Raw genomic sequence first — 57,671 nt, 5'->3', positions numbered from 1 at the left:
TCCTGATCGATTTTATATTTTGGTACAGCTTTCCCAACAGATAAAATTAAAGGCATAATTTCCCACTCCTTATAGGCATTACCTTTTGTATTAAACTGGAAAATTATTCTTATTAAATAAAAAATCCTAGTGTGGAAATAACATGACTTTTTAGCCTCAAAATTTAAAAGATTAAATTCGCACCAAAATTTAAACAAAAAAAGACAATTCACTATTCATTCATGAACCATGAACAAATAATAAGAATTGTCAAGCGTTTCAAAGGAGTTTTCTTTCTGTTGTGCAGTTTTAGTATATCTCATTTTAATCGAATCTACATTCGCAATTATTTCCATTAAAACGCTACTAATATAAACCACAATTATGATTTATTTACTTCTTCCAACTCATACAATTTTGTATATTTTGATTCCAAATAATCAACAAAATATTTCACATTCAATTCTTCACCAGTAACATCCTTCAAAATTTGTTGTGGTTCTTTCATTGCACCATATTGATGTATATTCACTTTTAACCAATCAAGAATTGTTTGAAAATCATTCGTTTCAACTAATTCACTAAAATTTGGTAACTCTTTTTCCATTGTTGCTTTAATTTGAGCAGCATACATAGCACCTAGTGCATATGTTGGAAAATATCCAAAAAGCCCCATTGACCAATGTACGTCCTGTAAAACACCTTCTCTGTCAGTTTTAGGAATGATGCCTAAATACTCCTCTATTTTTTGATTCCAAATTGAAGGAAGCTCAGAAACTTGAATTTTTCCATCTAATAAATCCTTTTCAATTTCATAACGAATCATTACGTGTAAAGGATAAGTTAATTCATCAGCTTCAATTCGAATAAATGAAGGCTTACTATTATTTATCACTTTATAAAATTCATCTAAAGAAATATTATCCAACACTCCATTAAGTTGCTGTTTTAACCTAGAATAATTTGATTTCCAGAATTCATAACTTTGTCCAATTATCTTTTCATATAAAAGTGACTGAGATTCATGAATCCCTAACGACGCTCCTTGAGCGATCGGTAAACCTTCCAAATCTTTGGAAATGTTTTGCTCATATAGTGCATGACCACATTCATGAATTGTACTAAAAATGGCTTTTTCAAAATTATTTTCATGATATTTCGTTGTTACTCGAACATCACCTAAATTAAGAGAAGTAGCAAAGGGATGTGGAGTTGGGTCTAATCTTCCGGCATCAAAATTATAACCAAGTGAAGTTAATAGTTGTTCACATATTTCTTTTTGTTTTTGCGTCGAAACGAATGCTTTCATCTCTTCTTTTTCATAGTTTTTCCCACTGGCTGATACAGCTTTTACAATCGGTACTAATTTATTTCTTAATTCTGAAAATACTTCGTCCAGTTTTTTCACAGTCATTCCAGGTTCAAATTGATCTAAATATGTATCATATTTACAGTCTTTATATCCTAAATATTCAACGAATTTACGTTTATACTCAATTATTTCAGTTAAATAAGGTTCAAATTTAGCAAAATTATTTTCTTCCTTCGCCTCTGCCCATACACTCTCTGAAATTGCTTGGCATTTAACAAAGGCTTCAAACTCATCAACTGGTATTTTCGTATTTCGATCGTATTGTTTTCTTAAATAGTTTACAGTTTTTTCAACTTCTAATGAACATTTACCTGCACTAACGGCTTCTTCCATAGTAATTAAATAATGAGCCATATCTTTTGAAGTACTCATTTTAAAAACATCGGCTGATAATTGACTAATAACATTTGAACGCTGACTCACAGCATTTTTAGGTGCACCTGTTCGAAGATCCCAATATAAAACACTAATTGCCTCTTCAATGTTTAACATTTTTTTTACATAATCTAAAAACGAAGCCTCATAATCTTTTAAGCTCATCAAAACACCCACCTTTTAATATCAAAATATTGAGTCAGCTAAATAGTAACATAAAAAATAGATGGATTAAGAAGAATTATCTTATTTTTCAAATAATATTTCTCGACAAAATGAATAGTGTCTAATGACTTCGTAAATACTACTCATGTCATTTTTAGATAAACACAAATTTATACTCTGAATATTCCTTGACAGGAATATTCCTCATGAGGTATATTCAATTTATGAATTCGACTTTAATTGCTCTTGCTGAGCCGAACCGGTTACAGATTGTCGAACTCTTACGTGACGGTCCTTTATCAGTCGGTGAAATAGCTGATAGCTTAGGACTTAAACAACCACAGGTTTCAAAGCATCTTCGCGTTCTAAGTGAAGCTGGGCTTGTCGAAGTTCAACCAATCGCCAATAAAAGAATTTATAAACTAAGACCCCAGCCGCTAAAAGAAATGGATTCGTGGATTAAGTCATTCCGACACGTCTGGGAACAGAGATTCGATCAATTGGACGATTATTTAAAAAAATTACAAGGCAAATAATCTTAGCTTATTCAATGCACAGAATTTAATTAGGAATAACTATTTTGAAAGGAGAAGTACACAGTTTTATTTTTTTAAGGAGGAAAAAATGTCTACCTTAGTATGTCATTGAAACGAACTCCTTGTTTATTGTCATGGCTCAAGTGAAGCAAACTGCTATGTGTGAAGAACAGATTACTTACTGTGTCAGCATATTTTCCTTCTGCAGAACTTCCAAAAAAGGTAAATTCCATATAAGATTGTTTGAGAAATCGACTGTCTAGAAGGTGAAAATCAGAAATATGCCACCTTGCAGATTATTTAGTTCATATAAAATGGAGGAATTAATAATGAGTAAAAATATGTTTAATGTAGATGAACAAGGATTAGTTTTAACAAGGGTTGTTGATGCGCCTCGTGAATTAGTATTCAAGGTTTGGTCAGAAGCAGAACATCTTAAAAATTGGTGGGGCCCAAAAGGCTTCACTATGGATGTAGCAACGTTAGAATTTAAACCAGGAGGTAAATTCCACTATAAAATGGAATCACCAGAAGGATTCGTAATGTGGGGATTATTTGTTTTTGGTGAAATTATTGAACCTGAAAAAATTGTATTTGTTAATTCATTCTCTGATCAAGAAGGGAATATGGTTCGCGCTCCATTCTTTGATGTTTGGCCATTGGAAATTAAAAATACTTTAACTTTAGAAGAAAATGATGGTAAAACAACGATTACATTAAAAGGTTTTCCAATAAATGCTACTGATGAAGAAGTTGCAGCATTTATTGCAAATAAAGATTCTATGCAACAAGGCTTTACTGGTACATTTGACCAACTAGATGAATATTTAGCTAAAACAGCATTATAAGACAAAATCAATACCCTTTAAACTTGAAAAAGCTTTAAAGGGTATTTTTTTGTGTTATTAATAATAAACAACCTTCGTTTGAGCGATTAAATCATGCAATGTTTTCCGATCTTTTCGGAAGATAAAAAATAGATCAATTACATACAAAATTCCGATTGCTTCTATAAATATTGGTAAGTTTACCTGACAACCAAAAGCAAATATTGAGCGTAATGTCATCGTTTTTAAATCAACTAAGTCTTCTGTATCCCTTACAACCATTATACTTAATAATCTTTTTCCTATTGTTTGTCCGTTCCAAATATAAATAGGTACAATGACATAGAATAAGAAAATGAATAATAGCGACCAAATTGAATATAGAAACAGTTGCTTACTACTAAACATAAATAAATCTAAAATGTCTTTACTTTCTACCCCAAGTATTAATAAGCCCAGTTTAGAAAATAAAAGATTTAATGAGCCATCAATCCAAGCTGCAAACAATCTTCTTATACGACTTGCCAGTTCGAAATCCATCTAGATCCTCATTCCATATTTTTATATAAAAATGGATATTAATCGATATACTCTATTATACTTATGCCATTTTGAATTTGATTAGTGAATTTCAACTAATTGTTTTAAATTTTTTATACAAGCTGCCCGTTTATTTTAACTAGAGTACCTATGAATATTAAATTTTGTTAAATACAAATAGACTTTGAAAATAAAAAGACCACAAAAGAATAATTTTTGTGGTCTTCATACTGTTGAAAAACTATCTTTTCAATTAATTATCAAATTTTCGTAAAGGAGTAGAGTGTTGTTGATTTACATTACAGGATGTTCGCTTTCCATAGGGCGAAATTCTTTAGCCTTCCCGCATATCCCATAGGAGTCGAGCACTATCCGCTCCAATCAACTTATTCATCAAAAAATGTCTGTGATAAATCCTAATTAAATAGCCTTTACTTAGCGAAATCTAACTGTTTTATATTCATCAGATTGTAAGTCAATTAAGATCGAACTTTTCTTAAACTAAACGATCGAATTTGTTTTCTAAAAAAGCTCAAAATATTAACTTCTAAAAAATCATTACTAGTGTTATTGAATTAATGAAATTGCTGTAATAGATTAACTTTTAAAACCATAAAAAGGACATTGAAAAAATATTATTTATCATAATTAAATGTTCCCTTAAAGTTTGTTTTCTTATTGACCATTTTATATTTCAACACTTTTAAGACCACAAAAAGAATATTTTGTGGTCTTAAAAGTGTATAATTATTATTATTTTCAGATTGGTTTAATATTAATTTTTGATTGTTTAACTGTAACCGTTTTCAATAACTTCTGTAGTTCTCTTAAATCAGTGTCCAATTGATGACGAATCTTTACTACTTCTTGATGATTGTCATTATTTTGATTTTGAGCTTCTTGCAACTTGATTCGTTTTTCTTCAATATTTCGTTCTAAAGATCTGGCTGTCCTAAAAAACATTGTCAAATTACCTCCTTTTCAAAAAAGTATGAACACGCTTTCATTTTTATCTATAATACTATAAAAAAAACATTTTAAGACTTTCTAAATGTGAATATTTTTTGAACTTAATTTTGGTTTCTTTCGTTCTTCAATCTATCGACTAATTTAATTCAACTCTTCTAAATAAATAATTGTGAACACGCTTTCATTTTTATCTATAATACTATAAAAAAGTAATTAATTAAATATCTAAATATGTCTATTCTTTGAATTTATTAAAAAAACATAAAAAAATAACAATCTGCAATTAATCATTTTTTATTGTTTTCTTTCTTAATAAGTATAGGGAGGTTCCCCCCCCTCCTCACGTTTAGATTATACTAAATTATACAATTTAGAGTATTTATTTTCTAAGTAATCAATAAAGTATTTTACATTTAACTCTTCACCTGTAACATCTACTAATAATTCTTTCGGTTCTTTTAGTTTTCCATATTGGTGAATATTAATGGTAAGCCAATTAACAATTTGATGAATCTCGCCGCTTTTTAAGATTGTTTCATAGTCGCTTAAATCTTGTTTCATTTTATGCTTAAACTGTGCTGCGTACATCGCACCTAATGCATACGAAGGAAAATAACCAAAATCTCCACCTGCCCAATGAACATCTTGAAGAACGCCTTCTCGATCATTTGATGGTACGATACCTAAGTATTCTTCCATTTTATCATTCCAAACTTTTGGCAAATCCTTTACTTGTAAATCACCATCAAACAGTTCTTTTTCAATTTCATATCGAACCATTATATGCAATGGGTATGTACATTCGTCCGCTTCAATTCTGATTAACGAAGGCTCACTATGGTTTATTGCTTTATAAAATTCTTCTACCGATAAATTTTTAAAATATTCACCAGTTTTCGCAATTAAATTTTCATACTGTGCTTCCCAAAACTCTTTACTTCTTCCAATCATATTTTCAAAGAATAATGATTGAGACTCGTGAATTCCCATCGATGCACCTTCACACAATGGTGTCCCAATTAAATTCGATGATAAATTTTGCTCATATAGTGCATGGCCACATTCGTGAATGGTGCCAAAAAGCGCACTCATAAAGTTATCTTCTATATATTTTGTTGTTACACGAACATCACCCGGATTTAAAGTAATCTGAAATGGATGAACTGTTTCATCTAAACGACCCGAATCGAAATTATAACCTAATTTTACAAGTATCTCTTCACTAACTTCTTTTTGAAGATCAATTGAGATCGGTTGTGACAATTCTTCGCGAATTAGTTTAGTTTGCGAATTTGAAATTTTCGCTACTAATGGGACAAGACTTTCTCTTACCTTACCAAAAACTTCATCAAGTTTCTCAGTTGTCATTCCAGGCTCATAAAAGCTTAATAAAGTATCATATTTCTTTTCTTTGTATCCCCAATATTCAATGAATTGTTTTTTCATCGCTACAATTTTTTCTAAAAATGGTTGGAACTTACTAAAGTCACTTTCATTTTTAGCGTCTTCCCAAGCATTTTCACTTAATGAACAAAGCTTCACGTATTCTGCATATTCATTTTTAGGGATTTTACAGTTTAAATCGTAATTTTTTCTACATTCCTTAACAGATTTTTCAATGATTTCATTTAAGTTACCTGTTCCTATTTCTTTTTCTAATAAATTTAAATAGTTTTCCATTGTACTTGACGTTGTCATTTCAAATACTTCTGCAGAAAGCTGACTGATGACATTTGACCTTTGTTCAGCTCCATTTTTAGGAGCTCCCGTTCGTAGGTCCCAATACATAACATTAATTGCTTCATTATAATTTTCGATCTTCTTTAAATAATCAGTAAATTCTTCCAGTATATTATTAATTGCCATTTATACCCCTCATTTCTAAATTTTAGGATGTTAATTTCATTCTATCATAACTTTTTTATTGAATTAATATTAAGCATAAAAAGCACCTTCATTATCACAAATCATGTAATTTTAAGTTTATATAAAAGACATAATTAATAAAAATATAGTACAATACAGCAAGGTGATGTTATGAAAATATTATTATTAGGAGCAACTGGAAGAGTTGGTTCTTTTTTAGTCGATTTATTATTAGAGGCTAAACATGAAGTAATTGCATTAGTAAGAGATGAACAAAAAGTAACGATTAACCATGCAGCTCTTACAGTTTTAAAAGGAAATACACTAAATGAAGAAGATTTAAATTTAGCTCTAGATAAAGTAGATGGTGTAATTTCTGCCTTAAATACTGGAGGTGAGAATATTTTATCTAAAACAATGGGACTATTAATTCCTCTTCTTGAAAAGAAAAACATAAGTAGGATTGTTACCATTGGAACTGCTGGTATTTTACAATCAAGAGTTGACCCAACAATTCTACGTTATAAAAGCTCTGAATCCAAACGAAAATCAACAACTGCAGCAACCGATCATGAAAAGGCTTATGACTTATTAAATGAAAGTCAATTGAATTGGACAATTGTTTGCCCTACTTACTTACCAGATGGTCCAATAACGAAAAATATTCGTACTGAAAAGAATTATTTACCAATTGATGGCCATCGTATTACGACTGGGGATACCGCTTTTTTCACATATAAGGAATTTTTCGAAAGCAATTTTAGTAAATCTAGAGTAGGAATTTGTAATTGAAAAAAGATGTTGTCAATAAAATATAATTAGAAAAGTACAGAAGAAATTAGGTTAAAATTCAAAAAATGTTAGATTATAACACGTAAAAAAAGCTAGCTCCCGCTAGCTTTTTTAGTATTTCTTCAAAATTGATTTTTAGAATGATTACGATGGATTAACTGGCAAACTGTTTAAGATTTTTTGTTTCGTTTCACTGTTTACATCATTCTCAATAAATAAAACGATTTTCCCTTTATCTTCATGACTACGGATTAGGCGTCCAATGCCTTGGCGTAATCTTAATAACATATACGGCTCATCGATCTCGAAGTATGGGTTTTGTGCATTTTGACGTTTTGATTGGAATACAGGATCATTTGGTGGGAATGGTAGTGCATGAATAATCACTTGACTTAGTGACATTCCTTGAATATCTAAACCTTCCCATAAATGAACAGCACATAAAGATGCGTTAATATCTTCTTGGAATTTTTGTACAATCGAACTAATTTCTTCTTCACCTTCAAAGTATAAATTGAAGTCCAATTTCTCTTTTTCAACTTGAAGTTTAAATTTTTTCATTTCCCTAGTTGAATTGAAGAGAATTAATGTACTACCATTATTATCCTTTAACTTCTCGATAATCTTTTCATTTTTTTCCTCAATTTTGATTGGGTCAACTTGATTTAATTCTATTTTCATTTGTTCATCATAATCAAACGGAGAATTAACCGAAAATGAAAGGTAATCTTTTATCCCTAAACTACCTGCGATATAATCAAATGAACTATTTTGAGAAAGAGTTGCAGATGAAAATACAATTGGCATTTTTTGATTAAATACTTTTTCTTGTAAGAGCTCATTTACAGCCTTTGGCATGATGACTAATGTTAATTCATTTTGATTATACTCAATCCATTGAATCGCTGTTATTTCATTAATAAATAAATTTAAACAACGCTCAACATCATCTAAATGCTCATCAACAATATTTAATTGATATTCATCAATTGTATACATTTCACTTTCAAAGACTAATTCATCACCAATGCTACTAATTTGAGACTTTAATCTCTTTGCTAACTTAATTAATCTTTCATTCATATTTAATTTAAAACGTCTAGATCCTTCAACTTCTTCAGTATTATTATCTAATTCAAAAAAGAATTGATCATAAGTTTCTAATGTATCTTCTAGTAACTGTTGGAAGCTTTCACGAGTACCTGATTGCATTAAAAATGATAAAAATGTATTTAATGTCTCTTGTTGTAGACGATAAGTTAACGATTTTTGACTTGCAAATTCAAGTAAATGTCCTTCATCAAATACTACACAGCTTGGATTAGGAAGTAATGGCAATTGTCCTTCACGTTTTCTAGATTCAACTGTCCAAATATGTTCCATATAAAATTCTTGCGAGCATACAATTAGGTCAGTTGCTTTACGATAATGTTCCCTTGATAGAGTTTGTCCACATCTATGTCTTTGTTCACAAGTGGAGCAATCCTGGAAATAATCATATGCAATTGTATCCCACTCTTCATCTGTTAAGTCCTTATATTCAGTACGGTCTCCATACGGAGTAAACTTTTGGAGTGTTCCATAATCATTTACAAAGCTTGGTAAATTTTCATAAACCCCTAAAATAGCGTCCGATACATCAATTTCTGAACGTTGTAAATCTAATTTTTTTAAACATAAATAATTTGTAGTTGATTTAGCTAATCTAACATCTATTGACAAATTTAAAGCATTTGATAATTTTTCAATATCTCCATTTTTCTTTACTAACTGTTCGATTAAGGATTCATCAGCACATGCGATAATAGCTGGCTTACCAGTATATCTTGCATAGCATAAACAATAAAGCAAATAGACAAACGTTTTACCTGTACCAACACCTGCTTCAGCAAAAATCACTTTCTTTTCTTTAAACGCTCTTTCAAGCTGATAAGCCATAAAAATTTGTTCATCTCTTAATTCATAGCCTGCATCTGGTAATAAATCGTAAAAAACGTCCCCAATCCATTCCCCAAGCTTTTCAATGAATTGGTCTTGTTTTCCTACCTCAAAAGGTAATTTAGTTGAATGACTCATTGCTACCCCCAAAATGTATATTAAAAAGAAAAAGTCCTCTTGTGAGAACTTTAATTTTGCAAATTTATTCAATCCATTATATTATTTAAAAATTGTCTCTACCCGCTATCATACAAAAAATGTGAGGGAAAGGCAAGGGAAATAAGGCATGATTACCTAAAGACAGTTAATTTTACCAGCCTTTTGCTTGCTTTATCATTTCTTCAACAATCATTTGAGATTTTAATGCTTCCTCTCCATTGATTGATGGTTTTTCATCAGAGTATATGCAATTGATAAAATGGTTGACGCAATCTTCAAAGCCTCTTTGTTTCAATGTTGTGTCCCATGATGATGAAAACGAATTATTTATTGAGTTATTTTTTTCTATTTCGAAGTTGTTCATATTTTTAACCCTTATAATCGAACCTTCAGTAATTAATTCTAAACGTTCAAGATTTGTTCCTGCCATTCGGTGCATTACTGAATTAATAGTAGTTCCTTTTAACGATTCATATTGGTGAGTAGCATACTCTAATTGATTAGTATCAGTAAGTTGAACTCTACCATTAATCAAATTAACTTCTCCATCTGCAAACCATCTAATGGTATCTACTAAATGTAAATAATCATCCAACATCGTAAACTCGAATGAATTAGACCCAATTTTATTCTCTCGATGTTTTTCAAATCTGATAATCGCTATATTCTTTGCCTGTTCTTTTGCCTGCACATACATTGGACAGAATCGGCGGTTAAATCCAACCATAAGTTTTCGATTTAGTTTAATACTTAATTCAGTTAATTTTTCTGACTCTTGCAAGGTAGCTGCTAGTGGTTTATCAACATATACATCTTTACCTTTATTTAATAAATACGATACAACCTCAAAATGTGAACTAGTTGCACTATGTACAAATACTGCGTCACTTTGTTCTGCAAGTAATTCCAAACTTTCAAAATCTTGAATTCTGTATTGGGAACATATTTTCTTACGTTTTTCTTTATTTGGTGAAAATGCACCGATAAAATACCAGTGTTCTTCTTTTGTAAGAATGGGTAGATATGCTTTTTGTGCAATATTACCTAATCCTACCATTCCAATACGTGGTTTTTTCATTTTTGATCAGTCCTTTAAATTGGCTTATTTTTCTAGATTTATTGTAACAAAATATCTTTCTTCATTTAAAAGAAAAATTTTCAATAGGAGATCTATAGGCAATAACATTTAAATTATCGGGAAATCTATAAAAATAATCATAAAAATGGTAGTTTGGAGGTGTTTATTTGTACTTATATTCTTTAATTCAGACAAATTTTGATACAAATGATGATATAAGTGTTGTAAGAGACCTTTATTTACTTCAGCATGAAAAGAGTTTCTCTAATGATGAATTCCATGATTTAGTCACTCAATATAAAGGAACGGCAGAAACGAATTGGCATGTTGCACATTTACTTGAAAAAAATCACGGATTTAGAATTGTACCTGCAATAAATTTATAGTGCTTTTAAAACAAATTCAATTTTTGTTCAAGTTTTGTTCGTAAAGAATTAAACTAAATACGCTATTATAAATAAAAAGGTGCCCCAATCATCTGATTAGACATTGGGAACACCTTTTAACCTTTTTACTCTTCGATTCTTCTTGGAGGTCTTTTTCCAAAGTATTGATAATAGTCAGTTTTAATGAAACCATTAAATAATTTACGTTTTTTTGTTGCTGGTTTTCCGTAAAATTGTTCGAATCCCTCATGACTAGTAAGTACATACACTGACCATGTATCTAATTTTGTAAAAACATTCCCCATATCTGAATATAACTTTTCAACGTAAGGTCGATCGTTTAATCGCTCACCATATGGTGGGTTGGTAACAACATACCCATACTCTGATTTAGTAGTAAAGTCTTTTACTTGCATTTGTTTAAAAGCAATTGAATCTGATAATCCAACTTCATCAGCATTGGCTTTTGAAACATTAATCATTCGATGATCAATATCTGATCCGATTATTTCGAGTTTTTGATCATAATTTGCTAAGTCTTCTGCTTCTTGTCTTGCTTCATTCCATCTTTTTTTACCGATCCAGTGCCAATCTTCAGACGCAAAGCTTCTAAACGAACCTGGAGCGATATTATGTCCAATTAATGCAGCCTCAATTGGAATAGTACCAGATCCGCAAAATGGATCAACAAAAGGTAAATCAGCATTCCAATTCGTTAATAGTACTAATGAAGCTGCCAGTGTTTCTTTTAATGGTGCTTCACCTTGATCTACACGGTATCCTCTTTTATGTAAACCTTCACGACCAGTAGTATCAATTGTTAATGTTACGATATCTTTTAAAATAGAAACTTCTACTCGAAATAATGGACCGTCTTCAATTAACATACCTTGAATATTTTGGATTGTTTTTAATTTATCAACAATTGCTTTTTTGACGATTGCTTGGCAATCTGATACTGAAAATAATTTAGATTTATGCGATTTTCCTGACACAGGAAATTGACCGTTTCTTGGAATAAACATATGCCAAGGTAAGGCTTTTGTTTTTTCAAATAATTCATCAAATGATGTTGCCTTAAATTCACCAACACGAAGTTTCACTCGGTCAGCTGTTCTAAGCCATAAATTCGCTTTGACAATTCCAGCTTCATCCGTTTTAAATAATACTCGACCATTTTCAACTACTACATCATCAAACCCTAGGCTTTTTATTTCTCTAGCGACTAGAGCTTCGATCCCCATTGCAGCAGTAGCAATTAATGTATATTTCGCCAATGTAATCACCTATCTCATTCAGATTAAGAATGAACTTTTCTTTTCATATTTTCATTTTAAATTCCTATTTTCATTATGGACAATTTCCGTCGAAATTACAAAAAACTCTCCATAGAATGAAGAGTTTTTAAACAGTTTCATCATTTCATATGTTCTGTAAGCCATGTTCTGTACCATTCGTACTTCAAGCGGCTCTCGCCTCGTACTACAAGGTGGTAATCATCTATCTACAGAATAATCTGTCCCTTTCTCAGTTCAATTCCTTTGAAAGGATTCCCCTACCATAATTTGGGTTTCTCGCTCGTGGGGTTTACCGCGTTCCACTCCTCTCATTTCTTCGAGGACTACGTCACTGTGGCACTTTAAAGGTAGTAGAACCATATCCATAAAGGACTTAGGTCCGTTCCCTGCCGTTAGCTGAATACACAGCTACCCTATCTTATGACTTCGATAGGCACGAACACTACAGCCATCGCAGGACTGTGCGAGCATGGACTTTCCTCAACAACGTCAAGCGTTGCAGCGATTACCCGAACATATTGAAACGAACATTTATTAGTATAGTAAATTATACTTAAGTTTGCAATGCTTTCTTAAAATATAAATTAAGTTAAAATTATTCGAATAGTTTACTACCAAAAACATGCTTCTCTAAATTTGATAATCTTTTAAGAACATCCGTATTCGTATTATTAAATGGTGATGGTGGAGGTGTAGCTGTGTTCTTTTGGTCCTCCAACAATTTTTTATACTTCGCATTTTCTTGTTGTAGGGCTACGATTTGATTTTGAAACGATTCATAATCTTTAATGATAGTGTCTAAGTATTGATCCACTTCCTCTTGATTATATCCTCGCATTGAAACTTTAAACTCTTTATTTAGGATATCTTTTATACTTAGTTTTATTTTTGTTGATTCCATGTGTGTCACCCCAAAACATTTAGAAATATTTACCTTCTATTTTTTCAAACTCTTTATAAATTGTCAATTATCTATTCTATATTTCCCTATATTTATTGTCATCATTCTCAAATGACTCTTCTGCAATTACTTGTAAATCGTCAAATGTGATCATTTCAACAGGATAATTAAATTGTTCATTTTTCTTGTATGCTAAATCATATAGATATCTAGGGCTGCCTTCTTTTTCATTATCGTAAAATAAAATACACCCTTGGCTTTTACTAATTAAAAATTCATTTTTAGCCTTCAGCTGAATTGGAGATTCGTATGGCTTTCTTGAAATTGAGTCGACATGATCTGCCCCAATTAAGATTTCATTATAATATTCTTTATTTGCTTCATTCCAATTTTTCTCTTGATCTTCGTATGGTGTAAAAATACCCAACTTTAATTGGGGATAATCAAGCTGTAATTCGAAAACTACTTCAGCCGCCCATAATTCAGTACCCATTTGCCCTGAAATAATAATCCATTCTAATTCATCTATAAATAAAAGTATTTTATTTTTTATAGCTTTTTTTATGTACTTTACTGCATCGTGTTTAGTTGAAAAAATTCCTAATTCAAATGATTTATAACCAGATATAAGTAGTATCTTCATATTACCTCACAATAATAAATTAGGAAGAACTATAAGTTTAAGTTCTTCCACAAATTAAATTTTATTGTATGAAATACTCTGCTTAATTTCAAATGTTAAGTAACAAATAAATATTGTAAGTTAAAATAATTTATCTCGTAAAATCATTAAATTAAATAATATTCAAATGTAGAAATTTATATTGAGGGAATCTAATATTTAACTTTGCATAGTAGTCATAAGCTAAGTGGAAATCAACTATTAAGACCTATTTGTCTATATTTGATTGCTGCTCATAGAGGATATTTTATTCCCTTTTAGATTAGTTATTGTGATAGGAATATTATTGTCAAATTTTTTCGTCGAAATTTTATGATAAAATTACATATAAAGCTTGTTTAAAACTAGTAAAAATAATCAATGTTAATGTAATTGTGAAAAAAAATAAAAAAAGTATTTTGTTCAAAATTATCCTCTCCAATATCCTAAATATACTTTAATGTCAACTTTTTTATTTTATTAGGTTTGAACATATTTCACAACAATAAAATTAACAATGATTAAAAGTTTAAATATTCAGATTTTTGCGAGTATACACAATGATTGCCGAAAGCATTTTATTCCTTTAAAATGAGTTATGAAATCGTTTTAAATATAGATAATTAATTGCAATTCAAGGAGTAAAAAATGATTAACAAAAATTCCCCAATACCAATTTATCACCAATTATTAGAATACATAAAATGTAAAATCGCTTCAGGTGAATACCCTGCTGATGAATTGATTCCATCAGAAAGAGAGTTTTCTGAGAAATTCCAAATATCTCGTATGACCGTTCGACAAGCATTAAATAATTTAGTTCAAGAAGGAATTGTTTACAGACAAAAAGGTAAAGGTACATTTGTTAGTCGTCAAAAAGTTGAAAAAAAAATTAGTAGATTAAATAGTTACACTGAAGAAATGATTGAGAGAGGTTTAAAACCTAGTAGTAGATTAGTTCAATTTGATATTATAAAATCTGATAAAGCATTATCCAATAAACTAAAGATAAAAGAAAACGACCCAATTTATTTTATAAAACGGGTCCGTTTAGCAGACTCAATTCCTATGTCGATTGAAAGTATCCACGTGTCATGCGAAATAGCTCCAAACTTAAATCAAAGTGTATTAGAAAAATCATTTTTTGATTATGTAAATGCCAATATTCCAGACCCTATTCAATACGCTGATCAGTCAATTCAAGCTAGAATGCCTTCTGAAGACGAAGCTCAATTATTAGAAATTCCGCCGAATTGTCCCGTATTAGCAATTTATCGTACAACATATTTAAGAAGTGGCAAGGTTCTAGAATATGAATTAACTGTTTACAGAGCAGACCGCTACAAGCTCGTACATTCTCTATCTAGAAATGATTAATTGTATTTTAAAATTTGAAAAAGCCAGGTAATCCTGGCTTTTTTTATTTGAATAAAACCCCAATTTGTTTAAATAATCCACCAACTTGATTCATCGTATTCATCATTTGACCTGCAGTAGACATCATTTTAGGAACATCGTATGAACCTGAACCGTTTTTAAATTGATTTAATATTGATGAAAACTGAAAAGATTGACCATTGTTATTTTGCTGGTTTAATTTTTTGGGTTGAGTTGGATATGGTGTACTAGGCGCAAACATTGGTGGAGTTGTAAATGGACCTTGTTGTACCATTTGAGCATGTTGAGGTTGCATTGAATATTGGTGATTTTGAGGGCTACCTAAAAAGTTCGTTTGATTACCAAATTGTGAAGGATGCATTTGCATATACGGAAATTGGTTTTGCATCATTCCGTAATAATTAGGATCGTATTGATAACCTTGGTTATACGAAACAGTTGGATGTTGCATTGGAAAGTGTTGTGGTGTTGCATACTGGATTTGATTTTGATCATAACTACCTGTTTGTATTGATGGCCCCCCATAAGGAGTAGGTTCAATCATCTGTGATTGTTGCAATGATTGTGTTGGTTGAGTTGAATGTGCCTGTTGTGTCTGTTGCGATTGAACAGGCGGTTGTAATGTATTCATAGCAGGGTTTTGGGAAAAAGGTTGAATTGTATTTCCATAGTAACGCTGATTTTCATTCAATATTTGATTCATTTCTGGAAAATTAAAATTCTCATCAATCATTTGATTTTGCTTTCTAAACCACTCAAAGCTGTTATCTGAATGGTTTGGAGGAAACATTTGAGATCCCATATTCTCACATCCATTATAAGTTTTCTCATTTATAAATATGTTACAAATGCCTATTCTGTTACTTCTATTATATTATGCGCTATTTGTCATAATATGTCGGAAGTTTAAATTTTTAAAAAAATTTAAATCTTAAATATTTATGGTACATTTTAAATAGTTATACAAGTTGTTAATTAAATTTTAATGTTGGAGGGGTAATAATGACTGTACAAGAATTAAAGAGCAAGTTTATTTCATCAAAAAGTTTCGAACCATCTGACTTTAATCAATTAATGGATTTTTTACAACAAAATTACCTAAATGGCGAGGTTACTATTCAACATTACAGAGAATTAGTTAAAGAACTTGAACTTTTTGGAGCTTGTAAGCCAATTTAGTAATCGGGAATATTATATTATAAGAAATAAAGCGATACACATTTACAAGATTGTAAAAGTGTATCGCTTTATTTAATTCATTCCATTATTCTCTAATCCGTTCATTCAAACAAATATTACGTTATCTATAATTATTAAATATTAAATGCTAATTGTCTTCCTAAAAATGGTGTTGAGATCCAACTACCACCCTCTTTTGCTTGACTTACTTTCTTTTCAAAATGATGAAGATGCACTGTCGTTGACTGGATCTTATTTAAAAGTAAATTCTTTTCATCATCACATTTTTGATCAATTCTTAAAGCTAAGGAGTGCTCAATAAATTCAACCTCATTTAAAAATTCATCAATCGCTCGAAAAAAATCATCTCTTTGAATTAACTCCATACAGTTCAACTCCTCTTCCTAATTTTCTAAATTTTCTTTATAAAATAAATTCAACAACAGTTCATCTACCTCCTTCTCTAGTGACAAAACTAGAACTAATTCGCTAAACAAAGTGAATAAAGGTATTTTCATCTATAATTTCGACAAAAAAACTTGTATCGTAAAACAGAATTGGGAAAAGTATATTACATGGAGGTGTTTCAAATGGCAAAAAACAAAAATGAAAAAAAGAAGAAACAAGAAAAAAGTAAAAGTCAACAAACTGGTAATCCAAAATTAGATGGTCCTAATTTCCCTGCTACATAAGCATTGGGAACCACTCGATTTTGATTCACATTCTTTCTATTGAAAAGTCGATTTAAAAGAAAAAGCTAGCATTTTTGTGCTAGCTTTTTTAGAGTGTTAAATATAAAAAGGTCCAAAAGAAAACAAAATTTAGGCGAACAAGACGAACTAGTTAATTTATTGAAAGATTGATTTCAATTTTAACAACGAACCAAGCAACTCTTGTTTTATTAAAAAAGATTGCTTAAAACTATCTCCATTCGTAACTTCTTCATTTTCATACCATTCATTTAAAATTTTACTATTAGGATACCAATCATCCTCAACAGTTCGCGTGTGAGGAATTATTGGATAAACATCTCTTAACTTCGGATTATTTGAACTTGGAATTCCAACCAACCCTTCATAATCGCTTCTACTGCCAGTGTGGATGGTTTGCATAGCAAAATCGATAAATTCATTGTGTAAATCCTCATGAAATAAAATTGAATATAATTGCTTTCCAATTTGAATCCTTTTCGTTAAATCTTCAAAATGGTATACACCAAGGCCATAAAGTTCACCATTACTTGTTGGAAATATTACATAACTAAGTTTCAATTGTTCCTGAAGTTTAAATGCTAAAGAATTAAAAACTTCACTTTTAAAAAATTTATTTTGAATGACTGGTCTTTCAATCATATTTTGCTCGTTAATGATCAATGAATAAACTAGTCTTTTTTTATTACGATCCGTCCAATATTTCTCCCATTCAATTTCCATAAAACTAGATACTGATAAATATTTCAATAAATAAAATAATGGCTTATTTTGGACTTTTGAATATTCAAATAGAAGTAATTGTGGAAATGCATCTAAAAAAATAATCCAATTTGCCCGTTCATACGTCATAAAAAGCTGTTTTCTTTGTTTTACACTTAGTCCATTAACGAATAGTTGATTTTCCAAATCAGTCATGTTATAACCTGCATTACGTGACACCATACTTGCAAGAAAAGACCACTCTATTTCACTTTGTCTTAAAAAATATTTTTGGTATGCAATTGTTCTAGAAATATTATCTGCATTATATTTAACTGTTTCTTTCTTTATTAAATCAATAAGTTTTAATTCTTCTTGTGTTAAATTGTAATCTTCTCTTCTTTTTTTTATGAAACCTTTCCAGCTTTCATGGTTTGCATTCATTGACTCACCCCAAGGAATCTGGTATTTTTTTACACGAACATCTGTTTTAGTGCTATAATACAAATTGTATGTAAATTAAGGTGGAGTTGGTTTTATGACAATAAGTTACCCAAATCGAAGAAATAATGTAGTTCAAAAAAGTCAAAAAAATAACGAAATACAAGTAAAATCTAATCAAACTTATAGTAATCGCGGAATGTCTCTTGAAGATGATTTAAATGCTACTAATACGTATTATTTATCAAATAATATCGCAAACATACATAAAAAACCAACACCTGTACAAATCGTAAAAGTAGACTATCCAAAAAGAAGTGCTGCAGTTATTAGAGAAGCCTATTTCAAGCAACCATCAACTACCGACTATAATGGCATCTACAAAGGGAAGTATATTGATTTTGAAGCTAAGGAAACCAATAATAAGACTAGTTTTCCTTTACAAAATTTCCATTTACACCAAATAGAGCATATGGAAAATGTACTGAAACACGGTGGAATTTCGTTTGTCATATTAAAATTTTCATTATATAATGAAATTTATTTTATGAAAGCAACTGATATTCTTACCTTTTGGAAAAGACAGACAGATGGTGGAAGAAAATCAATTTCTAGAGAAGAATGCAAAGAGTATGGAACATTACTTAAACCAAGTTATCCAATCATTGTTCCTTACTTAAAATGTATCGATGAACTTTTTGTAATTTAATATTTTAATAATTTCATTAAGTTCATTTGAAAGGCAGGAGAAACAAAAAAATGGCAAAAGAGTATAGTTCACGACAAGAACGAAAACAAATGGAAATGGAAAAGCCTTCAAGCGTTAAACCAAAAAAACGTGAAGGTTTATGGAAAAAGATTACTTTATCAATATTAACTTTAGCAGTACTTTGTATTCTTGGGGGAGTTGGAACTTTCTATTATTTAGTAAGTGATGCACCTAAACTTGATGAATCGAAGCTTAAAGTACCTTTATCGTCTACGATTCTAGATAAAAATGGAAATGTTATTGCTGAGTTAGGAACTGAACAAAGAACGAAAGTTTCATATAACGAGATTCCTAAAGTAGTAGAAGATGCATTTATCGCTACTGAGGATGTTCGTTTTTATAAGCATAAAGGTGTTGATATCCGCCGTGTGCTTGGTGCTGTTTTAGCTAATATTACTGGCGGATTTGGATCACAAGGTGGTAGTACGATTACTCAACAAGTTGTTAAAAACTCATTCTTGTCTCCACAAAAAACAATTAAACGTAAAGTACAAGAATGGTATTTATCATTCCAACTTGAACAAAAATATTCTAAACAACAAATATTAGAAATGTATTTAAATAAAGTTTACTTCTCAAATGGTTTAAAAGGCCGAGGAGTTTATGGTGTTGCAAAAGCAAGTGAAACATATTTTAGTAAAGATTTATCGAAAATTACATTACCTGAAGCAGCTACACTTGCTGGTATGGTACAAAGTCCAAATAACTACAATCCAGCAAAACATCCAGCTCAATCAGAAGCTAGAAGAAATGTTGTATTAAGCCAGATGAAAAAATATGGATATATAACGAATGAACAATATGTTAAAGCAAAAGCAATTCCAGAGAAATCATTAGTTAAACTTCATGAAAGTGGCCAAACAAAGTATCAAGCATTCCTTGATGTCGTTATGGATGAAGTAAAAAAATACGGTGATGCAGATATAAATACAGATGGATTAACAATAGAAACAACTTTAGATCCAAAAGCACAAGCTGCAGCAGATGAAATTATTAATCGTGGATCTGATTTTTATCCAAGTGATGATTTCCAAACTGGTTTTGTATTAACTGACACTAAAACGGGTGAAATTAAAGCTGTAGGTGCTGGAAGAAATACAACAAGTGGTGGTCTAAATTTCGCAACAGATATTAAGAGACAACCTGGTTCAACTATTAAACCAATCCTAGACTACGGTCCTGCTATACAATATTTAAAATGGTCAACTAATCATCAACTTGTTGATGAGCCATATCAATATTCTGATGGTACACCTATTCGAAATGCTGATAAATCATATAAAGGTAAATTATCGATTCGTAAGGCGTTAATTGGTTCAAGAAATATTCCTGCACTAAAAACAATGCAACAAGTTGGATTAGATAAATCACGTGAATTTGGTAACGGACTTGGATTTAACTTCCAAAAGGACAGTTTTTATGAGTCTCATGCAATTGGTGGATTTACAGGTGTATCTGCAATGGATATGGCAGGTGCATATGCAGCTTTTGGTAATGGCGGTGTATATATAAAACCACATGCTGTTACAAAAATTATCTATCAAGATAAAACTGAAAAAGTACTAGCTCCTGAACCAAAACAAGCAATGAGCGATTACACTGCATATATGATTACAGATATGCTACGTGACGTTGTTAAGGCACCAGGCGGTACTGGTGGTAGAGCTAACGTACCTGGACTTGATATGGCAGGTAAAACTGGTACTACAAACTACCCACAAGAAGTAAAAGACAAATATGGCTTCCCTTCTAATGCAACTCGAGATAGTTGGTTTGTTGGTTATACTCCAGATGTAACTATTTCGGTATGGACTGGTTATGAGAAAAATAAACAAGGTCATTATTTAAGTAAAACATCAACAAATATAGCAAAATATATTGCTAGAGATATGTTAGCAGCAACAGCTAATCGTTCATCTGAGTTCCATAAACCAAGTTCAGTTGTAAGTATACAAGACGAATTATATATTAAAGGTGAAAAAATGGATGACCTACCTACACCAGATACATTAGATCCGGCTAAAGGTGTTACAGCGAAATATGATGAAAAAACGAGCAGTGTTTCGTTAAATTGGCAGTATCCTTCTGACTTACTTGCTTCTACAACTTTTGAAGTAAACTATGATATTAACGGTGTCAAAGGCCAAACTCAAAAAGTTAATGGAACATCAGCAAAAATTAATGGAATCGTAGCTGGAAACAAAGTAAAAATTACGATTGTAGCAACCAATGGCGAAACTAAGAGTGCTGCAGTTACTGTTACAGTCGATTTAACCACAACCCAAGAACCTACTACCCCACCAGCTGATAATAATGGTAACGGTAACGGTAATGGTAATGGCAACGGCAATGGCAATGGCAATGGCAACGGCAACGGCAATGGCAACGGCAACGGCAACGGCAACGGCAACGGCAATGGCAATGGCAACGGCAATGGCAATGGCAACGGTACTGGTGACGGTACGGGCACTGGTACTGGTGACGGTACGGGTACTGGTACTGGTGACGGTACGGGCACTGGTACTGGTGACGGTACGGGTACTGGAAACGGTGACGGTACGGGCACTGGTACTGGTGATGGCAATGGTGGTGGAACTGGAGATGGTAATACAAATCCAACGACACCGCCAACAACACCAGACCCAACTAAACCAACTAAACCATCAAAACCAACTAATACGAATCCAACTTCGTATAACTCTGATTCATACTCAAATAATCGATTTAATAAGTTGGAACGTAATATTATTGCATAAATTAAAAACCTCCTCGTTTTTTGAGGAGGTTTTTCTATGTAATTATTTTAAACATTGACTCAATGAATAGCCAATTTACTCTAAATCTAAATAAGCCACCTCATCTTGAGAAGGTTTTTCTATGTAATTATTTTAAACATTGACCCAATGAATAGCCAATTTACTCAATCTAAATAAGCCTCCTCATCTTGAGGAGGTTATTTTTTGCTTATAATAAAGCTTTTCTAACTCTGTATATAAGCCAGAAAGTTGAATGAAAGAGTGATAGTGATCTGGTTGATTTAATACAAAACTAATACGCTCGTCTAAATTAATTGGCTTGATCTTTAATTTATCTAACTCCAGTAATAAATTATTTAAATTAAGTAGCAATTGACTATTTATCCATGTAAGGATTGATATAAAATTAGCTAAGCCTCTTATCATCGGCTCACATGCAAGTTTTCGATTCCGTTGTTTAAAGTAATTAGAAATCTGTTCAGATTCTTCTTTCCATTCCTTAATCATCTCTTTAATAATTTCATCACTTCCACTTGGGATGTTAAAGCTCTTATTAATTAGAATCTGATTGCTTTCATAAAAAAAAGGTTTATTTTTAATTTTAATTTCTTCATTGATTATTTGCTCATTAGCATTGTCTTTATAAAATGGCTTAACGATAAAATCCTTATGAATACTATTTGTCATTTACTCTCTTCACTTTCATTCGTTTTTTTCCTTCTCTACAAATATCAAGTAAAGGACATACTTCACAACTCGGCCTTTGAGCTTTACAATGGTATCTGCCAAAAAATATGAGTCGATGATGAGTTACTCCCCAGTCTTCGATCGGAACTTTTTTCATTAATGTCTCTTCTACTTCTAAAACAGAATCTTTCCAACGGCATATAGCTAATCTTTTTGAAACCCTCTCAACATGAGTATCTACTGCGATTGCTGGAATATTAAATGCGACTGACATTACTACATTAGCTGTCTTTCTACCGACTCCAGGCAATTTTACTAGCTCTTCTCTAGTACGTGGAACTTCTCCATTAAATTCATTAATAATCATTTCACTTAATTTTTGGATATTTTTTGCTTTGTTCCTGAAAAGTCCAATTGAGCGAATATCATTTTGTAATTCCTCTAAAGAAACATTTAAATAATCCTGAGGTTCTTTATATTTTTCAAATAAATTTTTTGTCACTTTATTTACTAAAACATCAGTACATTGTGCAGATAAAGCAACCGCTACTACTAATTCAAACGGATTCTTATGGTTTAATTCACAATGTGCATCGGGGAACATCTCACCAATTATATTAAGAACCCCATTTATTTGTTGTTTATTTAACATCTCAAGTACACTCCTTACTAAAAAAGAGCGAGGAGCATGTCCACGCTTCAGACAGTCTGAAATTCAAATTTTTTTGTAGATTGTTTACACAATAAAGCGAGGAGCATGTCCTCGCTTTATTTTTCAAGCCAATTATAAAAAGGAATTGATCCTGTATACTTTGTTTCGTTTTGTGGTTCTCTTGTTTCTTTTTTTCTAAAATGCTTACTATAATTCATTGCTTGGTCTACTTGCTTTATTCCATTTTTCTTCCACTCAAAAAGAATTCGATCTATATAACGAAAATTTAATTTTCCACTTATAACTGCTTCTTTAAGAGCAGTTTTTATTAGTTTTTCATTATGATCATCTTGATCCATCCACATTGTTAAAGTTTCAATCTCAAAAGGAGATAATAATCTACCAAATTCTTTTTCAAATACTAAGTAAATTGATTCCTCTTCTTGTTCAATAATTGAAGGAATAGTATGTTTTTCACTTGATTGTTGACCATTCTCGGTCAAATCAATTAATTTTAACCATAACGGCGAAAGTGAATATGCCTCACACCGTATATTATGATGGTCAATTTCTTCCGTAATTTCTAATAAACCTTTTTTAAGAAGTTCTCGAATAACTTCCATACATTTTTGTTCGTTTATTGACATAATCTTTGCTAATTGAGTAGGTGTTGGAAACGTATGACCTTGTTGTTGAAAAGAGTAAAGCTGTAGAATCATGACTAGTTCTTCTTCATTTATGTTTAAAGAAGAATAATGACTAAGAAGTATATTTGGAATACTAATATTCCCAAATTGAATCCAGTTTAAAATGCTATTATTATTCACTTCGAACACCTCTAGCATAGTATAGCATGATTACATAAAATAAACAGTAAAAGAAACTCATGAAATAAAAATAAATAGAGGCATGTAAATCACACCTCTATTTTAGTATATGTTTTTAGTAATTAAAAAACCAAGTAATAAATTATTTAATTAAGGAGATAGTCTGGTGTTTAAAATTCATATAAAAAGTATTGAAAAAAGCTAAGCATATGCTTAGCTTCAATATTTAAATAAGAGTTTTTTAACTGATTGAAATTAACTTAAAATACTTGCTTTCATGAATTCTTCAATGCGATCTAAAGCTTTATCTAACTGTACTTGTGATGTTGCGTATGATAGGCGGATATTATCAGGTGAACCAAATCCTGAACCAGGGATTACCGCTACATTAGCTTTTTCAAGTAATTCAGTAGAGAATTCATCTACATTTTGATAGCCAGCCATTTTAGCTGCTTCAGTCACATTTGGGAATAAATAAAATGCACCATTCGGTTTAACACAGCTAAATCCTGGAATTGTAATTAAACGCTCATAAGTTTTATTTAAGCGATCTTCAAACGCTACTCTCATTTCTTCAACAGGACCATCGCCTAACTCATATGCTTTAATTGTAGCGATTTGAGCCATTGTAGTAGGATTTGAAGTAGAGTGACTAGCAAGATTTGTCATGGCATTAATTATTTCCTTATTACCAACAGCATAACCAATTCTCCATCCTGTCATTGAATGAGATTTTGATACACCGTTGATTATAATCGTTTGCTCTTTAAGTTCTGGGCTTAATGAAGCAATTGAAACATGTTTTGCACCATCATATACTAATTTTTCATATATTTCGTCAGAAACGATTAATATATCATGTTTTAAACAAATTTCTCCGATTGCTTTTAATTCTTGCTCATTATAAATCATACCAGTTGGATTACTTGGTGAATTAATAATGATCGCTTTTGTATTCTTTGTAATTGCTGCTTCGATTTGTTCAGGTGTTACTTTAAATTGTTGATGTTCATAACCTTCAATAAATACTGGTACACCTTCTGCTAATATAACTTGCTCAGGATAGCTTACCCAGTAAGGTGTAGGAATAATTACTTCGTGACCAGGATCTAAAATCGCTTGGAAAAGTGTGTAAAGTGCATGTTTTGCACCATTTGTTACAACAACCTCTGCTGGAGAATAAGTTAATCCTTGATCTTTCAATAACTTATCACAAATCGTTTTTCTTAAAGCTGGTAAACCGTTTGAAGGTGTATATTTAGTTTGGCCTTTAAGCATTGCTGAATAAGCTTCTTCAATAATTTCAACTGGTGTATTAAAATCAGGTTCACCTGCACCTAAACCTATTACATCAATACCTTGATCTTTCATCTCTTTTGCTTTTGCTGTAATAGCTAGTGTTGTAGATGGTGTTAGTGCACTTACTCTTTTTGCTAGTTTCATCTTGTTAATTCCCCCTAAATACTATAACGTTTTAAAAGCTCTCCATTCTCGAAAGCAGCGTAGTAAAAATTATATCGGCCATTTTGGTCTATATATACTACTTCCCAAAGTGGTATTTTGTTCTCTATTCCTAATTTTACTTTATGTATTTTTTTTGGGCTTCTCTCACTGACTACTTTGTCAATGATTTGTTTTTGGGTCAATCCTTCACTTTTCTTTCGTGTAATAACTTCTCCATCCTGTACCCACGCGATCATTTCATTATTTGCATCATCTTTACCACTTACAACGATTGCTTGTTCTTTCCCATGGAAATAATCAGAAGTTTCCACAGATTTTAAATATCCTTGATTTAAAACAAGCTCTTCGGCATGTTTTTTATCATCATTTAGCTTTGAAATTGATGATTGATATGTGGCGATTAAAAATAATGAAAGAAAAATGATGCTTAATCCAAGGATGACTAACCATTTTTTCATATATACCTCATTTATGTTCGATAAATTGTAAATACCGCATATTCTTGATCTTCTTTATCAAGTGCAAGTCCAAACATTAAATCTTTTTCTTTTAAAGTACGATTTAAACTATCAACAATTTTGTATAAATCTCTAGTATATTCAATTTTTGTTGTTGATAATACTTCAATATTTGAATTCATGTTGCTCCTCCTAAAAATGTATTATAAATACATTACAATTTATGTCATTATACCACACGTCTAACCTTAAATCCCCTACTATTCTCATGCTAAATTTTGAAAAACTACTAAAAATCTTTTAATAATTCATCAATTGAATTAATTTTTATTTTGTTTTTCGGGATTAACTTTAAAAATTCTGAACCATAACTAGTATTGATTATGCGATTATCTAACACAAATAATGAACCTTGATCTTTTTCATTTCGTATTAGACGACCATAACCTTGTCTAAACTTAAATACTGCTAATGGTAAAGCCAATCTTGAGAATGAATTTTCTCCAGCTTTTTTTAATAAATTTGATTTAGCAATAAACATAGGCTTTTCAGGGTTTGTAAACGGTAAGCGTACAATGATTAAACAATCTAATTCTTCATTAGGTAGGTCAATTCCTTCCCAAAAAGTGTTCGTACCTAATAAAATTGTTTGTTTAGATTGTAAAAACTGTTTTATTAACTTTTGTTTTCCTCCAGGAGAAACACCTTGAGCTAATACAGATGAATTCAGTGAGTCAAAATCTTGTATTAATTGATCATAAGTCTGTTTTAATAAATCAAAAGCTGTAAATAAAACTAATGTTCGACCTTTTACTTCCGCAACAATTTTGCGAATTGTATTTGAAGTTTGTAATGCATACTCTTGTTGCGTAAGCTCTTTTATTCCCATTAAATCTGAAGGAATGTACACTCTCATCCCTTGGGCAAAATCATTTGGGACAGGATATATTTTTTCAATGACATCTTTATTTTCATTCATTCCTAATGATGACTTTATAAATGAGAAGGATGAATCAATCGACATCGTAGCTGATGTTAGTACAATTGAATTTCTTCCACTAATTAAATAATCTTGTATTAAATCTGCATTATCGACTTTTTCACAATAAAGCATCGTAGTATGAAATGAGCCTTTTGCTTCCGTTTCCATCCAGCAAATATAATGATCATTTTTATCGAATAATATTTCATAAAGACCATTTTTCATGCTTTTTAATTGTTCAATAATCATTTTAAACTCAGTAACGATTGAACGATGAAACGCTGATACCTTATTATCTTCAATTAAATTCAAATATTGCTCGCAACCCGTGAATAAAGTATTATTCACGTTAATTAATCTATTTGCACATTCTTGGATAACCTTCCAATTTTGGCTAGCAGTATTTTTATCACTTAGTGTAATTGACTGTCTAATGTTTTCTTTATCAAGCTCATTTTGTTTGCTTAAAATAAAATCACGTAATAACCTAAATAACTCTTCAGATTCATACTTTATTTCTTTTACTAAATGATCAACTTTTTTCCACCATTTTTCACGATTTGGTATTCCCTCATCAAATTTATATAAACGGTGAACAAGTTCATTACTATCAGTAGTACTTAATCTACTTAAATATTGATAATATTTTAAGCAAGAAAAAGTAATTCCAAAAGTTTTTGATGCTGCCTCCTCAAGTGCATGTGCCTCATCAATTATAATATTTTTGACAGAATTAAGTAAGTGATCTTTATTTTTTAAAGTAGACAATAAATAGGCATGGTTTGTAATAATTATATCGGCTAACATTAATTGATTTTTAGCTTTTTGATAAAAACATTTATGAAACCAAGGATTTGTTCTTTTATTTTCACTTTCTTCGTTACAACAAACTCGATCCCATAAGTGTAAGCCACCTGAAGGAAGTGATAATTCATCTAATTCTCCATTTTCAGTTTCAGTTAACCAAACTGTTATCATAGCCTTAGATAAAATACTATCGTAATTATCATCAAATTGTTCGCCAACAATATATTCAAATTTTTGCAGACAAAGATAATTTCTTTTACTTTGTATAGAAGCTATTTTTAACTGAAATGGAACTATTTTTTCAATGGTTTTAATCTGTTTTTTAAGTAATTGTTTCTGTAGCGAGATGGTACTTGTACTAATGACCACTTGTTTGCCAAATTGTTTTGAGAAAAATGCTGACGGTATTAAATACCCAAAAGTCTTGCCAACACCTGTCCCAGCCTCAGCTAAGAGAATTTTATTCTGGCTAAATGCATCGAACACATCATGCATATACGCAAACTGTTCATCTCTTTTTATAAAATTTGGAATTTCCACAGCCATCTGATCTACAAGTTCACGTTTAAGATGCTCGTCGAATTCTACGAAATCTTCTTCCTCTTGAGGTAGACTAAAGCTTCTTTTTTTAAGGGCTATTCGTCTAAATTCTTCAAAATCAACAGATTCATTTGAAAATGTTTCAGATTGTTTTTGAAGTATATCTGAAATATAGTATGTAATGTCACTTTTAAAGCTAGTGCTAAGTTTTTCTAAAATTTTTAATGACGCATATGGCAAGCTCTCAAGTTTTTTTAATAAAATTGTTAATAATTCAGCAGTTACTTCAGCATCACTATCAGCTTGATGAGGGTTTTCATGTTGAATATTGAATACTTTTGCTAAATCAGATAATTTGTAACTAGTTAAAGTTGGATATAAAATTCTCGTTAACTCGACTGTATCAATAGCTAACGGTGTAATTTTTGGTAAACCAATCCGCACAAATTCTTTTTGCAAAAAGGTTAAGTCAAAATGGACATTGTGTGCAACAAAATAGGCGTCATTAAACATCGGGTATAATTCTTCAACTATTTGTTCAAATTGAGGAGCATATTGAACCATCTCATCTGAAATCCCTGTTAGTTCGGAAATAAAGGTTGGAATATTCATGTTTGGATTAATAAAACTTGAAAACTGTTCAATAACTTCTCCACTTTCCAATAAAAAGGCTGCAATTTGAATAATTCGATCTTGACCTCTATTATTATTTCCGGTTGTTTCTAAGTCAACGACCACAAATTTATTCATATTTTGCCACCTCCAAATTCTCTATATAGATATTATTTTGCATAAACAGATTAAACAATACAACCAACAAAAAAATCCCCTAAAGAAGGGGATTTCAAATTGCCCTCAAACGCTCGTTTTCTTCACTGTTTTTCTAGTCTGTTAAATATTTTGATTACCCAGAAAGTTGTCTATTACTTAACTGTACCTGCAATTTCTTTGCCAATCATTTCGACAATTTCATTTGCATCATTTAAAATAGCAATCTTTGGTTCATGCTGATCCAGTTTCTCTTCCTCTACCTGACCGTATGCAATAATAATTACTTTGTCGCCTTCTTGGACCAATCTAGCTGCTGCACCATTAAGACAAATTACTCCACTTCCACGTTTTCCTGGAATAACATATGTCTCAAGTCGTGCACCGTTATTATTATTTACAATTTGAACTTTTTCGTTTTCAAGTACATCAACAGCATCCATTAAATCTTGATCAATTGTTATACTTCCAACATAATTTAAATTAGCTTCTGTAACTGTAGCTCTATGAAGTTTTGCTCTCATCATTGTGCGAATCATGTCATTTCCCCCTAGTTGTTCAATCCTTAAATAGAAATTATCATATTATCAATTAAGCGAGCATTAGAAAATTTTACGGCTAACGCAATAATTACTTTTCCTTTTATTTTATTTAAAGGCTCTAAATCTGGATATGAATAAATACTTACGTAATCTACTGTTCCAGATGTTTCGCTTTGTATTGTAGAAATAATAGTTTGCTTAAGTTGAGCAGGATTTAAATTCCCATTATTTATCTCTTCAACTGCTTTTTGTAAACTCTTATAAAGAACTGGTGCTTCTTTTCTTTCTTTGTCTGTTAAATAGACATTTCTAGAACTTTTAGCTAATCCATCTTCTTCTCTAATAGTTGGAACTGGATTAATATTTACAGGAATATTAAAGTCTTCAACTAAACCTTCAATAACAGCGACTTGCTGAGCATCCTTTAATCCAAAATATGCCTGGTCTGGTTGAACAATATTAAATAATTTTGTTACAACTAATGCCACACCATCAAAATGTCCAGGTCTTTTTTCACCACAAAGGACATCTACTCGTTTTGTTACTTTCATTGTTGATTTTAAATCATTTGGATACATTTCTTCAACTGTTGGATAAAAGAGGTAATCTACACCAGCATTTAGTGCAACTTTTTCATCTCTTTCAAAGTCCCTTGGATATCGATCAAAATCTTCATTAGGGCCAAATTGAGTCGGATTAACAAAAATACTTAAAACGACGATATCATTATTTTTTCTAGCTTCTTCTAATAATGATGCATGACCTTCATGTAAAAACCCCATTGTTGGAACAAATCCAATCGATTTTTCATTTTTCCTGTGAATTTTTAGTTCATTTCTTAAATCATTTATTGTGTGAAACACTTTCATTGCGAACTTCCCCCGTATAATGCCTTTAGCTGTTCTTCTTTCATCGTAAACGAATGTTTCGTATCTGGAAATTGTCTAGTTTTAACTTCTTGGACATAGGAAGCAATTGCATTTTCAATTGTTGTAGATACATCTGCATACTGTTTAACAAACTTAGCTACTCGACCAACACCATATGTTATTAAATCGTGGTAAACAAGTACTTGACCATCTGTATCAACACCAGCACCTATTCCTATTGTTGGAATGGAAAGATCCTTAGTAATATCCTTGGCAATTTGCTTTGGTACACATTCAAGTACGATTGCAAATGCTCCTGCTTCTTCACATTTTTTTGCATCATTAAACAATTTCATCGCACTTTCAGAGTCACGTGCTTGAACTTTATAGCCACCTAATACACCTACTGATTGTGGAGTCAATCCTAAATGAGCTACAACAGGTACTCCCGCGATAGTTAATGCTTTAATCACTTCGATAACATTTTCATCTGCGCCTTCAACCTTAACTGCGTGGGCATCACCCTCTTGCATAATGCGACATGCACTACGTAAAGCCTCTTCTTTTGAAAAGTGGTAAGACATGAATGGCATATCTGTCACAATAAACGTATTTTTTGCCCCACGTTTAACTGCTTTTGAGTGATGAATCATGTCATCTACAGTAACCTTTATTGTAGAATCATATCCTAGGACAACATTCCCAAGTGAATCACCGACTAAAATCATATCTACTTCACTTGCTTCTGCTAATAATGCTGAAGGATAATCATAAGCAGTAATCATGACGATTGGCTCATTGTTTTGTTTCATGTTTAAAAAATCTTTTGTTGTTTTCATCTTTTTTCCTCCTTTTAAATGAAGAGGAAATGGGGGCTACAATAAAAAAACTTTGCTCTTTTAGAGAACAAAGGAAAATTGTAAACCGTCTCATTCCTCTGTCCCAGTCCTTATAGGATCAAGGCAGACACATTTTTAAAATTGATTTTTTAAAACCTGGTGTAGTTCTTCTTAGGATACTAAAGTTTGATTGACCCTATTCAGATACCACCCTTGAAGCATCAACGGAAGTCGCGACCCTTCCCATACAGTTTATAGTAAGAATAGCAAGTAAGTAAAGAAAAAACTTGGTATTATTTACAAATAGACGTGATAATTATACGGCAAATAAAACAACTCTCTTTCAAATTTAAAAAGAGAGTTGTTTTATTTCGTATTACATTATTTCTTTATCGAAATATCCGCTGAATAGATGGTATGAATATTACCTAAATTGTCTTCAATCAATAATTGACCTTCATCAGTAATTCCAATGGCGTTACCAACAATTTCTTCGGTTAAAGTTGTGGCTTTTATTTGTTTCCCTAAAGAAATTGCATAACTTTCCCATAAAATTTTAATCGGTTTAAATCCTTTTTCTAAAAATATTTCATAGAACTTTTCAAATTCAGCTAATATAGCTTGAATTAAATTAGCTCTCATAAAGGTTTGTCCTTTTTCAATACGTAATGAAGTAGCGATATCTGACAGTTCTAATGGGTAATCTTCTTCAACTTGATTTACATTGATCCCAATACCTATAACAACGCTTTTAATACAATCAGCGTCACCTTGCATTTCAGTTAAGATTCCACAAACTTTTTTATTATTAATTAAAATATCATTTGGCCATTTTATATTTGGATGTAAACCGGTCACTTTTTCAATGGCTGAAGCAACGACTACAGCCGTTAATAATGTTAGCTGAGGTGCTACTCTAGGTGAAATAGCTGGTCTAAGGATAACACTCATTGCGATTGCTTTTCCATCTGAAGTTAACCAGTTTCTTTGTAATCTGCCTCTACCTAATAATTGACGCTCAGCCAAAACAATCGTACCTTCTGGAGCATCATTTAGTACTAATTCATTCGCTATCGTTTGGGTTGAATTAGTTTCTTCTTGGTATACGACATTTCTTCCAAATTTTTTCGTTTCTAAACCAAGTTGAATATCCGTAGGAGTTAATCGATCAGATTTGCCTGTTATTTTATATCCAACCTTTCTAACTGCTTCTACTTCGATTCCTTCGTCTTGCAATTCTTTCATATATTTCCATATTGCAGTACGTGAAATTCCTAATTCATCACTCAAAAATTGACCTGATAAATATTCATTACTATTTTCAGTAAATAATTGTATAATTCTTTCTTTTACTTTTGAAGCCAATTTATGAACCACTCCTTAACAGCAAGTTGGTTATTCTCAAGCTGGTTCTCTACTATTTGTAATTCTATTTCACTTAAAACTTCTTTCAACCAAGGACCACCTTTTAATTGTGACCACTCTAATAAATCATTACCTGTGATACATATATCTGACTTTGAATAAATCGGTAATTGATTATATAAATTCTTTAATGAATTCTCATTAAATTCATTTGCATCGATATGATTAATGACACACTGTAAACGCTCATATTTGATTGCATCTGGTAATCCAACTTGATATAACTTTGTATTGCTCCATTTCATTTTCGTTTCATTTAACAAATTATAAATCTTTACTATTTGTTTCATGCGACTATTGGACATCTTCCAATTTCTTAAAACCTGTTCCGGGTTATCAGAATTACATTTATATAATATTAGCGCCCAAATCTCTTCAATTGTTTTTAATGATTGAATCGGTAATTCTAATAGATCATTAAACTGATTTGTATATTCTTTTAAGCTTGGCAGATGATTTACTAAATTTGTTTGTATTAATAGTTCGATGCCCTTTTTAGGTGATTTTCCTATTAACATTTTTTCGATTTCAACCGAAATGCGTTCAATCGCTATATTTTCAATTAACTGTTTATTTGATTTAATTGCGTTAAACGTTTCATCATGTAAACGAAAATCTAATTGGCTTACAAACCGTATACCTCTTAGCATTCTAAGAGCATCTTCCTGAAATCTTTCCTTCGCTTCACCGACACATTTAATTAACCCATCATAAAGATCAATCGTACCATTAAAAGGGTCTATTATTTCATTTTTTGTCGTCATAGCAATGGAATTCATCGTAAAATCTCTTCGTTTTAAATCTTCTTCGATTGACTTTACGAATGTAACCTCCGATGGTCTACGAAAATCATAATATGTTGATTCAGTTCGGAATGTTGTTATCTCATATGGTTCACTATTTTGTATTACTAGAACCGTACCATGCTGTAACCCAGTAGGAACGGTTTTTGGAAATATTGACATAACTTCTTCAGGTAAGGCTGAAGTTGCAATATCAATATCTCCAATTGTTCTATTTAATAATTTATCTCTTACACAACCGCCGACAAAATAGGCCTCGAAACCATTTTTAATTAATCTATCTAAGATCGGCTTTGCTTTTTCAAAAATTTCCATATTATTTCATTCCCAATAACTCATTATAAATGGATAAATATTGTGAAACGATTTTATTTGATTGAAATCTTTCTTTAACTATTTCAATCGCACGACTTGATATGCGTTTATATAGTTTTTCATCTTGTAATAAGTTGAGTGTATAATAAGCAATTTGATCAATATCTCCTAGTTCACAAATATATCCATTTTCTCCATGTTCGATTACTTCTGGAATCCCGCCAACTCTAGTACCGATACATGGAACTCCACAAGCCATCGCCTCAAGTAATACTAAACCAAAGCTTTCTTTTGATGAAAGAAGTAATTTTATATCGCTCATTGAAAGTAACTCTTCAACATTTTCTTGCTTTCCTAAAAATAAAACATCATCTTCAATTCCAAGCTCTCTTACTAATTTACATAAACTTGAGATTTCCGGACCATCACCAACTAATAGTAACTTAGATGGAATTTCTTTTCTTACTAAGTTAAATACATCTACTACATCTTTTGTTCGTTTAACTTGACGGAAATTAGAAATATGTATTATGACTTTTTCGTGCTCTTGAATCCCGTATTCTGCTTTTAATGCCTGACAATTTCTTTTGTAATACACTCTTTCATCAATAAAATTATATACAGTTTGTATTTCTTTATCAGGGTTAACTAATTCCTCTGTTTGACGTATTAAATCATTTGAGACCGCAGTTACAACATCTGATTTTTCAATACCGAACTTAATTAACTCTGTTAATGATGAGTCATAACCAAGAACAGTTATATCTGTACCATGTAAGGTCGTTACAATTTTAATATCATGATGAATCATTTGTTTTGCTAGAACAGCACATATTGCATGCGGAATCGCATAATGTACATGTAAAATATCTAATTTTTCACGGTTTGCAATTTCAGCCATCTTACTAGCCAATGCTAAATCATATGGTGGATATTGGAAAACTGAATATTGATTTACTTCAACTGCATGATAATAAATATTAGGATATACTTTATTTAAACGAAACGGCATACTTGATGAAATAAAATGAATTTCATGTCCTAGTTCTGCTAATAACTTTCCTAGCTCAGTCGCAATCACACCAGAACCGCCCACTGAAGGATAACATGTAATCCCAATTTTTAATTTCATTTGATCTCTCCTAAACTTCTTCATTTCTTCTTAAACTAACCAATCTGCATTTAATAGGAGTGGTCTCTTTGACATAAACCCTTCGCCATATGGCACTCCAGCTTCTTTCCCAAAAATTTTCTCTCTTGCAATTACGCTATTTACATAGTCGTTTGTTAAAGGCGTAACTACACCATCCGGACCCGGAGTAAATTGACTTTCATATGCTTCTAAAGCTGCCCTTTTGTCCTCAATCGTTTCTGAAACATCAACTATAAAATCAGGCCGATGAAACCCATTAATCATGTATTGAAAAACGTGTTTTACTTTGTGGGCTTCATGATTTGTATTTACATTAAATTTTCTAATCCCAGATGAGAATACAGCTTCTTCTACTATTTTTGTACAGTTACCATGATCAGGATGACGATCCACTTCATATGGCGAGAAAATAATACTAGGCTTCGTCATTCGAATTAAAGCAGTTACTTGTTTAATCGCTTCCTCAGATAAGTATAGCCCCCTATCTGGTAATGATAAATTAAAACGCTTAGAAACCCCTAAAATCTTATCTGCTTCTTCAGCTTCTTTTCTTCTAATAAAAGTATCCCCATTTGATGAGAGCTCTGCTTCAGTTAAATCACAAATAGCAACTTTATAGCCTAACTTAGTAAACTTAGCTATCGTGCCTGCCATACCAATCTCAACATCATCTGGATGCGCTCCAAATGCAAGTACATCAAAATATTCCACTTATCTCACTCTCTTTCAAACTAACTAAAAAATTTCACTACTGCCTTAGCGGTTTGAATGTTCGTTGCCACTGGGACATGAAAAACATCACATAGCCTTAATAATGCATTTACATCCGGTTCATGCGGTTGAGCAGTTAATGGATCCCTAAAAAAGAAAATCGCATCCATTTTCCCTTTGGCAATTAATGCACCTATTTCTTGATCTCCTCCGAGTGGACCGGATTGAAAACGATAAACTTTTAAATTTGTATTTTCCATTACGCGTAGTCCTGTAGTACCTGTTGAAAATAGTTCATGCTGTTGAAAAAAAGATTCATTTTCTTGAACGAAAGTTACTAATGCGTCTTTTCTCTTATCGTGAGCAATTAGAGCTATTTTCACTACCTGCACCACCTTTAGTCCATTATATTTTCTAAACCATACACTAGCTCTGAAAGTTTCATTACTTCCTCAACAGCTACTTTAACTCCAGACATAAAAGAAGCCCGATTCATTGAATCATGTCGAATCGTTAATAGTTGACCATCTCCACCGAATAAAACTTGTTGATGTGCAACTAAACCAGGTAATCTCACACTATGAACTCTCATTCCATTTAGATCAGCACCTCTAGCTCCAGCTTCAGTTTCAACTTCATTTGGATGTCCTTGTATTTTCGATTCACGAACTTCCTCAATCATTTGAACTGTTTTAAGAGCTGTACCTGAAGGCGCATCTAATTTTTGGTCATGATGTAACTCAATGATTTCGATATCTTTAAAATATTTCGCAGCCATTGCAGAAAACTTCATCATTAATATAGCACCAATTGCAAAATTAGGTGCTATAATACAACCTAGCTGATTATTTGAAGCTAACTCTTTTAAATCATCAAGCTCCTCTTTTGTAAAACCAGTTGTCCCTATTACAGGTCGAATACCATTTTTTAATGCTAAAAATGCATGTTTTTTTCCAATTTCTGGTGTTGTTAAATCAACAAGTACATCAAAGCTTTCATTTTCAATACATTGCTCTAATGTTTCATATATGTTTGCTTCACCTTTAAAGTCTGGGCTAACTTTTTGGATTTGTTCTCCACCTAATTTATAGTCTACTGCAGCTACAAGGTGAAAATGCTCAGTTCGATTAATTAATTGTAAAGCTTCAATCCCCATTTTACCTCTGGGTCCTGCTAATACTACTCTAATTACCTTTTCCATTTTAAACTTCCTTCCTTGTCCAACGATCTTTATCTCGCGTATTAAACTTATTCATTACCATATCATGTGCTTCTTGTAAGTCTATATTTAGGCTATTTGCTAAACAAATCATAACAAATAATACATCACCTAACTCTTCTTCAATTAGCTTTTCTTCTTCAGTGCTTTTCTTTGGCTTTTCACCAAAGGTATGATTGATTTCTCTAGCTAACTCACCCATTTCTTCAGTTAACCTAGCCATCATTGCTAAAGGACTAAAATACCCTTCTTTAAATTGACCTATATATGTATCGACTTCTTTTTGCATTTCTTTCATCGTTTTTTCGTGCATACTAATATCAACTCCTCAATTAAATCTTATCGAATTGACCACTTTTTGACAAATTATATATTATTTTACTTGAAAAAAATACAAGATAAGATAAAAATAAGAGTTTAGGGTAATTTTTATAGTATGGAGGAAGTATATGATTTTTAAATTGAAGTTACGCAATATCTTTTTTATTATTTTAGGTTCTGCAATTTTTTCTTTTGGAATTATGAATATAAATATTCCAAACAATCTAGCGGAAGGTGGCTTTACGGGAATTAACTTAATTCTTTTAGCTGAACTAAATATTCCAGTTTGGATCTCTAACTTAGCCTTAAACGTCCCTTTATTTTTTATTGGTTGGAGATTACTTGGTACAGTGACAATGCTTTATACAATCATTGGAACTGTAGCAGTCTCTTTCTTCTTAAAATTATTTGAAAAATTTACTTTCAATATAGATGTTCATGGCGATTTAATGTTAGCTTCATTATTTGCAGGTGTATTTATTGGTGTAGGTTTAGGAATTATTTTTAGATTTGGTGGAACTACTGGTGGTGTCGATATTATCGCTCGTTTAGCCTATAAATACAAAGGGATTAATATGGGGAAAACGATGTTTATTTTCGATTTTGTTGTCATTTCGCTTTCACTGTTAACTTACTTAAAAGCATATGAAGCAATGTATACTCTAGTTGCAGTTTTTGTCGGAGCAAGAATTATTGATTTTATGCAAGAAGGTGCATATGCTGCTCGTGGAGCAAATATAATTTCTGAGAAAAATGATTTAATTGCGGCTCGAATTATGAAAGAAATGGAACGCGGCGCAACTTATTTAAAAGCAACTGGAACATTTACTGGAGAAAGTAAAGACGTTTTATTTTGTGTCGTACCAAAAAACGAATTAGTTCATTTAAAAAATATCATTCAGGATATCGATCCACACGCTTTTGTAGCCGTTACAGAAGTGCATGATGTATTAGGTGAAGGCTTTACGCTAGATGAAAATAAAGTCCCTCTTCACCCTTGATTTTTAACTGAAACAAAAAGAGGTTCTTGGCAATTTTTGCCAGAACCTCTTTTAAATTTATAATCATATTAATCATCACTACGTGTCATACCAGTATAAATTAAAATCAATCTTAATAATTCTGCGACGGCCACCGCTGCCGCTGCAACATATGTCAATGCAGCAGCATTTAAAACACGTTTTGCATAAACATGCTCATTTGAATTAATGATGCCTAATGTCGTAATCTGTTTTAAGGCTCTACTTGAGGCATTAAATTCAACAGGAAGTGTAACAACTTGAAACAATACACCTAGTGCTAATAAAATGATCCCTATTAATAATGCACCTGATAGACGTGAAAACATGCCAATTAATATAAATATATAAGAAAAATTGGAACTGAAATTTGCAACAGGAACTAATGAATGACGGAATCTTAAAAAGCTATAGTCATTCGCATCTTGAATTGCATGTCCTACTTCATGAGCAGCAACTGCAGTACCAGCAACTGAATATCCATAATAATTTTCAGTTGACAATCGTACAACTTTTGCACGAGGATCATAGTGATCAGATAAATATCCTCGAGTTTCCTCTACTGCCACATTGTATAATCCATTTTCATTTAAAATTTTTCTGGCTACTTCTGCACCTGTTAAATGTGATGTAGAACCAACTTGTGAATACTTTTTAAAAGTTGATTTAACCTTCATTTGCGCATATAAAGGTACAAGCAACAAAATTAAAAAGTAAATTAAATAACTCATTGTAATTCCTCCAAGGAGTGTGATTTTACGATATTGTAATAACTTTTAGAGAAATTTGTCAATCATTATGTTCTCTTCTTTTTTTGTTCTTATTTCGATCACCTATATATTTTCTCCAACCGACATAACTTAATGTACAAACAATAATAATCCCAGTTGTAAAGATTGTCCATATTGAAACAGGTGGAATAATTGAATTACCTTGATCAAAAATGAATAATAATTCACTTTTTGTCTCATCCAACTTTTGTTGAAAAGCTGGTATAGAATCTTGGTTAATACGATAGTCATCTAAAAACGAAACAAGTGAATTTATTTTTTTTACTTCATCATATGGAAGATCCATGATAAGACTTGGATAAATAATCTCAAACTGGTGTAAGAATTGATTTAATTGCGTTTCATATGCTTCAGAATTACCTCGTTTATATGCTGACTCCATATTCTCTAGCGGAGTCATAACCGACTTTTTCATTTCCTTCCACATCGGCTGCATAGTTGTTTCTCCAGCATCAATCAATAATCTCAAACCAAGTACATCAGCAACTTTTTCTTGTGGATCAATTGCATCATTTGTTAAGGATCCTAGCGCATTTTGAAAAGTAACTGAAATTGTTTCTAACTCCTTTGGTGTGAAATCCTTATTCTTTTTTGCTGATGCCATATACGTTGATTCTAATTGTTCTAATAAATTAGCGCCATGAACATAATCACCATCTTGTACTAAAGAGAGCGATTTTTCAATTAGAGAAGTTTCTTGATCTATTTTAGCGTACCCTTTTACGGTATTAAATGAAAAGAAAATAAAAAAAACGCTTATCCCTGCAATTAATTTTTTCATCAAACCCCTCCCTCATAACTACTAATAATTATGAGAGAAAGGACAAGATTAGAACTTGTTCAAGCACGAGCTCTATTTTTTAAAATTAACTGGTAATAAGCTATTAAAATAACAAATATCGTTAACCAAAATGTAATTAAAGCAATCCAAATTCTGTAATCAGAAAGCATATAGTATTCTGGCATTGTACCAAAAACATAGTCAAAAATTACATCTTGTAAAATCCAAATACTCGCAACAGTCAAGTGCCATTTTTTAACTAGAAATGTCCTTGCATATAAAACAGCTTGGATTGCCATAGCTCCATGTGAAAAAATTAATAAATATGCAACCGCATCAAGTCCACCTGATAAATAAAGAACCATTCCATTCATAATAACTGCCCATATACCATATTTCATCAAGCTTACATATGCTAGTGCTTCTATTAGTCCATTCCGTTTATTTAGAATGAAAAGTAACAGTACAATACAAAAAAATAATGATGCAGTTGGACTGTCAGGTACAAATAATTTTAACCAACCAGGAGTAATCTCAAGTTGAGATTTATACCAATAGTATCCATAGATTGTCCCTAGTACATTTATTATAAATAAAGCAATTAGGTTCGGTTTAAGCCTTAGCATCGTATAGAGTAAGTTCACTGTTTCACTTCATCTCACTTTCACTTTTGGAGATTTAATAAATTTATAACACAAAGTTCACAATTTATATGTATCATCACATTTTTTACATGTTATTATTTCAGTATACAATAAAACATAAAAAAAGAGTCGAAAATTCGACTCTCTTTTAATTACTCTGTTTTACCTGCTTTTGAAACGAATTCAGCTAGTACTTTAAGTTCTGCATCAGTACCTTTAAATACACCAGCTGGCATCGCTTTTCGACCGTTTCTTGCGATATGAGCGATTTCTTCAGGTTTTAAACCATTATTTTGAAGACTTGGAGCTGCTGCGCCACCTTCAAGATTATCGCCATGACAAGATACACAAGTATTTTTTTGCAATAGTTTATATGCTGGATCTTCTTTATTTAATTCAACAAAAGTACGGATTTTACCTTGTTCTTTTTGTTTTTTCCAGTCATGGTGTGCCGCAGCTTCCCATGTTAAATAAATTACACCAGATAAAGCTAATAACATAAAGCCTGTTGCTAAAGGACGTTTAATTGGTTTTCGATGTGGACTACGATCTAAGAATGGCGCTAATAATAAGCCACCAAATGCTAATCCAGGAATTACGAAAGCACCAATTATGTTATAGTCACCAGAAGCATAGCTATATTTTAAGAATTGATATAAGAATAAGAAATACCAGTCTGGTAATGGCGTATAGCCAGTATCAGTTGGGTCTGCAACCCTCTCAAGTGGAGATGGATGTGCAATTGTTAATGTTAAGTATCCAATTAAGAAAACTGCTCCTACCATCCATTCTTTTAATAAGAAGTTTGGCCAGAATGCTTCAGTTTTACCAGGATATTCTGAATAATCCTTTGGAACATTAGGTTTACGTCCTGCCATTGCAGGGACACGTGAGTCACCTACAAATTTCATTCCTTTACCGCGATGCATGTTCTCCCTCCTTTATTTCGACACACTTTAGTCATTTTTTACTAAAGCCCCATGCACTAAATCTTAAAGTGGACCTGAAATACCTTGCTTACGAATAATTAAGAAATGGGCACCCATAAGAGCAAGTAAAGCACCAGGTAAGAAGAATACATGGATTGCGAAGAAACGAGTTAATGTTTGTGCACCGATGATGTCCGGATTACCTGCAATTAACGTTTTCACTTGCTTACCAATAAATGGTGTTTGTTCAGCAATTTGCAGACCTACTTTAGTCGCAAATAACGCTTTCATATCCCAAGGTAATAAATATCCAGTAAAGCCTAATCCAAGCATTACGAAGAAGATTAAAACCCCTACAATCCAGTTAAGCTCACGAGGCTTTTTATAAGCGCCTTGGAAGAATACACGTAAAGTATGTAAAAACATCATAACGATTACTAAACTTGCACCCCAGTGATGCATACCACGAACGATTTGTCCGTATGCAACGTTGTTTTGTAAGTAATAAACTGATTCCCATGCATTTTTGATATCTGGAACATAGTACATAGTTAAGAACATTCCAGATAAAATTTGAATCACTGTAACGAAAAATGTTAATCCACCGAAGCAATATACGAATGCTGAAAAATGGTGTGCTGGATTAACGTGTTCTGGTACTTCATGATCAGCGATATCTCTCCAAAGAGGCGTAATTTCTAATCGCTCATCTACCCAGTCGTAAATTTTGTTAAGCACGATTATTTACCTCCTGTATTTGGTTCTAGTTTACCAAGATAGAAAGAATCACCTTTCACTTTTACCGCATAGTTGTCTAGTGGACCAAGCGGTGGTGTACCTTTAATGTTTTTACCATCCTTATGGTAACGACCCCCATGACATGGACAGAAGAATTGATTTGGAAAATCTTTATTGTCGTTCCAACCAACTGTACAGCCTAAATGCTTACAAGTAGGTGATAACGCAACGATGTCTCCATTTGAATTCTTGTACACCCATGCAATGTGTGACGCGTCAGATTTAACCCAACCATCCACCTGCTTAACTTTAAAGTCAAAGCGTTTTGGTTCAGTCGTTAAATCTTTAACTAGTCCAACTTGCACCATTGCTCCAGCTGCTTCTTTTTGTAAGACTGGGTCAATGGCAAAACGAGCCAATGGCATTAGCATTCCTGCTGCCATAAAGCCGCCTACACCTGTTAAAGTGTAGTTTAAAAACTGGCGTCTTGAAACCTTTTCACTCATGAAAATTCCCCCCTCTATCACAAGTACTCCTGTACGGACAACAGCTATAATAATAAAACTAGGACACTTTCATAATATAATAACAAATTTAGAAGGTCAATAATATCCTAATAATAATCATAGTAATAATGTTGTTTTTATTTTTATCCCCATATTTTAGAAAATAATGCATTTATGTGTGATAATTGTTTATCTACAATTACGCGTTGTGATGATTCTTCTAAGCTATTGATGTTTAAATTAGGTAACCAAATTAATGATTCCTCCAGTTCAGCTTCTGACTGTCTCCAATCAAAATCACATGTTAAATAAAAAACATGCTTAATCCCACTAGCTTTAAACTCTTCATTCCAAGATTTTAATCGGCTTATTTTATTAGATTCTTCAGGTAAATAAGTAAATTCCGGAGCGATAACAACTCTGCCTTTATATGCACGTTCAAGTTCCGAAGTAAGAATTATTAGGTCCTCTCTTTGCTCGGCTAGACCAATATTTTCTTTTTTCAAAGAAACAGGACAAAGTGGAATAATGATCGTATCGATGTATTCCAGATTCTCAATAACTTGATTTAATTCATTAGTTGTCCATTTCATCAAAATTACCTCTTTCTATTAAAATAATTTATTTATAATTGTGAAATTTTTGTGAACAAATGTCTATTTTCCATTTAACCATACATTACTATTTTAAGAAAGAAAAAAAGCCTGCTAAAAAGGATTTTCAGTCATTTGAAAGGGTTCTTTATATTCAATTCAGAAATACCAGAATTTAGTTTTCTGATTAATATGAAAGAATAACAATGGTTTATCAATCAAAAACCAAGAATCTTACTATGTTATGTGACTTTTTTACTAACTTTTTTTAATGAGTATTTTTTTATATGTAATTTGAAATCTTAAGTGTTCATACTGTAAATTTCAAACTTTAATAAATTTCATTGAAACGCTTTGCTCCTGTGGGCAATACAAGATGTTCAAAAACCTAATGGGTACGCCTCTGATGATTTAGATCAAGAATGTAGCCACACTTAAAAGAGAAGTAAAATGGAAATTAACCCCACCTATCTTATTTAACAATAAAATTTTATTGTGTTCAATTAGCAAATACCTTTTTAACAGTAAAAAAGCCCCCATTATGAGGACTTTTTTCGGTTTTACATTAAGTTAATGAATTCAGTTGCTTAGTTAATTCTTGAAAAAGCTTTTTGTCTTGTTTATCTAGAGCATCGTCAATCATTTTCATCAATCTGTCTTTTTGGAAATTAATAATTGAATCTGACAATAACTTTTCGGCAATTACTCGGTCTTTTTCGTTACTATTTAAGTTTTTTGGTATATGTGGGTTCTCTTCTAAAACTGAAACAAACATCGGATATTGAAAAGAAGATTTAAAATTGAGCTGGATATAAATATCCTCATCCCTATTTAGTCGAATATCGTGAAAAGATTTCTCTGCATCAGTCGTCATAACATTTTGTTTATAAAAATGAAATGGGACTTCTTTAACACAGTTTGTCGACATCACTAACCCGCGTGGACAATATTTAGACTGCTCTACAAAATGAACCTTTTTCATTAAATAATCATGGCTCATCAGGTAATTTAAAATCCAAACACATTCTCTTTGCTTTAACTGAAAATTACTTAGAAACCATTTAACAAAATCTTTCTTCTCATTCACAGATACAGGGGTTGCCATTATTAAATCCCTCCTCTGTCCATAAAATTTGTCCCCTTTTCTGAATAAAGAAAACTACAGAATTTCATTTATTCTTTCAAGACGTTCTCTTACTTCTTCCTGTAGATACTCATCGTCTACAAGTTTACTGTAAACCTCTTTTGCTTCTTGTACTAAACCTTCTTCAAACAATAGGTCTCCGTATTCCTTTAAGAAGGAAATTTCCTGGTTAAAGTCATTATATGCTAGACGATATTGATTTAATGCCAATTCATAATTTTCATTTCCATAATAAGCTTTACCTAAGTCCCAATTAAAGTGAGGATCTGAAGCCCCATGCTCAATTGCTAGTTCAATTGTACTAATTATGTCATCGAAATCTTCCTCTTCGAAAAGAATTCCAACTAATAACTGAACTGCCTCAATTAGTGAAGGATCATAAATTAATGCTTCCTGTAAATGTTTTTTACTTGCATCTAAATTTTTCATTTTACGAGCTAATTTTGCTGCTGATAAAAGGCATTCTACATTTGTTTCATCAACAAGTAAAGCTTTTTGTAATATATCATAACCTTCTTGAAATTGGCCTTCAAGGTCATGTGCTTTACTTAGCCATAAATGTGCTACTAAGTATTCAGGATCAAAGAAGATTGCTTCTTCGAATACCGGAATAGAGGCTGCATAGCGTTCAGCTTGAAATAGCGTTATGCCATATCCTAATAGTGTATGGAAGTCCTTTGTTTTCTGAATTCCTTTTTCATAATAGGAAATTGCATCTTCCCATTCACCTTCAGCACTTAAACATTCAGCTAGTCTTAAATCTTTATTTACTCCACTTACTTCAATTTCTTGATTAGCAAGCTTTTCGTAAAATGGAATTGCTTTTTTATAATCATATTTACTAAAATAATACTCCCCTAATGCAAAATCTACTACAGGTTCATTTGGTAAAATTCTTTTAGCTTCAAATAATTTTTGTTCAGCTACTTCATCAAGACCTTGAACTTGATATAAATCAGCCATTAATAAAAGTGCTTGGACTCGACTTTCACTATCATCCTTTATGGCAAGTAAAATTTCTAAAGCGTCGTCTTCTAAATCAAGATCCAACAATATTTCTGCATACATTATTTTAAGATCATCGTCGTCATCATATAAGTAAACTAAATCTTCAATGATATTTTTCGCATCTTCCACAAATCCTAATGATTGAAAAAGAAGTGCTGCTTCGTATTTTTCTTCATCGTTAGCAGTATTTAGATTCTTTCTTAATAATTCTAATCCCTTTTCAGTATGACCGTTCTCTATTAACTGAACAGCTTCGTATAAACTCATTCTTACACCTCATATGACTACTTAATTAATTCATTTAATTGCTCTTTAAAGTTCGGAAAAGATACAGCTATACAATCTGTATTTTCAATAATTGTATCACCTTTAGCAAGTAATGCAGCAATTGAAAGCATCATTCCCATTCGATGATCTCCATGTGAATTTACATTCGCACCTATTAAAGAACTATTCCCTTGTATAATCATACCATCTTTTGTTGCTTCAATGCTTACACCAAGATTTGTAAGTTCTGTTACAACAGTTTGGATACGATCCGTTTCCTTTACTCTTAACTCTTCAGCATCTTTAATAATGGTCTCGCCATCTGCTAAAGCTGCTGCTAAGGCCAAGATTGGTAATTCGTCGATACATGTAGGAATTTCAGCCCCACCGATTACAGTTGATTTTAAATCGGATGACTTCACTCGTATATTCGCAATCGGTTCTCCGTTTACAACTTTTTCATCCTCTAATGTTATATTAGCGCCCATTCTTTCTAAAACTGTTAATATCCCTGTTCTAGTAGGGTTTACCCCTACATTTTTCAACAATATTTCACTATTAGGAACAATCGAACCTGCCACTAAGAAAAATGCTGCCGATGAAATATCCCCAGGTACAATAACATCTGTTGCTGTTAATTCTTGGTTTCCATTAATCGAGACTTTGTTTCCATCAACTTCTAACTCACAACCAAATGCCTTTAGCATTCTTTCAGTATGGTCACGAGACTTTTCTGGCTCAGTCACAGTCGTAGTACCTTTTGCGAATAGACCAGCTAGTAAAATTGAAGATTTAACTTGTGCACTTGAAACAGGAGAAGCATAAGAAATACTATTCAGTGAACCTCCTCTAATAGAAATAGGTGTATATGTAGCATCTTCACGTCCATCTATAGAAGTTCCCATCATTTTTAAAGGTTTTGTAACTCGTTTCATTGGTCTTTTACCAATAGATTCATCACCAATAATAACTGAATGGAAAGGTAAACCACTTAATATTCCCATCATTAATCTTGCTGTAGTTCCCGAATTTCCTACATCAAGTACTTCATGTGCCTCTTTAAGTCCTTCAATTCCTTTCCCATAAACGATTACTTCATCTTCTGTTACTTCAATTTGTACACCTAATTTTCTAAAACACGCAATCGTACTTAAACAATCTTCACCTAATAGAAAGTTAGTAATCTTTGTAGTCCCTTTCGCTAATGATCCAAACATAATTGCTCTATGAGAGATTGATTTATCTCCTGGAATTGTTACATCACCAACTAAACGGATTTTTTCTAACTGGGAATTTCTCATCATAGTCACCTTATCTAACCTTTCTATATGTATTTACATTCCATTTTTAATTAAATCAAACCTTTTTTTTCTGTGAAATTCTATTCGACGAATTGTCCTATGTTTTTCATTTCCAATGATTTAGTTAGCTTAATTTAGAAAAAGAAAATGATATTTTGATTTAAAAATTGATCAAAACACCATTTTCAGGTAAGTATTATGAAATTATTTGTTTTAAAAAACGATCTAAATTTTCTTTTATAAAGTCTTCCTCTAATTCACATATCACTGGATTCCCAAAACTTTTTAATAGTATATAGTTTATTTTTAAATCGATATTTTTCTTATCCTGTTTCATTAGATTTATAATTGGTTCAAGTTCTAGATTTGAATAAATAGGATAATTCAATTGATTATACCAATTTACTATCTCATTAAATTTTAAGTCAACCTTAAAGAACTGTTCACTCAAATAAATTGAAAATAAAGTTCCAAATGCAATTGCCTCACCATGAGTTGTTTTAGCATAACCTAAGTAAGCTTCAATTGCATGCCCAAGTGTATGGCCTAAGTTTAAAAATGCTCTTTCACCAGTTTCTCTTTCGTCCTTGGATACAATTTCATTTTTTACACTTATTCCCATTGTCACACATTTTTCAACTAACTCATCATCTAATTCTTCAAGGGAAAGGATATGATCCATTAACCAATTCAAATTATCGATAGAAGAAATCATAGCTTCCTTACTAATTTCAGCAAAACCTGATCTCCATTCCTCTATTGGCAAAGTAGTTAAAAAGCTTAATTCATACAATACTAATTCTGGTTGATAAAATGCGCCTACTATATTTTTAGCTTTTGGAAGGTTTATAGCTACTTTACCACCTATCGCGCTATCATGGGCTAGTAAAGTAGTAGGTAATTGGATAAAACGGATACCACGCATATAAGTAGCAGCAACAAATCCTGCTAAATCACCAACTACTCCCCCACCTAAAGCAATTATTATACTATTACGATCTAATTGGACATCATAACAATACGTTAAACAATTTTCGTAAATTCCAAAACTCTTACTTTTTTCACCATGTGGAATGATAAAGTGTTCAACTTTATTTGTTTTACTACAATTTTGTAGTACTTCTTCCAAATAAAGTGAGGCAACTTGATCATCTGTAATGATTAGTATTTTTGAAACTTTAGGAACTAAATTGTCTAATTTTGACTGTAGTTCACTCAGTACTCCAAACCCTATACAAACATCGTATTGTTTAGAGCTTGTATTTACGGTTATCACATTCATTAAAAATTCCTCGCATACTCACGGAAATCTTCAATATTGCGTTTTAAACGCTCAAGTTGATCTGATTCAAATTGTTCAACAATTGCTTTTGCAACTTCCCAAGCAACAATGTGCTCTGCTACAACACTTGCTGCAGGAACAGCACAGCTATCAGAACGTTCAATACTTGCTTCATAAACTTCCTTTGTCTCAATATCAACGCTCTTCAACGGCTTGTAAAGCGTTGGGATAGGCTTCATTACTGCTCGAACGACAATTGGCATACCTGTTGTCATACCGCCTTCAAAACCGCCAGCACGGTTCGATAATCGGTAGTAGCCCTGTTCTTTTGAATAGTCAATCTCATCATGAACTTCACTACCTGGTAAGGAGCCAGCTTGAAACCCGATGCCGAATTCTACACCTTTAAAGGCGTTAATGCTTACAATTGCACCTGCAATTTTTGAGTCAAGCTTTCTATCATAATGAACGTAGCTACCGACACCAGCTGGCATACCTTCAACAACAACCTCTACAATCCCACCTACTGAATCTCCTTTTTGTTTTGCATCATCAATTAATGATTTCATATTTTCTGTTGCTTCAGCGTCTATACATCTGACTTCTGAGTTTTCAGCCTTATTATGTAAGTCTTCTACATTTTTATAGTCTATATTTTTTGCTTTAACTCCACCAATTTCAATCACATGGCTTGCGATTGTAATTCCTAGTTCACTCAACAATTTTTTTGCCACCGCTCCAGCTGCAACACGTACAGTTGTTTCCCGAGCTGAAGATCGCTCTAAAACATTTCGTACATCTCTAAATCCATATTTAATGGCACCATTTAAATCGGCATGACCGGGTCGTGGTTTTGTAATGCTTCTTTTTCCTTCATATTCAAGATTATCCAAAGGTTCAGCACCCATAATATTAGTCCAATGTTTAAAGTCGTTATTTTCAACAACCAATGCGATTGGAGAGCCTAAAGAATAACCATGTCGCACACCGCTAGTAATTTGAGCGGTATCCTTTTCTATCTGCATTCTTCGCCCTCTTCCATATCCCCCTTGACGTCTTCGAAGTTCAACATTTATTTCTTCTGCTAATATTGGTAAGCCTGCTGGAACGCCTTCAATAATTGTAGTTAATTGTGGTCCATGTGATTCACCAGCTGTTAAATAACGCATGTCAACACCTTCTCTTTATGTAAGTTTAAAATTATTAGTTACTACTATACCACAACCTATTCTCAAATTAACATAAAAAAAGAGCCATATTTTGGCTCTTTTTTTGATTTTTTGCAAAAAAGTGAAATATCATATACAAAAAAGTAATTTTCTGTCCGTATTTTTTTACTTAACTCAATACGTGATTATTATTTAAATAAAATAAAGAAGCCAGCAAGCTGACTTCTTTGTTTTTGTAAAAAACTATTTCTTAGTATACCCACTCTTTAATAAGCTTAGAGTATTCAACTAATTCATTTTGATTGAAGAAAATACCGATTTCACGTTCTGCACTAGCAGGTGAATCTGAACCATGAATAATGTTTTTACCTACAGTTGCAGCATACTCCCCACGGATTGTTCCTGGTGCTGAATCTTTTGGGTTTGTTGCACCCATCATTTGACGAGCGGTAGCGATTACATTTTCACCTTCCCAAACCATAGCGAATACTGGGCTTGATGTAATGAAGTCTACTAATTCACCAAAGAAAGGACGCTCTTTGTGCTCAGCATAGTGAGTTTCAGCTTGTTCTTTACTCACTTGCATTAATTTAGCTCCAACTAATTGGAAACCCTTTTTTTCGAAACGTGAAACGATTTCACCAATTAAGTTACGTTGTACACCATCAGGTTTTACCATTAAATAAGTTCTTTCCATTATGCTCTACCTCACTTGATCTCAATTATGTATAAACAACACAGTAGAATAGTAACATCAATTTATAAAATTATCAATAGTTTAAAATCTTGTTATATTGTAAAAATTGAAATCGCTTCCAGATTATTGATTAACTTTTATAAAGATAACTGAATAAAAGGAATTCTAAACGTATCTAAAAAAGCCAAAAGAGGCAGTTGTAAATGCACTAGCATTTTCCCCGCCTCTAGTTTTTTCGATTTCCAATATTTTTAGCAATTAATATTAACATTTCCTTTGCTTCACTATTAGGAAGACTATTGATACTGTTTAATGATTTTTGTAAATATGCTTCACTAACTTTTCTTGCTGCTTTAATATATGTACTTTTACGAATTTGATTTATAAGAGGTTTAACAGTTTCTGGATCGATTCCCTCGTAAACTGATTCAATTTTCTCTTTAAGAGCTAAATCTTTCATCGCAAATAAAACAGGTAATGTAATATTCCCTTGAATTAAATCGCTACCTGATGGTTTCCCTAATTCTTTCTCAGAAGCCGTAAAATCAAGAATATCGTCCATAATTTGAAAGGACATACCTAAATAGTATCCGTAATCTTTTAAACACTTTTGAAAAGCAGGAGATGCTCCTGATGCAATTGCACCAATTTCACAACTCGCTGAAATTAAAAGTGCAGTTTTTCGTTTAATTCTTCTTAAATAACATTTTAAATTTTGGTCAAAATTATATTTATCTTTTATTTGTTCAATTTCACCTAAACAAATCTCTAAAATAGTCTCAGATAATTTTTGATGGGCCAATGGGTTTTCGATTTCCGACATACATTCCAATGCTTTTGCAAATAAAAAATCCCCTGCATACATAGCAACACGATCATTGTAAGTTGAATTGATTGTCGGTTTACCTCTTCGTAAACTAGCTTCATCAATTACATCATCATGAACTAATGATGCCATATGTATGATTTCCAAAGTAGCTGCTACATTTTTAATCGATTGAAGGTTATATTGTCCAAATTTAGCACTAAGCAATACAAAAACTGGTCTAATTCTTTTCCCACCTGATTCGAGCAACTGTACAGATGCATTTTTCAATATTGGCTGCGAAGAATTGACTACTTTATGAAGCGTGCTTTCAATCTCATTAATGTCCTTTTTTAAATAAGAATATTTCCATTTAACCTTCATTCCGTTCACCTTACTATTCATCCCATTTTCTCGCTTTTTTGTAACTAGCTTTTTGGTTTAACACCTAAATGCATTGCTGCTACACCAAAAGTATAAGGTTTAATTTTTATTTTTTCTAAACCTGCTTTTTTGAAAAGATTGGCAAGTTCATTCATTCCTGGAAACGTGCTTGCACTTTCTTGTAACCATGAATATTCTTTAAAGCTTTTAGCAAATATTTTCCCAAAAATCGGCATGATGTATTTAAAATAAGCTTTATACACATGTCTAATACCAAATGCAGTCGGTTGTGACGTTTCTAAACAGACAACAATCCCTCCAGGTTTAACGACTCTTGTCATTTCCTTCAATACTTGGTAATAATCTGGAACATTTCTTAAACCAAATCCAATTGTAACAACATCAAAATAGTTGTCCTCAAAAGGTAATTCCATTGCATTTCCATGAATTAATTTTACTTGGTCTAAATGCATATTTTTAACTTTTTCTTCGCCGATAGATAGCATATTTTTACTAAAGTCTAATCCTACTACTTCTCCATCTTTACCAACCGTATTTGCAAGTGCAATTGTCCATTCACCAGTACCACAGCATACATCAAGCGCTTTCATACCTTTTTGAACATTCATAATTTTCATAGTTTGTTTGCGCCAAGCAATATGTCGTCTAAAACTAATAATACCATTCATTGTATCATATTTATTGTAAATCTTTTCAAACACGTCATGTACGCGTTCTTCTTTTGATTGAGTCATATAAACCCCCACTAAACTAATTACGATTACTTCTATGAAGATTAATTTTGTAATTGTATTATTTTTGATAATTCTTCTTTTGTTTTAGCTAAATCAACAATCCCCGTTATTCTTTGAAATTGTGTAATAAAATCAGAGCAGTTTTCAACTGATGATTGTTCGAATTCTTTTTTCAGTCTTGACTTTAAACATTCTTGCTCAATATGCTTTATTGATTCTTCAGCTGATATAAATTTTGCAAAATGTACTAGTATAGTTGATTCGATTACAGTAATACAGTTGAAAAGATCTTCTAAAGAACTAAATTGTTCGTGAACTAGATTTATTTTTTCTTCATTCATTTCTTTTACAGCATATGAAAGTTCTCGTATTAATCCAATTTCCCCAGTTTTAGATAGAGCATCATAGTATAAACCACTATATAAGTCCCCTTCTAAAACGGTTAATTGTTTCTTTTCACGATCCATGGGTGTACCTTCATATGTGGATACCTTTTCATGTGTATCTAATGCAATTTGATGAATCATCAAGGCTTTACAGTAATGTACAATTTTATCACTCGTAAAATTGTGTTCTGTTAATAAATTTATTAATAAAGTAACCTTTACATCATCAATGGTCGGTGCTTGAAGATGTTGATTTAAATATGGGTGTCTAATTGTATGTAAGATTTGAGTGATTACTTCATTCTTTAACTCGTGAATACTATTCATTATTTCCATCCATTCCATTTATAACTGATTTTTTCATTATACCATAAGTATTTTAGATGGTATAAGTTGATTGCTCAATCAACTTGCATTATTTATAAATGAATATTTTAAAAAAAGCAGGACTTTCGGCTTTTTAAACTGCCTATCAAACGCCCTGCTTTTTGATTATCTGATTCTATTTAGTTGAATGAATCATTGCAAGAATTTCATTTCTTCCTTGCACATCCTCTTTAAGTGAGCCACGCACAGCAGTCGTAACAGTTTTTGATCCTGGTTTTCTGACCCCACGCATAGACATACACATATGTTCTGCTTCTACAACTACCATTGCTCCGTGTGGTTGTAGTACGTCCATAATTGCATCAACTACTGATGCAGTAATACGCTCTTGTAACTGAGGTCTTTTCGCTACTGTTTCAACAGTACGTGCTAATTTGCTTAAACCAGTTACTCTACCATTTTTAGGTATGTACGCTACATGTGCAACACCGTAAAAAGGTAATAGATGATGCTCGCACATTGAATGGAATGGAATATCTTTTACAAGTACTAATTCTTCATGATCTTCACCAAATACTTTATGTAAATGAGCTTTTTCATCTTGGCGCATACCAGAGAATACTTCAGCATACATTTTCGCAACACGTTTTGGCGTTTCGTAAATTCCTTCTCTATTTGGATCATCACCGATAGCTTCAAGAATTAGACGAACCGCTTGTTCAATTTTTTCTAAATTAACTTCATTCATTAATTGATCCCCCATGCTAAAAAAAATTCTAATATTCACTATCAGATTCGTTTTATTTTAACATAATTCTTTTTTTATAGGCAAAAAAAAGAAGGATACTTTCTAATTCCTTTCATTTAGACCGCCTAAGTACAACGCTTTCTTTGTCCAAAATTAATGATTGATCCCAAAACCATTTGACTTTTTGGACTTTTTTAGCAAAAAAAAGAAGGATGCTTTTTTTAGCATCCTTCTTTTTCGCTTAAATTATGTAATTATTTTACTGCATCCTTAAGCGCTTTACCAGGTTTGAAAGCTGGAACTTTACTAGCTGCGATTTCGATTTCCTCGCCAGTTTGTGGGTTACGTCCTTTACGAGCTGCACGCTCACGAACTTCAAAGTTACCAAATCCGATTAATTGTACTTTATCCCCGTTTTGTAACGCACCAAGAATTGATTCGAATACAGCGTCTACTGCTAAAGTAGCTTGTTTTTTAGTTAATTCACCAGCTTCAGCAACTGCATTGATTAAATCTGTTTTGTTCATGTCTTTCACCTCCTCCCAAAATTTTAGAAATGTTTCTTAATTTCATTTGTGACCAAAATTTTAAATTTTATACAACAAATTCCAATTAATTTCTTTGTCATGCCTTATATTATACGATTCTACGGCTTTTTTCAATATGTTTTATAAGAAAATGTTGGAATTACTCGAAAACAGGTAATGATTTTTCTGATTAGTTCATTTTTCGTCTACAATTTTCTTATAAGTACCTCTGAAAGTACGATGATTACTGTATTAATCGGTATTTTTTTAATTTTTTTGATCATTTTTAATAAATTTATTTGCACAGAAATTTGTCGAAAAATATTTAATTTCCTTTCTAGTTTTCTATATTTTTTTTTGAAATTTCGTTTCACTAGATAAAATATAACTTCTAGATTTTAAATAAATATATCTTTTTTATTTAGTTAACACAAAAAAAATCAGATGGTTTTTACCACCTGATCAATTAATGATTAAAGGATAATTGCAATTAAGCCGCCACTTCCTTCGTTAATAATTCTTTCTAAAGTTTCCTTCAATTTATATCTTGCATTTTCAGGCATTAGAGAGAGTTTCGCTTGGATGCCTTCACGCACGATTGAACTTAATGAACGTCCAAATATATCTGAGTTCCAAATTGATAATGGATTATCTTCAAAATCTTGCATTAAGTATTTAACAAGTTCTTCACTTTGTTTTTCAGTTCCGATGATTGGTTCAAACGTTGACTCGACGTCAACTTTAATCATATGAATGGAAGGTGCTACCGCTTTTAATTTGACTCCAAACCTTGAACCATGACGTATAATTTCTGGCTCATCTAAGCTCATATCTAAGAGAGAAGGTGCTGCAATTCCATAGCCGGTTTGTTTAACCATTCTTAAGGCATCTGCTACTTGATCATATTCTTGTTTTGCGTGAGCGAAATCTTGCATTAATTCTAGTAGATGATCTTTACCGCGAATTTCTACTCCCACTACTTCTTTTAATACTTGATCATATAACTCATCTGGAGCAGATAAATCAATTTCTGCAACTCCTTGCCCCATATCTATTCCAGCAAGTTGTGCATGTTCAATAAATTCATAATCACTAAATTGGCCAACTACAAAATCTACATCTCTTAATCGCTTTATATCTTTAACTGTTTCTTGAATTGCTTCTTGGTAGCTTTGGCGTAGCCAGTGATTTTCTTTTAAAACTAATACCCAGCTAGGAAGGTTTACATTCACTTCAAGGACTGGGAATTCGTATAAAGCTTCGCGAAGTACGTTCATTACATCTCCTTCGCGCATTGCTTCAACACTTAATGCGATGACAGGAATATCGTACTTTTCAGATAATTCTTGTCTAAGTGCTTCTGTATTAGGGTGATATGGCTGAGAAGAGTTGATCACCATAATGAAAGGCTTTCCAACTTCTTTTAATTCAGCAACTACTCGTTCCTCTGCTTCGATATAATCATATCTAGCTATTTCTCCAATTGTACCATCAGTTGTTACAACAACTCCAATTGTGGAATGCTCTTGAATAACTTTTCTTGTACCGATTTCTGCCGCTTCATTAAATGGAATCGGTTCTTCATACCAAGGAGTGCTAATCATTCTAGGACCATTTTCATCCTCATATCCTTTTGCCCCTGGCACACTATAACCAACGCAATCTACTAATCGAATATTTACATCTAACCCATCCGCTACATGAATTTTTACTCCTTGATTCGGAACGAATTTTGGTTCAGTCGTCATTATTGTTTTACCTGCAGCGCTTTGAGGTAATTCATCATGTGCTCTAGCACGATCAGCTTCATTTTGAATATTAGGGATTACAACAGCCTCCATAAAGCGTTTAATAAATGTTGATTTACCAGTACGCACAGCACCTACAACACCTAAGTAGATATCTCCTCCTGTGCGCTCGGCAATGTCTTTAAAAATATCTATCTTTTCCATGTGTTCCCCTCCCGATTTATCAATACATGGGAATAATTGACTTGAAGTAGTATACCTATGACAATATCATTCTATGATGTTGTCCTAGTGAGTTATGACAAGATTTTTTATTTTTTCTTTTTATTCACTTGGGATCAAATAAAATAATCCTTCGATAAAATGTATTCTTTTATCAAAGGATTATGATTTATATTATTTATTTTTGTTCTAAAAACACTGGTTGTCCATCTTTAATCGTATATGGAAGTGAGTATGCAGGCACGATTGGTGAGTCTTTTACTAAGATTGAACGAATATCTTCACCGAACTTATAGTTTTTAGCTTCTTTAATTTTGGCATATAAATCAGTTGAATAGTCTACATAGAACTCCCCATCATTCCCCATAATAATTGGTAAGTTCTTATTGCTATAAGGACTGACTACAAATGGTTCTTCCTTGAAACCCATCTTTTTATAGTTTAATAGAAAAACTCCATTAGCCAATGTTTTCTTGATTGGTGGGTAAGTATGTTTATCTTTATAAACTTGTACTCTTAATGAAACATCTCTTAGTTTTTCTGCAATTCTAAGATCGACTAATTTAACAGTCGGATTCTTCTCTGCATCTACTAATACGTATTGATAGATACCACCATTTTCATAAGAATTACCAGGTGCATCACTTAAATAGCCAGGAGTTAGTTTTGTAAAATCAATTGGATATTTAATATAAATTGGTGTATTCATATCCTTGTTTTTTATAGGTAACATTCCTGAATTGTTTTCCTTAAATTTATTAACTGCAGTTTGAACAGATTGCAATTGATCATCATATGGTACTTGATTTTGTGCAAGTTTATCTTGTGGATATAAACAGCCACTTAATAGACTTATTACAAAGCACATTAATATGGAAAGAAATAGCTTTTTCATGTTAGTCCCCTTTATTCTCATTAACTAGGCCAGCTTAATACGATATATGTAATTAAAATCCCTGAAATAATTAAGGACATATATGCAATAAAAGCTGTAATCATTTTTAAAAATTTTATTTTTATTTTGTTTCTACTTAAGAAAATTAAAAATAATGATAAAAGCATTAATCCGATTCCTACAAAAGAAATAATTTCATTAATATGTGCCGCGTTCATTATGTTCCCCCTATGTATTTTCTACCATTATTATAGTATCAAAATAATCACATGATTTGAATTAAAATCTTTTTCATCCTATTAAGACATTATCGACTTATTTAATACTTACCTATACTTGTCTGTTATAAATTTATCTCCTGGTTTTTATAAAAAATCCACTAGAACAATTTCACTAGCTACAACCTTAACAAACACCATCAAAATACCTCCTTGATAGAAACCAACCAAGGAGGGGGTTGGGACCATTCACATATTTAAAAGGGCAAAATAAAAGAAAGAAAAAGTATTAATATACTCTTTCTTTCTTCGAAGCAAACTGGGGCAATTGCTCCGTATTCATCCTCGACTAACACCCACCAGAATACATCCGGTATAAGTCATTCTATAGTATGCGAAAATGTATGATTATGCACTAAATACATCGCTGAAGAATAAGCCCAATTATTTTTGTTTAAACATATTTGTTAATGATTGAAAATCTAATGGCATATTATTTGTAACAATTGCTTGAACGATTTTATCTTCTTTTTCCTTAGAAACTTGACGACCTGTCATCAATGCAATTTGACGAACTAATTTTCTAACTGTTGCTTCATCTTTAAAGT

The 57,671-nt window shown here is 32.0% G+C and carries 61 protein-coding genes and 1 other RNA gene (2 of these 62 cut by a window edge); 9 read left to right on the top strand and 53 right to left on the bottom strand.

Annotation, left to right across the window (positions count from 1 at the left end):
- Together RAH41_RS15150 and RAH41_RS15145 are read right to left on the bottom strand one after the other, a co-directional pair.
- A protein-coding gene (locus tag RAH41_RS15150; RefSeq protein WP_331223614.1) for a type III polyketide synthase crosses the window boundary here: on the bottom strand, positions 1 to 56 show its 5' portion. The gene continues 1,036 nt to the left of window position 1, outside the view; only the first 56 of its 1,092 coding nucleotides appear in the window; the start codon lies at positions 54 to 56; the stop codon falls past the left edge of the window.
- A gap of 305 nt (positions 57 to 361) precedes the next feature.
- The gene (locus RAH41_RS15145) at positions 362 to 1,891 is read right to left on the bottom strand and encodes a carboxypeptidase M32 (protein WP_331223613.1); all 1,530 of its coding nucleotides are present in this window, start codon (positions 1,889 to 1,891) and stop codon (positions 362 to 364) included.
- 206 nt (positions 1,892 to 2,097) lie between these two features.
- On the opposite strand from RAH41_RS15145, the gene RAH41_RS15140 reads away from it, so the two are divergent.
- Together RAH41_RS15140 and RAH41_RS15135 are read left to right on the top strand one after the other, a co-directional pair.
- The gene (locus RAH41_RS15140) at positions 2,098 to 2,427 is read left to right on the top strand and encodes an ArsR/SmtB family transcription factor (RefSeq protein ID WP_419471611.1); all 330 of its coding nucleotides are present in this window, start codon (positions 2,098 to 2,100) and stop codon (positions 2,425 to 2,427) included.
- Positions 2,428 to 2,756: 329 nt separating this feature from the next.
- Positions 2,757 to 3,275, top strand: coding sequence for an SRPBCC domain-containing protein (locus RAH41_RS15135; RefSeq protein WP_331223610.1), 519 nt, complete (start codon positions 2,757 to 2,759; stop codon positions 3,273 to 3,275).
- A 57-nt stretch (positions 3,276 to 3,332) separates the two neighbouring features.
- On the opposite strand, the gene RAH41_RS15130 is transcribed toward RAH41_RS15135, so the two are convergent.
- The 3 genes from RAH41_RS15130 to RAH41_RS15120 all read right to left on the bottom strand — a co-directional run bounded on the left by RAH41_RS15130 (position 3,333) and on the right by RAH41_RS15120 (position 6,629).
- A complete protein-coding gene (locus RAH41_RS15130) occupies positions 3,333 to 3,794 on the bottom strand; it encodes an RDD family protein (RefSeq protein WP_331223608.1) in 462 nt (153 codons plus the stop codon).
- 759 nt (positions 3,795 to 4,553) lie between these two features.
- A complete protein-coding gene (locus RAH41_RS15125; RefSeq protein WP_331223607.1) occupies positions 4,554 to 4,757 on the bottom strand; it encodes an aspartyl-phosphate phosphatase Spo0E family protein in 204 nt (67 codons plus the stop codon).
- Between the two features lie 357 nt (positions 4,758 to 5,114).
- A complete protein-coding gene (locus RAH41_RS15120; RefSeq protein ID WP_331223605.1) occupies positions 5,115 to 6,629 on the bottom strand; it encodes a carboxypeptidase M32 in 1,515 nt (504 codons plus the stop codon).
- 171 nt (positions 6,630 to 6,800) lie between these two features.
- Between RAH41_RS15120 and RAH41_RS15115 the strand changes: the two genes are divergently transcribed.
- Positions 6,801 to 7,421 (top strand): NAD(P)-dependent oxidoreductase, encoded by a 621-nt coding sequence (locus RAH41_RS15115; RefSeq protein ID WP_331223604.1) that lies wholly within the window; start codon positions 6,801 to 6,803, stop codon positions 7,419 to 7,421.
- A gap of 144 nt (positions 7,422 to 7,565) precedes the next feature.
- On the opposite strand, the gene RAH41_RS15110 is transcribed toward RAH41_RS15115, so the two are convergent.
- Together RAH41_RS15110 and RAH41_RS15105 are read right to left on the bottom strand one after the other, a co-directional pair.
- On the bottom strand, positions 7,566 to 9,497 hold the full coding sequence (locus RAH41_RS15110; protein WP_331223602.1) for an ATP-dependent DNA helicase: 1,932 nt from the start codon (positions 9,495 to 9,497) through the stop codon (positions 7,566 to 7,568).
- Between the two features lie 172 nt (positions 9,498 to 9,669).
- Positions 9,670 to 10,596: a Gfo/Idh/MocA family oxidoreductase gene (locus RAH41_RS15105; protein WP_331223601.1), complete on the bottom strand. Its 927-nt coding sequence runs from the start codon at positions 10,594 to 10,596 to the stop codon at positions 9,670 to 9,672.
- Between the two features lie 167 nt (positions 10,597 to 10,763).
- Between RAH41_RS15105 and RAH41_RS15100 the strand changes: the two genes are divergently transcribed.
- A complete protein-coding gene (locus RAH41_RS15100; protein ID WP_331223600.1) occupies positions 10,764 to 10,982 on the top strand; it encodes a hypothetical protein in 219 nt (72 codons plus the stop codon).
- A gap of 125 nt (positions 10,983 to 11,107) precedes the next feature.
- Here the strand turns inward: RAH41_RS15100 and RAH41_RS15095 are convergent, their stop codons facing one another.
- From RAH41_RS15095 to RAH41_RS15080, 4 genes are all read right to left on the bottom strand, one after another.
- A complete protein-coding gene (locus RAH41_RS15095; RefSeq protein WP_331223599.1) occupies positions 11,108 to 12,259 on the bottom strand; it encodes a class I SAM-dependent RNA methyltransferase in 1,152 nt (383 codons plus the stop codon).
- 152 nt (positions 12,260 to 12,411) lie between these two features.
- Positions 12,412 to 12,797, bottom strand: an RNA gene (gene rnpB, locus RAH41_RS15090) — RNase P RNA component class B.
- A gap of 78 nt (positions 12,798 to 12,875) precedes the next feature.
- Positions 12,876 to 13,181, bottom strand: a complete 306-nt coding sequence (gene gpsB, locus RAH41_RS15085; RefSeq protein WP_088010652.1) for a cell division regulator GpsB — start codon at positions 13,179 to 13,181, stop codon at positions 12,876 to 12,878.
- Between the two features lie 76 nt (positions 13,182 to 13,257).
- A complete protein-coding gene (locus RAH41_RS15080; protein ID WP_331223596.1) occupies positions 13,258 to 13,824 on the bottom strand; it encodes a DUF1273 domain-containing protein in 567 nt (188 codons plus the stop codon).
- A 666-nt stretch (positions 13,825 to 14,490) separates the two neighbouring features.
- Between RAH41_RS15080 and RAH41_RS15075 the strand changes: the two genes are divergently transcribed.
- The gene (locus RAH41_RS15075; RefSeq protein WP_331223594.1) at positions 14,491 to 15,219 is read left to right on the top strand and encodes a GntR family transcriptional regulator; all 729 of its coding nucleotides are present in this window, start codon (positions 14,491 to 14,493) and stop codon (positions 15,217 to 15,219) included.
- 43 nt (positions 15,220 to 15,262) lie between these two features.
- Here RAH41_RS15075 and RAH41_RS22650 read toward each other — a convergent pair whose 3' ends face one another.
- Positions 15,263 to 16,042, bottom strand: coding sequence for a YppG family protein (locus RAH41_RS22650; protein WP_419471610.1), 780 nt, complete (start codon positions 16,040 to 16,042; stop codon positions 15,263 to 15,265).
- Positions 16,043 to 16,242: 200 nt separating this feature from the next.
- Between RAH41_RS22650 and yppF the strand changes: the two genes are divergently transcribed.
- Positions 16,243 to 16,419 carry a YppF family protein gene (yppF, locus tag RAH41_RS15065; RefSeq protein ID WP_331223592.1) on the top strand — a complete coding sequence of 59 codons (177 nt, stop codon included), beginning with the start codon at positions 16,243 to 16,245 and terminating at the stop codon, positions 16,417 to 16,419.
- 134 nt (positions 16,420 to 16,553) lie between these two features.
- On the opposite strand, the gene RAH41_RS15060 is transcribed toward yppF, so the two are convergent.
- On the bottom strand, positions 16,554 to 16,805 hold the full coding sequence (locus RAH41_RS15060; RefSeq protein ID WP_331223591.1) for a hypothetical protein: 252 nt from the start codon (positions 16,803 to 16,805) through the stop codon (positions 16,554 to 16,556).
- A gap of 462 nt (positions 16,806 to 17,267) precedes the next feature.
- On the bottom strand, positions 17,268 to 18,275 hold the full coding sequence (locus tag RAH41_RS15055) for a DUF2515 family protein (protein WP_331223589.1): 1,008 nt from the start codon (positions 18,273 to 18,275) through the stop codon (positions 17,268 to 17,270).
- Between the two features lie 94 nt (positions 18,276 to 18,369).
- On the opposite strand from RAH41_RS15055, the gene recU reads away from it, so the two are divergent.
- Together recU and RAH41_RS15045 are read left to right on the top strand one after the other, a co-directional pair.
- Entirely contained in the window at positions 18,370 to 18,981 is a 612-nt protein-coding gene (gene recU, locus RAH41_RS15050; RefSeq protein WP_331223587.1) for a Holliday junction resolvase RecU, read from the top strand.
- A gap of 50 nt (positions 18,982 to 19,031) precedes the next feature.
- Positions 19,032 to 21,797 carry a transglycosylase domain-containing protein gene (locus tag RAH41_RS15045; RefSeq protein ID WP_331223585.1) on the top strand — a complete coding sequence of 922 codons (2,766 nt, stop codon included), beginning with the start codon at positions 19,032 to 19,034 and terminating at the stop codon, positions 21,795 to 21,797.
- Between the two features lie 183 nt (positions 21,798 to 21,980).
- On the opposite strand, the gene RAH41_RS15040 is transcribed toward RAH41_RS15045, so the two are convergent.
- From RAH41_RS15040 to RAH41_RS14960, 17 genes are all read right to left on the bottom strand, one after another.
- Positions 21,981 to 22,484 carry a YpoC family protein gene (locus RAH41_RS15040; RefSeq protein ID WP_331223584.1) on the bottom strand — a complete coding sequence of 168 codons (504 nt, stop codon included), beginning with the start codon at positions 22,482 to 22,484 and terminating at the stop codon, positions 21,981 to 21,983.
- Positions 22,474 to 23,136 (bottom strand): endonuclease III, encoded by a 663-nt coding sequence (gene nth / locus RAH41_RS15035; RefSeq protein WP_331223583.1) that lies wholly within the window; start codon positions 23,134 to 23,136, stop codon positions 22,474 to 22,476. The genes RAH41_RS15040 and nth overlap by 11 nt, the downstream gene beginning before the upstream one ends.
- 116 nt (positions 23,137 to 23,252) lie before the next feature.
- Positions 23,253 to 23,981, bottom strand: coding sequence for a DnaD domain-containing protein (locus tag RAH41_RS15030; protein ID WP_331223582.1), 729 nt, complete (start codon positions 23,979 to 23,981; stop codon positions 23,253 to 23,255).
- A 237-nt stretch (positions 23,982 to 24,218) separates the two neighbouring features.
- Positions 24,219 to 25,406: a pyridoxal phosphate-dependent aminotransferase gene (locus tag RAH41_RS15025; RefSeq protein ID WP_331223580.1), complete on the bottom strand. Its 1,188-nt coding sequence runs from the start codon at positions 25,404 to 25,406 to the stop codon at positions 24,219 to 24,221.
- A 14-nt stretch (positions 25,407 to 25,420) separates the two neighbouring features.
- A complete protein-coding gene (locus RAH41_RS15020) occupies positions 25,421 to 25,885 on the bottom strand; it encodes a DUF5590 domain-containing protein (RefSeq protein ID WP_331223579.1) in 465 nt (154 codons plus the stop codon).
- An 11-nt stretch (positions 25,886 to 25,896) separates the two neighbouring features.
- Complete coding sequence (locus RAH41_RS15015; RefSeq protein WP_082459338.1) at positions 25,897 to 26,067, bottom strand: YpmA family protein; 171 nt, start codon at positions 26,065 to 26,067, stop codon at positions 25,897 to 25,899.
- 107 nt (positions 26,068 to 26,174) lie between these two features.
- Positions 26,175 to 28,964 carry an ATP-dependent DNA helicase DinG gene (gene dinG, locus RAH41_RS15010; protein ID WP_331223576.1) on the bottom strand — a complete coding sequence of 930 codons (2,790 nt, stop codon included), beginning with the start codon at positions 28,962 to 28,964 and terminating at the stop codon, positions 26,175 to 26,177.
- A gap of 173 nt (positions 28,965 to 29,137) precedes the next feature.
- Positions 29,138 to 29,521, bottom strand: coding sequence for an aspartate 1-decarboxylase (gene panD, locus RAH41_RS15005; protein ID WP_025671415.1), 384 nt, complete (start codon positions 29,519 to 29,521; stop codon positions 29,138 to 29,140).
- A gap of 26 nt (positions 29,522 to 29,547) precedes the next feature.
- Complete coding sequence (gene panC, locus RAH41_RS15000) at positions 29,548 to 30,393, bottom strand: pantoate--beta-alanine ligase (RefSeq protein WP_331223573.1); 846 nt, start codon at positions 30,391 to 30,393, stop codon at positions 29,548 to 29,550.
- Positions 30,390 to 31,232: a 3-methyl-2-oxobutanoate hydroxymethyltransferase gene (gene panB / locus RAH41_RS14995; RefSeq protein ID WP_331223571.1), complete on the bottom strand. Its 843-nt coding sequence runs from the start codon at positions 31,230 to 31,232 to the stop codon at positions 30,390 to 30,392. The genes panC and panB overlap by 4 nt, the downstream gene beginning before the upstream one ends.
- A 381-nt stretch (positions 31,233 to 31,613) precedes the next feature.
- Complete coding sequence (locus RAH41_RS14990) at positions 31,614 to 32,597, bottom strand: biotin--[acetyl-CoA-carboxylase] ligase (RefSeq protein ID WP_331223569.1); 984 nt, start codon at positions 32,595 to 32,597, stop codon at positions 31,614 to 31,616.
- Positions 32,582 to 33,775, bottom strand: coding sequence for a CCA tRNA nucleotidyltransferase (locus tag RAH41_RS14985; RefSeq protein WP_331223568.1), 1,194 nt, complete (start codon positions 33,773 to 33,775; stop codon positions 32,582 to 32,584). The genes RAH41_RS14990 and RAH41_RS14985 overlap by 16 nt, the downstream gene beginning before the upstream one ends.
- A gap of 1 nt (position 33,776) precedes the next feature.
- Entirely contained in the window at positions 33,777 to 34,907 is a 1,131-nt protein-coding gene (bshA, locus tag RAH41_RS14980; RefSeq protein WP_331223567.1) for an N-acetyl-alpha-D-glucosaminyl L-malate synthase BshA, read from the bottom strand.
- A 30-nt stretch (positions 34,908 to 34,937) separates the two neighbouring features.
- On the bottom strand, positions 34,938 to 35,639 hold the full coding sequence (gene bshB1 / locus RAH41_RS14975) for a bacillithiol biosynthesis deacetylase BshB1 (RefSeq protein ID WP_331223565.1): 702 nt from the start codon (positions 35,637 to 35,639) through the stop codon (positions 34,938 to 34,940).
- Positions 35,640 to 35,659: 20 nt separating this feature from the next.
- On the bottom strand, positions 35,660 to 36,022 hold the full coding sequence (gene mgsA, locus RAH41_RS14970; RefSeq protein ID WP_331223564.1) for a methylglyoxal synthase: 363 nt from the start codon (positions 36,020 to 36,022) through the stop codon (positions 35,660 to 35,662).
- 14 nt (positions 36,023 to 36,036) lie between these two features.
- Positions 36,037 to 36,840: a 4-hydroxy-tetrahydrodipicolinate reductase gene (gene dapB / locus RAH41_RS14965; RefSeq protein WP_331223562.1), complete on the bottom strand. Its 804-nt coding sequence runs from the start codon at positions 36,838 to 36,840 to the stop codon at positions 36,037 to 36,039.
- 1 nt (position 36,841) lies between these two features.
- A complete protein-coding gene (locus RAH41_RS14960; RefSeq protein ID WP_331223560.1) occupies positions 36,842 to 37,171 on the bottom strand; it encodes a nucleotide pyrophosphohydrolase in 330 nt (109 codons plus the stop codon).
- 136 nt (positions 37,172 to 37,307) lie between these two features.
- On the opposite strand from RAH41_RS14960, the gene RAH41_RS14955 reads away from it, so the two are divergent.
- Positions 37,308 to 38,180, top strand: a complete 873-nt coding sequence (locus RAH41_RS14955; RefSeq protein ID WP_331223559.1) for a YitT family protein — start codon at positions 37,308 to 37,310, stop codon at positions 38,178 to 38,180.
- Between the two features lie 68 nt (positions 38,181 to 38,248).
- Here the strand turns inward: RAH41_RS14955 and RAH41_RS14950 are convergent, their stop codons facing one another.
- The 22 genes from RAH41_RS14950 to RAH41_RS14845 form a co-directional block, all read right to left on the bottom strand.
- Complete coding sequence (locus RAH41_RS14950; RefSeq protein WP_331223557.1) at positions 38,249 to 38,929, bottom strand: zinc metallopeptidase; 681 nt, start codon at positions 38,927 to 38,929, stop codon at positions 38,249 to 38,251.
- Positions 38,930 to 38,987: 58 nt separating this feature from the next.
- On the bottom strand, positions 38,988 to 39,770 hold the full coding sequence (locus RAH41_RS14945) for a sporulation protein YpjB (protein ID WP_331223555.1): 783 nt from the start codon (positions 39,768 to 39,770) through the stop codon (positions 38,988 to 38,990).
- Between the two features lie 59 nt (positions 39,771 to 39,829).
- Entirely contained in the window at positions 39,830 to 40,414 is a 585-nt protein-coding gene (locus RAH41_RS14940) for a DUF1405 domain-containing protein (RefSeq protein WP_331223553.1), read from the bottom strand.
- A gap of 152 nt (positions 40,415 to 40,566) precedes the next feature.
- Positions 40,567 to 41,343 carry a menaquinol-cytochrome c reductase cytochrome b/c subunit gene (locus RAH41_RS14935; protein WP_114343196.1) on the bottom strand — a complete coding sequence of 259 codons (777 nt, stop codon included), beginning with the start codon at positions 41,341 to 41,343 and terminating at the stop codon, positions 40,567 to 40,569.
- A 63-nt stretch (positions 41,344 to 41,406) separates the two neighbouring features.
- Positions 41,407 to 42,081: a menaquinol-cytochrome c reductase cytochrome b subunit gene (qcrB, locus tag RAH41_RS14930; protein WP_331223551.1), complete on the bottom strand. Its 675-nt coding sequence runs from the start codon at positions 42,079 to 42,081 to the stop codon at positions 41,407 to 41,409.
- Between the two features lie 2 nt (positions 42,082 to 42,083).
- Positions 42,084 to 42,587 carry a ubiquinol-cytochrome c reductase iron-sulfur subunit gene (locus tag RAH41_RS14925; protein WP_331223550.1) on the bottom strand — a complete coding sequence of 168 codons (504 nt, stop codon included), beginning with the start codon at positions 42,585 to 42,587 and terminating at the stop codon, positions 42,084 to 42,086.
- A gap of 143 nt (positions 42,588 to 42,730) precedes the next feature.
- Positions 42,731 to 43,180 carry a DUF2487 family protein gene (locus RAH41_RS14920; RefSeq protein WP_331223549.1) on the bottom strand — a complete coding sequence of 150 codons (450 nt, stop codon included), beginning with the start codon at positions 43,178 to 43,180 and terminating at the stop codon, positions 42,731 to 42,733.
- 565 nt (positions 43,181 to 43,745) lie between these two features.
- Entirely contained in the window at positions 43,746 to 44,285 is a 540-nt protein-coding gene (locus RAH41_RS14915) for a ReoY family proteolytic degradation factor (protein WP_331223548.1), read from the bottom strand.
- A gap of 54 nt (positions 44,286 to 44,339) precedes the next feature.
- Complete coding sequence (locus tag RAH41_RS14910; protein ID WP_331223546.1) at positions 44,340 to 45,599, bottom strand: hypothetical protein; 1,260 nt, start codon at positions 45,597 to 45,599, stop codon at positions 44,340 to 44,342.
- A gap of 17 nt (positions 45,600 to 45,616) precedes the next feature.
- Positions 45,617 to 46,900, bottom strand: coding sequence for a 3-phosphoshikimate 1-carboxyvinyltransferase (gene aroA, locus RAH41_RS14905; RefSeq protein WP_331223544.1), 1,284 nt, complete (start codon positions 46,898 to 46,900; stop codon positions 45,617 to 45,619).
- Positions 46,901 to 47,096: 196 nt separating this feature from the next.
- A complete protein-coding gene (gene aroB, locus RAH41_RS14900) occupies positions 47,097 to 48,182 on the bottom strand; it encodes a 3-dehydroquinate synthase (protein ID WP_331223543.1) in 1,086 nt (361 codons plus the stop codon).
- Positions 48,182 to 49,351, bottom strand: coding sequence for a chorismate synthase (aroC, locus tag RAH41_RS14895; protein ID WP_331223541.1), 1,170 nt, complete (start codon positions 49,349 to 49,351; stop codon positions 48,182 to 48,184). Before aroC ends, aroB begins: the two co-directional genes overlap by 1 nt.
- A gap of 250 nt (positions 49,352 to 49,601) precedes the next feature.
- Positions 49,602 to 50,048: a nucleoside-diphosphate kinase gene (gene ndk / locus RAH41_RS14890; protein ID WP_025671395.1), complete on the bottom strand. Its 447-nt coding sequence runs from the start codon at positions 50,046 to 50,048 to the stop codon at positions 49,602 to 49,604.
- A gap of 226 nt (positions 50,049 to 50,274) precedes the next feature.
- Positions 50,275 to 51,237 (bottom strand): heptaprenyl diphosphate synthase component II, encoded by a 963-nt coding sequence (gene hepT / locus RAH41_RS14885; protein ID WP_331223742.1) that lies wholly within the window; start codon positions 51,235 to 51,237, stop codon positions 50,275 to 50,277.
- 44 nt (positions 51,238 to 51,281) lie between these two features.
- Entirely contained in the window at positions 51,282 to 51,992 is a 711-nt protein-coding gene (locus RAH41_RS14880) for a demethylmenaquinone methyltransferase (protein WP_056466685.1), read from the bottom strand.
- Positions 51,993 to 52,033: 41 nt separating this feature from the next.
- Positions 52,034 to 52,705: a heptaprenyl diphosphate synthase component 1 gene (locus tag RAH41_RS14875; RefSeq protein WP_331223536.1), complete on the bottom strand. Its 672-nt coding sequence runs from the start codon at positions 52,703 to 52,705 to the stop codon at positions 52,034 to 52,036.
- A 175-nt stretch (positions 52,706 to 52,880) separates the two neighbouring features.
- Positions 52,881 to 53,453, bottom strand: a complete 573-nt coding sequence (gene folE / locus RAH41_RS14870) for a GTP cyclohydrolase I FolE (RefSeq protein WP_331223534.1) — start codon at positions 53,451 to 53,453, stop codon at positions 52,881 to 52,883.
- 254 nt (positions 53,454 to 53,707) lie between these two features.
- A complete protein-coding gene (locus RAH41_RS14865) occupies positions 53,708 to 53,980 on the bottom strand; it encodes an HU family DNA-binding protein (RefSeq protein WP_056466694.1) in 273 nt (90 codons plus the stop codon).
- 473 nt (positions 53,981 to 54,453) lie between these two features.
- Complete coding sequence (gene spoIVA / locus RAH41_RS14860; RefSeq protein ID WP_331223527.1) at positions 54,454 to 55,932, bottom strand: stage IV sporulation protein A; 1,479 nt, start codon at positions 55,930 to 55,932, stop codon at positions 54,454 to 54,456.
- Positions 55,933 to 56,128: 196 nt separating this feature from the next.
- On the bottom strand, positions 56,129 to 56,845 hold the full coding sequence (locus tag RAH41_RS14855) for a hypothetical protein (RefSeq protein ID WP_331223525.1): 717 nt from the start codon (positions 56,843 to 56,845) through the stop codon (positions 56,129 to 56,131).
- 20 nt (positions 56,846 to 56,865) lie between these two features.
- Positions 56,866 to 57,063 (bottom strand): DUF2768 domain-containing protein, encoded by a 198-nt coding sequence (locus RAH41_RS14850; protein ID WP_056466707.1) that lies wholly within the window; start codon positions 57,061 to 57,063, stop codon positions 56,866 to 56,868.
- A 444-nt stretch (positions 57,064 to 57,507) separates the two neighbouring features.
- Positions 57,508 to 57,671: the 3' portion of a stage VI sporulation protein F gene (locus RAH41_RS14845; protein WP_056466710.1), read on the bottom strand. 106 nt of this gene lie beyond the right edge of the window; 164 of the gene's 270 nt are visible here — the last part of the coding sequence; the start codon falls outside the window, past its right edge; it ends in the stop codon at positions 57,508 to 57,510.

It is taken from the genome of Gottfriedia acidiceleris (assembly GCF_036421055.1).
In the GTDB taxonomy this organism is placed as follows: domain Bacteria; phylum Bacillota; class Bacilli; order Bacillales; family Bacillaceae_G; genus Gottfriedia; species Gottfriedia acidiceleris_C.
Note: the sequence above shows the minus strand (reverse complement) of the source record. Positions and strands in the feature narration are given on the sequence as shown.

What these genes read in the sequence shown, in the direction of transcription:
- RAH41_RS15145 (WP_331223613.1), bottom strand. Translation starts at nt 1,891, where the DNA reads ATGAGCTTAAAAGATTATGAGGCTTCGTTTTTAGATTATGTAAAAAAA.
- RAH41_RS15140 (WP_419471611.1), top strand. Translation starts at nt 2,098, where the DNA reads ATGAGGTATATTCAATTTATGAATTCGACTTTAATTGCTCTTGCTGAG.
- RAH41_RS15135 (WP_331223610.1), top strand. Translation starts at nt 2,757, where the DNA reads ATGAGTAAAAATATGTTTAATGTAGATGAACAAGGATTAGTTTTAACA.
- RAH41_RS15130 (WP_331223608.1), bottom strand. Translation starts at nt 3,794, where the DNA reads ATGGATTTCGAACTGGCAAGTCGTATAAGAAGATTGTTTGCAGCTTGG.
- RAH41_RS15125 (WP_331223607.1), bottom strand. Translation starts at nt 4,757, where the DNA reads ATGTTTTTTAGGACAGCCAGATCTTTAGAACGAAATATTGAAGAAAAA.
- RAH41_RS15120 (WP_331223605.1), bottom strand. Translation starts at nt 6,629, where the DNA reads ATGGCAATTAATAATATACTGGAAGAATTTACTGATTATTTAAAGAAG.
- RAH41_RS15115 (WP_331223604.1), top strand. Translation starts at nt 6,801, where the DNA reads ATGAAAATATTATTATTAGGAGCAACTGGAAGAGTTGGTTCTTTTTTA.
- RAH41_RS15110 (WP_331223602.1), bottom strand. Translation starts at nt 9,497, where the DNA reads ATGAGTCATTCAACTAAATTACCTTTTGAGGTAGGAAAACAAGACCAA.
- RAH41_RS15105 (WP_331223601.1), bottom strand. Translation starts at nt 10,596, where the DNA reads ATGAAAAAACCACGTATTGGAATGGTAGGATTAGGTAATATTGCACAA.
- gpsB (WP_088010652.1), bottom strand. Translation starts at nt 13,181, where the DNA reads ATGGAATCAACAAAAATAAAACTAAGTATAAAAGATATCCTAAATAAA.
- RAH41_RS15080 (WP_331223596.1), bottom strand. Translation starts at nt 13,824, where the DNA reads ATGAAGATACTACTTATATCTGGTTATAAATCATTTGAATTAGGAATT.
- RAH41_RS15075 (WP_331223594.1), top strand. Translation starts at nt 14,491, where the DNA reads ATGATTAACAAAAATTCCCCAATACCAATTTATCACCAATTATTAGAA.
- RAH41_RS22650 (WP_419471610.1), bottom strand. Translation starts at nt 16,042, where the DNA reads ATGGGATCTCAAATGTTTCCTCCAAACCATTCAGATAACAGCTTTGAG.
- yppF (WP_331223592.1), top strand. Translation starts at nt 16,243, where the DNA reads ATGACTGTACAAGAATTAAAGAGCAAGTTTATTTCATCAAAAAGTTTC.
- RAH41_RS15060 (WP_331223591.1), bottom strand. Translation starts at nt 16,805, where the DNA reads ATGGAGTTAATTCAAAGAGATGATTTTTTTCGAGCGATTGATGAATTT.
- RAH41_RS15055 (WP_331223589.1), bottom strand. Translation starts at nt 18,275, where the DNA reads ATGAATGCAAACCATGAAAGCTGGAAAGGTTTCATAAAAAAAAGAAGA.
- recU (WP_331223587.1), top strand. Translation starts at nt 18,370, where the DNA reads ATGACAATAAGTTACCCAAATCGAAGAAATAATGTAGTTCAAAAAAGT.
- RAH41_RS15045 (WP_331223585.1), top strand. Translation starts at nt 19,032, where the DNA reads ATGGCAAAAGAGTATAGTTCACGACAAGAACGAAAACAAATGGAAATG.
- RAH41_RS15040 (WP_331223584.1), bottom strand. Translation starts at nt 22,484, where the DNA reads ATGACAAATAGTATTCATAAGGATTTTATCGTTAAGCCATTTTATAAA.
- nth (WP_331223583.1), bottom strand. Translation starts at nt 23,136, where the DNA reads ATGTTAAATAAACAACAAATAAATGGGGTTCTTAATATAATTGGTGAG.
- RAH41_RS15030 (WP_331223582.1), bottom strand. Translation starts at nt 23,981, where the DNA reads ATGCTAGAGGTGTTCGAAGTGAATAATAATAGCATTTTAAACTGGATT.
- RAH41_RS15025 (WP_331223580.1), bottom strand. Translation starts at nt 25,406, where the DNA reads ATGAAACTAGCAAAAAGAGTAAGTGCACTAACACCATCTACAACACTA.
- RAH41_RS15020 (WP_331223579.1), bottom strand. Translation starts at nt 25,885, where the DNA reads ATGAAAAAATGGTTAGTCATCCTTGGATTAAGCATCATTTTTCTTTCA.
- RAH41_RS15015 (WP_082459338.1), bottom strand. Translation starts at nt 26,067, where the DNA reads ATGAATTCAAATATTGAAGTATTATCAACAACAAAAATTGAATATACT.
- dinG (WP_331223576.1), bottom strand. Translation starts at nt 28,964, where the DNA reads ATGAATAAATTTGTGGTCGTTGACTTAGAAACAACCGGAAATAATAAT.
- panD (WP_025671415.1), bottom strand. Translation starts at nt 29,521, where the DNA reads ATGATTCGCACAATGATGAGAGCAAAACTTCATAGAGCTACAGTTACA.
- panC (WP_331223573.1), bottom strand. Translation starts at nt 30,393, where the DNA reads ATGAAAGTGTTTCACACAATAAATGATTTAAGAAATGAACTAAAAATT.
- panB (WP_331223571.1), bottom strand. Translation starts at nt 31,232, where the DNA reads ATGAAAACAACAAAAGATTTTTTAAACATGAAACAAAACAATGAGCCA.
- RAH41_RS14985 (WP_331223568.1), bottom strand. Translation starts at nt 33,775, where the DNA reads ATGGAAATTTTTGAAAAAGCAAAGCCGATCTTAGATAGATTAATTAAA.
- bshA (WP_331223567.1), bottom strand. Translation starts at nt 34,907, where the DNA reads ATGAAATTAAAAATTGGGATTACATGTTATCCTTCAGTGGGCGGTTCT.
- dapB (WP_331223562.1), bottom strand. Translation starts at nt 36,840, where the DNA reads ATGGAAAAGGTAATTAGAGTAGTATTAGCAGGACCCAGAGGTAAAATG.
- RAH41_RS14960 (WP_331223560.1), bottom strand. Translation starts at nt 37,171, where the DNA reads ATGCACGAAAAAACGATGAAAGAAATGCAAAAAGAAGTCGATACATAT.
- RAH41_RS14955 (WP_331223559.1), top strand. Translation starts at nt 37,308, where the DNA reads ATGATTTTTAAATTGAAGTTACGCAATATCTTTTTTATTATTTTAGGT.
- RAH41_RS14950 (WP_331223557.1), bottom strand. Translation starts at nt 38,929, where the DNA reads ATGAGTTATTTAATTTACTTTTTAATTTTGTTGCTTGTACCTTTATAT.
- RAH41_RS14945 (WP_331223555.1), bottom strand. Translation starts at nt 39,770, where the DNA reads ATGAAAAAATTAATTGCAGGGATAAGCGTTTTTTTTATTTTCTTTTCA.
- RAH41_RS14935 (WP_114343196.1), bottom strand. Translation starts at nt 41,343, where the DNA reads ATGCATCGCGGTAAAGGAATGAAATTTGTAGGTGACTCACGTGTCCCT.
- RAH41_RS14925 (WP_331223550.1), bottom strand. Translation starts at nt 42,587, where the DNA reads ATGAGTGAAAAGGTTTCAAGACGCCAGTTTTTAAACTACACTTTAACA.
- RAH41_RS14920 (WP_331223549.1), bottom strand. Translation starts at nt 43,180, where the DNA reads ATGAAATGGACAACTAATGAATTAAATCAAGTTATTGAGAATCTGGAA.
- RAH41_RS14915 (WP_331223548.1), bottom strand. Translation starts at nt 44,285, where the DNA reads ATGGCAACCCCTGTATCTGTGAATGAGAAGAAAGATTTTGTTAAATGG.
- RAH41_RS14910 (WP_331223546.1), bottom strand. Translation starts at nt 45,599, where the DNA reads ATGAGTTTATACGAAGCTGTTCAGTTAATAGAGAACGGTCATACTGAA.
- aroA (WP_331223544.1), bottom strand. Translation starts at nt 46,900, where the DNA reads ATGAGAAATTCCCAGTTAGAAAAAATCCGTTTAGTTGGTGATGTAACA.
- aroB (WP_331223543.1), bottom strand. Translation starts at nt 48,182, where the DNA reads ATGAATGTGATAACCGTAAATACAAGCTCTAAACAATACGATGTTTGT.
- aroC (WP_331223541.1), bottom strand. Translation starts at nt 49,351, where the DNA reads ATGCGTTATTTAACAGCTGGTGAATCACATGGACCACAATTAACTACA.
- ndk (WP_025671395.1), bottom strand. Translation starts at nt 50,048, where the DNA reads ATGGAAAGAACTTATTTAATGGTAAAACCTGATGGTGTACAACGTAAC.
- hepT (WP_331223742.1), bottom strand. Translation starts at nt 51,237, where the DNA reads ATGAAGGTTAAATGGAAATATTCTTATTTAAAAAAGGACATTAATGAG.
- RAH41_RS14880 (WP_056466685.1), bottom strand. Translation starts at nt 51,992, where the DNA reads ATGACTCAATCAAAAGAAGAACGCGTACATGACGTGTTTGAAAAGATT.
- RAH41_RS14875 (WP_331223536.1), bottom strand. Translation starts at nt 52,705, where the DNA reads ATGAATAGTATTCACGAGTTAAAGAATGAAGTAATCACTCAAATCTTA.
- folE (WP_331223534.1), bottom strand. Translation starts at nt 53,453, where the DNA reads ATGAATGAAGTTAATTTAGAAAAAATTGAACAAGCGGTTCGTCTAATT.
- RAH41_RS14865 (WP_056466694.1), bottom strand. Translation starts at nt 53,980, where the DNA reads ATGAACAAAACAGATTTAATCAATGCAGTTGCTGAAGCTGGTGAATTA.
- spoIVA (WP_331223527.1), bottom strand. Translation starts at nt 55,932, where the DNA reads ATGGAAAAGATAGATATTTTTAAAGACATTGCCGAGCGCACAGGAGGA.
- RAH41_RS14855 (WP_331223525.1), bottom strand. Translation starts at nt 56,845, where the DNA reads ATGAAAAAGCTATTTCTTTCCATATTAATGTGCTTTGTAATAAGTCTA.
- RAH41_RS14850 (WP_056466707.1), bottom strand. Translation starts at nt 57,063, where the DNA reads ATGAACGCGGCACATATTAATGAAATTATTTCTTTTGTAGGAATCGGA.